The sequence below is a fragment of the Acinetobacter sp. 'aerobic (ED)' genome, from assembly GCF_904886855.1.
GTDB classification, from domain to species: Bacteria; Pseudomonadota; Gammaproteobacteria; order Pseudomonadales; family Moraxellaceae; genus Acinetobacter; species Acinetobacter courvalinii.
On the sequence record NZ_CAJHGI010000001.1, the window covers coordinates 461,374 to 519,044 of the forward strand.

Genomic DNA, 57,671 nt, shown 5'->3' on the forward strand with positions numbered 1-57,671 from the left:
GGTCACCAAAGAAATTCAATTTATCCGGAATGGCAAATTTCAATTTGCTGGAAAAACGTGCGGGTACATTTTTCGGGTGCTGACGTGAATAGCTATCGAAAGCATCATAGGCTTCGGCCTGATTGGCAACCAGTTCCGCATCAGAAACCGTCAATGCAAAAATAGAAATACAATCAATGCTCTTTACCGCAGGTAATAAACCGCGATTAGAAAATCGCCCTTTGGTTGGCTTTAAACCGACAATATTATTGAAGGCTGCTGGCACGCGTCCTGATCCTGCAGTGTCAGTTCCCAAAGAAAATGGCACCCAACCTCTGGCCACAACACTGGCAGACCCCGAGCTTGAACCACCACTGACATATTCAGGTTTAAAACTATTCGGTACTGCCCCAAATGGTGAACGTGTGCCAACCAGACCTGTGGCAAATTGATCAAGGTTGGTTTTGCCAACAACAATCGCACCGGCCTGTTTCAGTAAACGGACTGTCTCGGCATCTTGCATAGCCACCGTATTGAGAGCCTTACATGCCGCCGTAGTAACAAAGCCAGCTACATCAATATTGTCTTTGACGGCAAACGGTACACCGTATAACGGAAACTGTTTGTGCAGATGGTCAGCATCTTGAGTCAGTTGCGTTAATGACTGAATCTGTTGTTCCAATAGTTCTGGGCTGACAACAGAAATCCAGGCAACATCATGAGGATCAATTGCTGCAACCAGTTCTTTTAAAATATCCAGCTGAATTTCTTTGTTTAAATACGCGGCTTGCCATTCAGAAATTGTCCAGCCCAAAGTTTTTAGTTGATGCATTTTATGAATCCTATCTTGTATACAAGTTTGAATAGATAAATGCAGAAACTGTGCCAATTTTATTTTTATATATAAATTAATTACTTAATATCTTATATAAATATGAGTGAACATCTAGGGTCTCGTTGTGGTGCTAAAAAATATGTTGTGCGAATCAATGTGCGCTATAAACCAGCAGATGATTAGAGAGAAAGCAAAGATTAAGGAAATTGTGGAATAAGGCGTGTTAATTTTTTATGTTTATATAATTATTTATTTACTTTTAGATAGTGTGCGAAATCTTCAAACTCAGTTGCGACAGCCTGAATCGCTTGCTGCTCCATGGTTCTAAATTTTTTAAGTACCTCTTGCCCTAATTCAGTTACCACTGCACCACCACCATGCGTTCCGCCTGTTTGGGTATCGACTAGATGAGAATGAAAGCATTGATTCATGGTGTCCACCAATTGCCATGCACGGCGATAACTCATCTGCATGGATTTTGCCGCTTGGGAAATTGAGCCTGTACGCTGGATCGCTTCAAGTAGCTCCGCTTTACCGGGACCAAAAGCAATCTGCTCCTCTGAAAAAATCCGGACATGCAGTTTTAAACGTGGTTTTGACATCAAGATCCACCTGAGATTTGATGATGCATTTCACATCATCAAATCCTATCATTATAAAGTTAGAAATGAATCACGGTACGAATCGACTTGCCTTCATGCATTAAGCCAAAGGCTTCATTAATATCTTCTAACGGCATGGTGTGCGTTACGAATGGTGCCAGCTCAATCTCACCCTTCATTGCATCTTCCACCATTTTTGGTAATTGGCTACGGCCTTTTACACCACCAAAAGCAGTTCCCATCCATTTACGGCCTGTCACCAACTGGAATGGACGGGTTGAGATTTCCTGACCTGCACCTGCAACCCCGATAATCACCGATTGTCCCCAACCGCGATGCGCACATTCCAGTGCAGAACGCATGACATTGGTATTGCCGATACATTCAAAAGAATGGTCAACCCCCCAACCGGTCATTTCAACAATCACTTGCTGAATCGGCTGTTCATAATCTTTCGGATTAAGGAAATCGGTTGCACCAAACTGTTTTGCCAACTCAAATTTATCAGGATTGGTATCAATCACAATAATACGGCCAGCTTTGGCTTGACGTGCACCTTGTACCACAGCAAGGCCAATACCGCCTAAACCAAATACAGCAACACTGTCGCCCTCTTGGACTTTCGCCGTATTATGTACTGCGCCAATACCCGTAGTCACACCACAACCCAATAAGCAGACTTGTTCATGATTGGCTTCAGGATTGATTTTTGCCAGAGATACTTCTGCAACCACGGTATATTCACTAAATGTTGAACAACCCATATAGTGATAAATCGGTTGGCCCTGATAAGAGAAACGCGTGGTACCATCTGGCATCACACCCTTACCTTGGGTTGCACGTACCGCCACGCATAAATTGGTTTTACCCGATTTACAGAATAAGCATTCTTTACACTCGGCGGTATACAGCGGAATCACATGGTCACCCACTGCAACACTGGTCACACCCTCACCAACTTGCACCACAACCCCAGCCCCTTCATGCCCCAGCACTGCCGGAAAAACACCTTCTGGATCATCACCTGATAGAGTGAAAGCGTCAGTATGGCAGACCCCGGTATGGGAAATTTTAATCAGGACTTCCCCTTTCTTGGGTGGTTCAACATCCAGCTCTACGATTTGTAATGGTTCGCCTGCGGCAAAAGCAACGGCTGCACGAGATTTAATCACAATGACACTCCTTACTTTAAATAAGATTTAAAAATTTTACTGACTTGAATGAGCCCTTGACTGCGTTGTAACTCCGAAGATTCGCCAACGACCAAGGTATCTTTTAAATGAATTTCGAGAAGTTCGGTCATCAAACCATTTAATGCGCCACGAACTGCACAGATTTGCTGCAAAATATCAGCACATTCTGTGTCATTTTCCAAAGCACGCTCTACACTTTGAACTTGACCCTGGATTCGTCTTACACGTGTGAGAATCTTTTTTTTATCCTCTAATTGTTTAGGCATAATGTCGACCACATTAAATCTAAAAATATACTATACACCAGTATAGTAATATAACTCAATTTTTACTCATTGATAGACTTAAAGCGCTCGCTTTCAAGAAGAACTGAGATAGAAAAATTAAGTTTTTAAAATGCTAAAATATTGATTATATTTATTATTACATTTAAACCTTGGAACCCAAAAGCGTTTAGAGATATAACAAAATCAAACATCTATACATTATTGTTGGACTGGCACGCTTGATCAATAAAATCATAAACAATTCATATCATTTTAAAATCATGGCTCTTGTTATTATGTTTGGAATGGGCGGCTGTTCTTTGCCCCCTAATCAGAACCATGATCGGAGTAACTCCTTGAACACTAAAACAAAGTGGATGAATGATCCACAAGCCGATCTTAATATTGAAAACGGTTTAACGGCTTTTTTAGCTTTGGATGATGCCTTTTTAAGTATGGCCTCACGGATGCATTTGATTCGAAATGCCCAGCATCAACTGGATTTACAATACTATATCTGGAATGATGATGTCATCGGCAACATGATGTTGCATGAATTGCTCAAAGCAGCAGACCGCGGGGTAAAAGTCCGTTTACTGATTGATGATCAGAATGGCATAAAATTAGACAAAACCTTAAAAGCCCTCGCCCGACATCCAAATTTTGAAATCCGTATTTTCAATCCCTATAAGTTTAGACATTTACGTTTTATTGATTATGTATTCAGGCTGAAACAGATTAATCATCGTATGCATAATAAGCTTACCATTGCCGATCATTCGATTGCAGTAACAGGTGGCCGTAATATCAGTAGTGAATACTTTGATGCAGGTGAGCAATTCCAGTTTAGCGATATGGATATTTTATTCTACGGTAAAGCAGTCGATCGCGCAGAACAGGTTTTCGAAGAATTCTGGTCCGATCCACTCAGTTATTCAACAGAACAATTAATGGGTGCGGCTTCGCCGCAGCAACTTGAGGATTTAAGAAATAGCTATAAAGCCTTAGATCAGGTTGATACCTCCACCGAAGATAAACTCGAAGCCGCGCAAGATTATTTAAAACTTCGCCTACAAAACTATCCGGTGCAATGGGCAAAAGCGCATTTTGTCGCTGATCACCCGAGTAAGGCCTTAGGAAAGGCCAAAGATCAGCAGCTTTTATATGCTCAAGTTCTAGAAATTATGGGTAAACCTGAACAACATATGGAGCTGGTCTCTGCTTATTTTGTACCGACTCAACAAGGAACTGCCTATCTCAATCAACTCTCTAAAGACGGGATAAAAGTACGTGTCCTGACCAATAGTCTAGTAGCTAATGATGTCGCCGTAGTGCATTCTTTTTATAGCCAATACCGAAAACCACTACTACAAAGTGGTGTGCAACTGTATGAGTTTAAACCGAATATTGAACGTAAAAAACGAACCTGGTATGAAATTGCGACTGGGAGCGTAATCCCGGTGAAAGGCAAGAATCGCTCAAGTCTGCATGCAAAATTTTTTGATGTCGATGGCAAGGTGTTTATTGGTTCATTTAACTTTGATCCGCGCTCTGCGCATTTAAACACTGAAGTTGGTTTAGTGGTGGAATCTGATCATTTACAAGACCAGATTACGGCTATGCTGGATCAGCATTTGCTACAAGTGGCCTATCAGCTCAAACTAGATCAAAATGGCAATATTGTCTGGTATGAACATAAGCCAAATGGTGAAGTGGTTGAGCATCATCATGACCCTGAAAGCACCAGATTCCAGCGCTTTACCATGCATGTTGTGTCTTATTTTCCAGTTGAATGGATGATGTAACGAAGCTTGTTTAGTTAAACCCAATTGATCTCAAATAAACATAGCCCTTCTATCTCTAACGGCATCTTGATTTGTGTAAAAGATGCCTGTTCAAGTGCATTCATATGCTCTTGCCTGGTCATATAAAGCTGATCATTCTGCATAGCATGTGCTGCACACAAATGATCACATACTAAATAATGGCCTTGAGGTTTTAACAAGGTTTTTGCGATTTTATGAAAATTGGTTGCATAGCGTTTATGTCGCAACTCGTGTAATGCTTGATGGATAATGATCAGATCATATTGCTGAGTAAAAGTATTTTGCCAGCCAGTCTCTTTAAAATTTCCAACAATATAGGTTGCCCGAGCTCTCTCAGTATTATTAAGTTTTTCTTGTGCCAGCTGATGCATTGCTTCTGAAAAATCAAAAGCGGTATATCGAAGATCAGCAAGTTGTGAGAGCAAATGTTGAGCTAAAAATCCAGGTCCAGAACCAAGTTCCAATACATGACATTGTCCAGACACATGCTGTCTAATTAGATTGACATAATATTCAAAGAAATCCTTTCGCCACGGTCTTTTCACATTCGCCGTTTGTTGCCATTCCAAAGCATCAGCGAAAATTCTTAAATCAATTGGGCTTTCAACATCCTTCATTTATTTCCCTTTTATATAATTAAATTAAACCAATTTGCTTAAAAAATTGCTGATATACCTCTGCTTTCTTTTCCAGTGCTAAAGGATATGCGCGTGATGACGACGGTAAACGATATAAATTCAACTCCCGATCGAGATGTTGAACCTGTACAGATTGACCAATCAGCGGTTTGATCGGCTGATTGGGAAAATACTGCATCAATGTATCGGTGGCCTTATCTCCCGTGGTCATGATGGTATGACACATGGGAATCTGTTCAAGTAACTTTGATAAATCTGTCGGTGTGACAATTTCTAAAAATTTATCCGAAGCATTCCCTTGTAAGCGTCTAATCTGACATGCAGTATCAAATATTCCGACACCGATCTGAGTCAGAAAATCCCGGATCAGTTGCTGTTTAAAGTTTTTATTAGGTAAATCTAAAAAATGATTTTTATCTTGAAAGAAAATCAGACCATATATCCGCCACATATCGTTCTGATAGTTAGGATAGTAAAAATTCATCTTCCAGCGGCTTTGCGGCGGCGGAAAACTACCGAGCATCAATAGCTTGGCATTGGAAGGTAAAAACGGTTGTAATGGATGTGTTTCTATTTCTATATCATTCATTTATATCGAAAGCCAAATTTTAAATTGAGTAAATCATTTTGTTTATTTTATAGAATTTTCAAGTTTTTTACTTGGATCTTTTGTTGGTGAAAATTTCGCCTTAACAATATCTTTTATGAGGCAGCCCCTCTATAGAAGAAACATGGTCAGATTAGCTTCTTTGCAGCAAGATATAACAAATCTCTAGTTGTTAGATGTTCAGTTACATACTTATCTCTGTTTAAAAATCCTACGGACTCATCAATAGAAAAATATTTTTCCACACCCACTGTCCCCAATAACAATCGTTAAGTTAAAGACTAAATCAAAACCTTAAATATACCTCAACTTTTAGCTTAAAAATATAGCATCGCAAAGTCTCCCCCATAGAGGAGACTTTCTAAGTATTAAATGACTTAAGGAGTAATTTTCTCCCATCCATCTTTTACAGCAAATTTGGCTTCCTCCCACTGTAAACGTGAACTGCCTTTAACTTGCTCCCATTTAGTTTTCAATCTAGATTCAGCCTCGGAAAAATTAATTTCTGCATTATCATGCACGCGATTTTCATAACCTAAACGATAAGCCGCACGATAATCACGATCATATTCTAGATTCTTGCTTTCAGTATAATATGGCATTTTTTTATAGTTTTCTCGCCAATAATTATCATCTTGCCAGTAATCACTATCATCTTGTTTATTATCTGTTTGGGCTATGTCATTACCTGCTATTGCCCCTACCACACCACCAATAATCCCCCCAACAACAGCACCTGGAGGGCCACCAACAACACCAAATGCAGCACCTACCGCCGCTCCTCCCAAGGTTCCTGCACCTGTAGCAACCAAATTCTCTCCCCCTTCATTCATATCGGGTACATGATTGTTATTAGTCGGTGGAGAGTTTAAATCTGGACGAGCATTATCAATTGTGGATGAAGTGTCTTGTAACGGTTTGCTATTTGATATATTACCATTAGAAGATGGCTCTTGTTGAGTCGTATGATTACCTTCTAAATTTGATTGTTTTGTATTTACCATTTTCTTACTCCCTATATTTTAAAACCTAGTATCTTTCAAAAGAGCTATAATATTAAAAGAACTTTTGAAATATGCTTGATGATTATTAGTATAATTCACCTTTAGATTAGTTATGTTTTACAACTGTCCCTATTAAGTAAGGAGATGTTGTTAATTAATAAAATTATTTCTCATTAATAAAAATTCTTATTCAAATATTCTTTATAATCATATCATCCTCCACCCCACAATCATTATATTTTGCTAGGTTAAACATTACCCATAACGTTCAAGCTTTACACTGCCCTGCTGGAAATGATGATTTTATGTATACGCAATTTAAAAAAGTCTAGTTAATTGATACTAGACTTTTTAAAAATATTTTTAAAAGATATTGTGATTGTATATTACTTCATCTTTTTAAATGTATCTTCAGCCGCTTTTAGGTGTTTCGCAACGGCCTCACGTGTTTGTATCAGCATACTTTTTAATTCAGAACTTTTCGTGTTTGGTATCAAATGCTTATCAATGATCGTCAAAACCTTACGGTGACCTTCAACTTGACTCATGATATAATTTTTATCAGTATCTGATTTTGTTTGATTAAGCTTGCTAACAATTTTGTCACTATCATTTTGCAATGATTTACTAAGATTACTGGCTTGTGAACTCAACTTTAAACGACTTGCTAATGCTTGTGCATTTTTTTCATTGGCTGAATGTTCATTAATCATCATTTCAGCATATTTCTTAGCTTCATCCGTTTTTAGCTTTGGCAATGCAGTTTTCGCCTGCTTAATTTCACCATTATTAGCTGTACTTAATATCTTAAAAATTTGACTATCAGTCAGATTTTCATGGTTTTCATTTAATATTTTAGAGTGATTCTTTTCATCATTTATAGTTTGTTGATTCGCTGCCATACTCTCAAATGCACTAAAACTTAAAACACCACTAACTGCGATACAGCTAATAATTTTCTTCGTTAAAATAGCTTTCATCTCAATATCCTTTAACTTAATTCATGGGTATTTCCACTTATGGGAAGCTTTTTCATATTTCCATTCTATATCCCTACTTGTAAATTCAAGATTGGGGTCATTTGTTCATAATTTTAAACAGCCATATTTATACCACTCGTTGAATATTATTCGTAAAGGGTTAATAGCTCATTTAAAGTAGATGATATAAATTCAATAAAGAATCATACATCTGTATCCAATATTATTAATGTAAATCTAAAATAGATATAATTTTAAAAAACATAAACTTAAAAACATTTTTAATTTTTTATTTTTACGAAATTAACAATAAAGTTCGTTATATTTACTTATAGATACTAAAGCTTAAATTAAGCATATCTAAAGAAAACTTAAACCAATTCAAAATATTAGCATTTGTATAAAGAACATTCTCATAAAGACTTTAATTCACACACTGCACACAGACAGTGATATGCACTTTTGTAGATATCGAATGAGCTTTGCATCCTGAAAATAGAAGGCACAGCTATGTGAAGTTACAAATTAAATCATCTAGAAAATAGGAGAAATCAAATGCTCTACCCTTGTTTATGCTACGGCTACTTAACCAGAGACGAACCATCAAATCAATAAAAAAAGCCCTGAGTGATCACACTAGGGCTTACGCTATCAAACCAACCGAATTATGCCTGTTCTTATCAAGTATCAGTATTGGCAAAATCAAAATAATGTTTTTGTCATATAACTCTTGTTATACAAATGTTGATTTTTTATTACTAAGGTTTCTTTATTTGTCTTTTCTGTATCCAAAACAGAAAAATAGCGGCAAGCTTTATCAACTTGCCGCTATTTTTTTTACTCAAATAAATGTAAAGCAATAACGCTCAAGATCAAGCTTGGAGTTGATCTTTTGCAATTTATATGTAGAACAGCATTTTTATTTTCTACCATAAATTTATACTCCTACACTTATGTAGCCCTATAATTTTCTAATGATTCATGTGTAAGTAATGTATGGTTCACTGCACTATTTCGTTCCATATGATTTGAATGAGTTAACTCCCTGAAATAAGTATTTCTAAATAGCTTTAACACGTATCCCCACATGAATATTATTGTTGATATTTTGAGCTGCACATCCTAATAAAAGAACAACAATGCTGAGTATAGTATTTATAAAAATGGAGCTTGTTATGTGTTCTCACTAGGAACCAATAGCAAGAAACCGAGCATAACTCCTTAACCTGCTTGCGCCCACATTCGACTATAAAGCTGATCTATATCCCGATTACGGAGGCCCTATCCTCATCGCGACCGAGCACGGCATTGAATGGCGATTTGCCCGCTCTGGCCTGATACCAAAATGGGCGGATGATATGAAGAAAGTTAAAAACACATATATAGAAGACACTGAAAAATTAATTATTTATCTAACTTGTAGCAGATATTCATACTTCCTTTCTCTTGCTTGTAACAATTCCAATCACTGTGTTTATAACTTTTTGCAACCAATACATCTTCTGGGGTAGTGCCTAAGTAAGGTTTACATACTCCCCCACAAGAAGTTGATTGCTCAATCAAATATTCTTTCTGATCAAATTCGATATATACAAACTTCCCCCCGTAACTTTTACCTTTTTGAATTGAACAGGAAAACGTTTTTTTATCATTTTGCAAAAAACATTTGCCGCTATGCTCAGTAATTTCATAAGCAAAACTTGTGTTTGATATGAACAAAAAAGTGAATAAAGAAATCCATTTCATCAGTAGCATGTCCCAAAAAAATACCCACAAGAGATTTTTGTGGGTTCTGAAAGAAAACGAAACTTGCTTTTTAAGCTTAGTTTGACTGAGATCAATATTTCATATTTATCAATTATATGCAAACCTTTTCATTTTGATTGAACAACATCGCGTGCTTTTTAATTGCAATTTTTAGTTATGAGCTCACTGTATTAACAATAGAACACCCATAACATGTATATCAACAGGCCTTCTGGTAGCAAAATCTGCTTAGTTGGAACGTTTAATCTTCGAACTGACAAAAATAGGTTGAGTGAAAAGCTGCGTACAAGACCTTAAAAAACCGCTTCAATAAGCGGTCTTTTAGAAACGAGTTGAGTTTTGAATTTTTGAAATGGCTTAATACGTGACCGTAACCACCACACTATCTGAGTAATTCCCTGGAGTGCTTGCAATGCTGGTACCTTGCGGAATTTTTCCATAGACAGGAGTACTTTGCGCGCTACCTGTACCGGTTTTTGAGACGCCTCCTGCACCCCCAACATTGGTGACACCACCTGTAGCATCCCATACCGTACTATAACTAGAATCTTTATAGAGCTGATACGGAATAAATCCATTATTACCGTTGCTCATGCGCCTAAATCCACCACTTATACGGTTATTACCATCGCCTAAATAAATACTATAGGGTGTTCCATAATTACACGTCGTATTCACAGCCCCTTGAGTTATGTAGTCTCTTTTTGTCACCCCTATATCGTTAATATTGCCAAAATCAACATTTGAGGTTGAGTTTAATTGACACAGACTTGGAACCACGAAGTTAGCTGTGAGCAGTGTATCACCTGAATCCCAGCCACCAATTAAATCACCGCACACTAAGCCCAATGCATCCATATCCCAATAGAGCCGAACTGTAGCCGTATATGTTCCTTGAGGATAGGCGACAAGCGATCCTGTTCGGGCAGGCACTTTCACGTTCACTGAGTAATTAATGATATTGTTTGAAGCCACGGTTCTTACCGGCCCATACCAGACATTAGAAGTTTGGTTAGTGGTGGTGGACCCTGCTCCACCAACTGTAGCGGCTACCGTATAAGGGAGTGAAACATTATTATGGCTATTGGTTGTTCCGGTAAAAACGGTTTTCATGCACATATATGCAGAAGTCTGGGGAACTCCCAAAGTCGTACAAGTTATTGTTCCTGATAGGTTTACGGTGGCATCACTATTAATATTTGCTGCGGTATAGGTAAAAGTATTGTTGGTGGTTCCAGTTACCGTACAGGCAGCATGGGCTGGACTAAAAAATGCGTAAAACAGATAAAACAAGCAAATACCGAGGAGGTATTTCAAAAACCATGGAAATTTCTTGTCGCTTTCTATTTGAGTCTTATTAAAAATTCTTATCGACATATATAAGGTCCCAATTTCTGAGTTGAGTACTGATTGCTGTTATAGCTGAAGTCAACTTGGCACGAGCCATGATCCAGAAGATCAACTTCAAGTTTGTTTTGCTTTAATAGATTTTGAATAAACACTTCACCGTCATAACCCACTACACCCTGTTGTTCCCCATTAATCCGGACCGAATAGCCCGGCAATAACGGTTTATTGTTTTGATCCACAAGTCTGACTAATCCGGAAATAACCTGATGCGCACCAAAGTCAACCAAGGTTCCTTGGCGATAGCCGACCACAGTTTTTTGGTCCGTCGCTTTAACGCTCCAATTTAAAGGAAGATAGGACGGATCTAAATAAATGTGATTCTCTTGATATGGCATGAGGCTAGGAATGAGAAACCGACCGGACTTATCGGTAAAACCTAAATTAACCCCACCATTTAGAATCTGGCTTTGCGGTCCGGCATTGGTCACCACTGCATAACCTTCGCCAATTTCATTGGCTGCAAAGATGCGTCCCGCTGCTGCAACCAGTGAACCCGTTGCTGAAAGTGCCACTTGGTCGTTATCTCCAGAGCGGTTGTAACGTCCGGTCAGGTAGGCTGCGCGAGCGCGGTAAGAAGCATAGAGCGAAGCATTGTTTTCTTTGGCATCCTGATCTCGTTCCACATAACCGCCCCATCCAAATGAACCGATTTGCGGTTCTGACAAACCAAATATTTCCTGGCGATAATTCAAGCGGCCGCTGTCACTCGACACACTCGTGATTGCATTGAATTTGCTAGATGGTGTATAGCGCAGCGCAAAGTAAATGCCATAGTCTTTATTATTCTCATAGTCTTTATAGGCAGAGGTATAAAATCCCCAGTTCTTGTTAATACTTCCGCTTAAATTGGCAGACAGCAATTTGTAGGAATTATTGCTATATTTGATCTGGTTATACCCAAGATAAGCGCCATAGCCTGCATAAAAGTTATAGTTAATCCCTGCCCTGAAAATTTCATCTGCCAGTGCGCTATAGCTCAGATAGTTTTGTGATTCGGCATTGATCTGGTTATCTTTTAAATATCTGACTTGAGAGACACGGGCAAGGTCAAAATAGTTATAAAATACTTTGCGGTAACTGCTGTTAAATGAAATATTCTTGCTAATTCGCCCTTCCAGGCCAAGCAAGGCCGAATAGCCGTTTTCATCTTTATACTGGCTTGCTGCGATATCCGCATTAATCACTGCAATACCCAAAATATTCTTGGCAAATCCGGTGCCGAGATTGGAAAGACCATCTGTCGAAGCTTCCACACCACCGCTTAATGTCAGTGAATTGCTGTAACCGTATCGGATCGCTCCGGATGCAAAGGTAGCATCATCATATTGGTTTGATTTCAGCCCATAGTTATAACGTGGAACCCCGACATCTACTGAAAATTCATTAATATCTTTTGCCAGAATCTTGGAGGAAAAATAGTAAGGTTTTTTAGTAATACTTTGCTGTCCGGTTGCATCGGTAGTCACCAGCGTAACTTCATTCCCGGAAATAAACGGAAGCTGTTTAATGTCAAATGGCCCTGAAGGCACCTGTCCTGAATAAATCTTTTGCTGGTTGACGTATAAATCAAGTGTTGAAGGCAGTGCAGCCGAACCGGAGAATTGCGGCAATGCAGAGGTCACTATATCGCCGCGCTGGGTATAGGCACTGGACCACTGGAAACCGGCAAGACGTACACTACTGCCCCAGTCAGGACTATTGGAAATAAAGTCGCCTAGGGTATATAGCCGGATCTTTTCAGGATCGACATATTGCCACTTTGTTTCCAGACGTACCCATTTTTCATGGCGATCATTATTGTCATTGCTGCCATTATATAAAGCGCCTGAAGAAAAATTACCGATCGCACTGTTAAAAATGCCCTCAACGGACCCGGAAAAGGTATTTTCGTTATTGATGATGCTGTTATACAGGCTGTAGTTGAGAATAGCCGCGTTTAAGGGTCTCATCTTGAGCAAATCCGGACTGGTGATCTGTTGGCCATTAAGGTCCACTGCATAGCCTGTCAACATGCTCGAAGGAACCTTTAACTTTAGAGCCTGCTCATTCTCTTGGTATTGAAACTGGATGCCTTGTAGATCATTAATACATATCCATTGGTTTTCAGGCGTCTGTTCATCTATTTTCAGTCTTAATGCTTTTAAGTCTCGGGCACGGATATACAACTTGCCCTGCTTAGATTGTTTCACCGCAACCAAGTCTTCAGACGCATTGGTATTCATGGAAATATTTAAAAAAAGCTGAGTAAAGTGAAGATCTTGTTCCGGTCCGGCATCCTTTGCTTGCGCAAACTGATTATTGCGATTAATCACATCTGGCACATGAGGAGTTGCGGTATTGGTATGATCTTGAAGTTGCTCAGCAAAACAATATGCAGGAAGATATGCAACACATAAGACACCTATAATGTATTTCATACAAGCCTCTTAAAGTGTTGTTTTCTTACCATTTATTGTCAGAGATACACTGTATTTATGAGTTGGCTGATATGTAAAATTATCAATCGGGTAACTTCGGCTCTGCTGTCCAAGAATATAAGCATTCACGGTGTTTACTTTTATGGGATAACTTTTTCCTGCGGTCGTATCAACAAGCGTTAAATCATTTAAAAGCGCATGTCGATTTCCAATATTGCTCATCTTTAAAGACGGCGTCTTCTGATCAGGATCTATTTTCCAATTCAGTTGAGTAATCGCGTCTTTATCTACCACGAAAACGGGTAATGAAGAGCGAAGTAATACATTTAGGCCTTGCGCGGTTTTACGGCTATCCATTGGCTTGGGTAACTCATCAATAATAATACGATAGGTTTTTTCACCAGAAATCGCTGCCGGATTAATTCTGACTACACGCAAGTTATAAGAATCATTCGCTTTTAATTTTAAAAAAGGCGGGCTAATCGCAATCTCATCGGTCGGAATTAACTCATCTTGTCCATTGTTTTGTATCCATTTAAACACCCGAATCTGCAAATCGGTACTTTCATTCGACTGGTTAAACAGACTGATCGAAGAAGCATTCTGATTACTCAATAATTCTACATTCACAGGTGAAATTCGGATTGTAGCTGCATTCAAAGTGCTAGATAGAGATAAGAATAAACTTGTAATAATAATGATGTTTTTTTTCATGACTTACTCAAATAAATCTTTTAAAGCATTAGCCCTTTCAAAGGGCTAACAGTATTTCTTGTGTATAAACATTAATAAGTTACAGTCACTGTTACTGTATCTAAATAACTTCCAGCGCTTGGTAAAGTGGTGCCGGCTGGAATACGGCCATAGACGTTAACGGTTTGAACATTACCCGTCCCTGTACCACTGTAGGCAGTTGTGGCAATACCGATTGCTGTTGCACGACCCGTATCCGAGAAAAGGTTATAAGGAATATATTCGGTCGTGGTTGCTCCACCGATCATACGACGTTGGGTTGATAAAACATTCTGTCCACCATCAAATGACAAGGTCCAAGGTACGGTGTTATTGCAAAGGACTCTGATCGGGGTACCGCCTGTGGTTGTGGTGTCTGCGTCTACATTGCCCACGAGTGAACTTAATGTTCCAAAGTCTAAGACTGCATTTGAAGTGGTACCTGTGGCTGAGGTATTTAAAACACAGCTATTGGTTACTGTCGCTCTAACAGTCAATGTACCCGTTGCTGTAGCGGCATTTGCTGTATTGAGAGAAAATAACCCAACAGCAATTGCTGATAAATAATAAAAAGTCTTTTTCATGGTTTAAACCTTTTTACATTAAATTGTTGGAATGAATAGATGTGAAAAAACTAACCCTTAATATTACAATCGTTTTAATTTGACTGCTCTTTTAGAGCTTATTTTTTTACCCTACTTTTGGCATAATACATAAATAACTTTTATTAAAGCACCACTTTTCATTTAAAATTGCTATAACAATACTGTTTTCACCCAAATTAACCAATTACTTACATCAAAAAAACAATAAACTTAAATATTTGTTTTTAATAGATTTTAATTGAAATAAAACATAGTGTTTCTCAAATCATCATGCATAAATTTATTCTTGAATTTTCAATGAAATAAGATTGAATTATTTATTATTTAAAAAATATATTAAAAGTACAGTTTTATTATTTTTTAATGCAAACCTTTGATGGTTAAATAAATATTTTCTTGGAAAGTTTTAAAGTTTCTGTATACCTAAAGACTGATTGTTTAGTCATAATAAATTAATCCATCTACTGTTCTCACTTATTATTTAAATATTTATTTACATATTAATATACTCTACGACTAATCAAAAAAATGATCAAATGTATTCATTTTAATAAAAAACTGTGACCTGACTAATGATTTGATATATTTATTCGTCACTTAAATTATCTTTTTGAATAAATAGTTTAAGAAAAATACCTGTGTAGAGAGCAACTGAAAGGCACCACAAGATCAGGTAAATATTATGATCAAACTTGACCGTATTTATAATAAGTTGATTCAGAGGGTCGCTATCTGTCGTGAGTGCACATAGAAACAAGGATACATATGCAAAGAAACCCATTCTCAGAACATAGGCAGTATTCTTTAGAAGATACATTATGCTGCCAAGAAAAATGCTTATGATCCCGAAGAACCACAACAGTACGCTTTCGTCTTCATTTGAGCCTTGCATTTCTCTCAAGTAAACAAATTCACCACCGCCATATGGTACATAGGTGACAAAGCCTTTTGTAAAGGATTCAAAGCAGATCGCAAAAATGCCTGAAAGAGCGAGAGTAAGCGCTAAGTAATGTTTTAATTTTAAATTTTTCATGGTCTGGAGTAGCTCTTACAGGGTGTTTAATATTTATCTAATCTGCACGGAATAGCAGAACAAACCTTACAACTGGCTGATTTAGAATAAACGATTTCCCGTAAAGCTTATCTGTTTGATGCTTGCAACTGCTTAGATAAGTTTGATCGCTGGGCATGCTGCAAAGCAGTAAAAATCTCCAAAGAGTATAAAGTCCTGATCAGAAAGAAAAAACTGAGTCAATGCGACAAATTATTAATGACCAGCAATAAACCATTAAGAGAAAAAGCCCACATCTCGTGGGCTTCTCATTTCTTACTTGGCTGAATTCACACCAACTACAAACTGACTACAGTTTGAACCTTCTGATGCATTCGCTAAATTCTTTTCAGAGAATTTAAATTTCGATGCAACCGATGCATAATCTTTCTTTAAGCTCTGACCAGTCAATTCACCTAACTGTTTCACCTGTTCAGTAGTTAAAATTTGATGTTCAACTGCCTGATTAACCATTACACATGCAGTAGTCATTACATCATAACGCGCAGCAGTTTTAGAGTAGCCAATAGCGCCAAGAATACCACCAACAATTAAACCAATAATGACGGAAAAAGTGACATGCATTTTATTCATTTTAAGTTACCAACATTTAGCTAAGTTTTGATATTCAACACATAGGCTGAAGTCATCTCTACGTCGCATACAAAAATAAAAGACCAAAACACTAAGCACGTAAAAAACAAAAAAGGCACATTTCTGAAGTAATGTACCTTTCTTTTAATTCTGTAAAATTAATTGAGATCATCAATAATTTTATGCTTAGTTTTGATTAGGATAAGGTCATACGGATGAAAGAAAAAGTTAGGAACTATCAATTTTATTGATGGTTAAGTGATACATCACAAGAAAAATCGTATATTCATATTAGTTTTGATGTGTAGGGCTTTCTATAAATTCTTTAATGCTCAGCTCTTTTCTTTAGACAATAAAAAACCGCCTTGCAGCGGTCTAGGGTTGATTGTCTATCTTATAGATGAGATAGCGCTCATCTATCATCTGGTTAACTATGGGTTTTTTCAACTTGTCTTGCAGCTTATCTGGTAGTAGGTCCCCGTTTTCCAGATACAACCATTTATAGACTGGGATAATTTTAACTTGACAATTTATGTCCATCCCAACTTTAGGATCGACAACTTGCCTAATTTTGATCATCTCTCCTGAATCAATATCTTGTAGGGTGATGATGGGCATTTAAGGCTCCTTTGTGGAAAAATATTATACCACTTCAACCAACAAAATTTGAGATTAAACTATTGATATTTCATTTTTTATATGAGAAATCCTGATATAAAAACTGTACTTAACAATGACTACTTTTCTCCTGCTCAGAACGCACCAAATAGAAACTAGACGCTATTGTGAAAATTCTCGCGATAAAACCTGTTCCAGTCTTGATTGGTTTGCTCGTTTTCTCTCAATAGATTTTATTCAGGTATCGACTTGGAGTTGTGCCGGTATGCTGCCGAAAAAAAACGATAAATGCACTATCACTGACAAAATCCAAGTGCTGAGCAATCTGACTTATTGGTAGCCCTTCCGAGAGCATCTCCATGGCTTTCAATAATCGCCACTGCTGTCTCCAGCTTTGGTAATTCATTCCTGTATCCCGGATAAATATTCGACTAATTGTACGTTCACATGCACCGACCCTTTGCGCAACTTGGCTCAACCGTGGCGGTAACTCGCCCATACGAACGCTGTCCAGCCATAAGTCAAGTCGTCCATCTAAAGGATAACGTAATTGCCAGTTTTCAGTTTTTGCCGCCTGTATTTCTTCAGTAAAAACCGTCATTAGACTGGTTTGTTGTTCTGCCTTCATGCCCCAGGGCCAAAATGCCATCCTTTCGATAACTTCAAAAAATAAAGGATTGACCTCAACGATCTGCAATGGCAATTGAGCGAAGATCTCTGTCGGTGAAAAATACAATGAGCGATACGCCATCACCCTACGCATGATTGCGCGATGCGTTGTGCCGGCAGGAATCCAGGCTGCACGGCGTGGTGGAAGCAAACACAGCGTTTGATCTAATTCTATGGTGATACTGCCAGCCGCCGAAAAAAGTAACTGATGACGACGGTGACTATGCCGACCGGAATCATGTATCCCCATCTCAGAGGCAATCCCAATGACGGGATCAGAAAAAATATCCGGATCAAAAAGAGCATCCGCTGCAATTTTCACAACTTGTCCAATAATAAATATATCTAGTCCTTATTATTGTAATCAGACATCTCGGTTTCAACAATAATGCCCATTCAATACTTTTAGAGATAAGACATGGCATGAAAGTTTCAGCACGTCCCCCATTATGGTTATTAACCCTGCTGATTATGTTCCCGCAACTTGTTGAAACTATATACAGTCCTGCACTGCCGCACATTTCCAGTTCATTTGCTGTCAGTCATGAACAAGCGGCGCAGACCCTTTCTGTTTATTTCATCGCTTTTGCAATAGGTGTCGCAGTATGGGGCTGGGCCAGCGATAAAATTGGTAGACGCCCTGCCATGTTGTTAGGGCTGTTCTGCTATGCGGCCGGAACCCTGTTCGCAGTCATAACAACAGAATTCAGGATTTTATTAATTGTCCGTATGATTTCCGCCGTTGGCGCGGCAGCAGGATCTGTGGTCGTTCAAACCATGCTTCGGGATAGTTATGAATCGGTAAAATTAGCCCGTGTATTTTCACTGATGGGTGCAGCACTGGCCCTCAGTCCTGTGTTTGGTCTGGTTAGTGGAGGATGGCTGGTGAGTCATTGGGGGCATATGGGGGTATTTATCGCCTTATCCTTACTCGCCCTGCTTTTGCTGATTCTCAGCGCTACTTTGCTCCCTGAAACCCGTCCTGTTCATTCACCCCATATTCGGATAGGAACATTAGCGACAAGAATGTTTTATGATTCCTCACTATGGCGAAATGCCATGTTGGTTGCTCTACTTAATACAATGATTTTCAGCTACTACAGCCTGGCGCCATTCCTGTTTAACAATCTTGGCTGGAGTTCTGAGACATTTGGATGGACGGGATTATTACTGGCAATCTCTGCTCTGATGGGTAGTTTCATTAATGCAAAACTGCTCGCCTCCCAGATTAGACCAGAAAAACTGGTTGTTCAGGCCTGTAAGCTGGCGTTGATTGCTAGCCTTATTGCTTGGGCTTTACAGACAACAGCATGGATTTTAATCCCTGTTGCAGGCATTGTTGTTGCCTATGGCATTGCTATCCCCAATATTTTGAGTCAGGCACTACGACATTATCGAGAACATGCTGGTAAAGCAGGTGCCTTATTTGGACTGACTTATTATTTACTGTTGGGTTGTATGCTTGGCCTTGCAGGTCTGGTGCAACAATTAGGACTGGTACTTAGTGTCTGTGCATTAGCTGCTTTATTTTTTAAGCCGCAGTTAGATTCAAATTCATAAAAATAAGCCAACAAACAGCATTGTGACGTTTTTTTCAGCTAACCAGATTGATAAAAAGCACTTTGAATCTGATTAATCAGCTTAGTCAGATTCCTGCGTTCTGACCGTGACACTGGTAAAAACATATTTATCTGGACGGTCGATCTCAGACACATCGGTAAAATTCAGGTAAATATCTTGAATATTTACTCCGGTCTCAATTTCAAACTGATTGACCAATTCTGCAATCTGAACAGTGAGCGCCTTTTCCAACGCTTGCTTGCGTTTCTTACATTCCACGACTGATAATTTTGACATTTTAAACACCTTAATTTGCTTTAAATTCCCAACACTTTAAAGGTCTGTTCATCCAGAAGTCTTAATTGCTCCAAGCTATACAGCTCGCCTTCAGGATCAAAGAATTTATCAAAATCAAACTTTCCTTCTTTGTAGAGCTTATAACGTTTCGGGCCAAGCCATTCTTTTTGAAAGAAGTCATCTGTTTTGTTAAAAAACTCCTTGAACGTGATATTTGCATCTAACTGGCCAGTCAACTGCTCGCGTTCGTGTTTAGGAATATCCTTCAGTTTACGCTCATCCATCACATAAGGGCGTTGCCCTATAAGTTGCCCATCTTTATCAACTGGCACCAACGTACTCCGACAATTCGGATGTAATGGCGGGATACGTTTTGCTGGATCATTAATTTTCCAGACTGAACCATCCAGGGCAGCGCACAGTTTTGAAGTTCGTCCATCCAGTACACTGATGAAGCGGATATATTGAATATCCAGTTCTTTAAAACTGTTTAAATAAGCCTGATTGGAGACATGACTACGTATGGTTCTTACCGTACGTTCAATATCCGTTCTGCTACTATTTAAAAGCCCGTCCTCATATTTCAAGCGTTTGGTTCCACGAAGCCGTTTAATGATCTGATAATTGCTCATGCCCGTATTCATGCCATCACGAATTGCATATTCCACTCTCTGACGCGCAGTTTCAGCAATTTTAGATAAAAGTTCATCTACCAGCGCACCGCCTGCCAAAGGTATATGTTTTGCGTCTATATAAAGCTGTTCGCCTTTATCGGCCTTCTTGGCGTGAGCGAAAAGTTTGGCCATATAGTTGGCTTCATAGCCGGCAAATGAAATGGCTGATACTGTAAACCTTTCAGATATAGCAATATCAATTGAATTAAACCATTGCTGGATCAGTTTCTGGATCGCACGTAGATTTGCGGTGGTGTACTGACCACCCGCAACAGCAATCTTTTCAACAGCATTTAATTCATCGAGTAGACCATTTAATCTGCTCAGCATATCCATCGTTTCATCATTAAAGATGCCAAGCAGCTCATTCACAGAGCGTGAAGCGGCACGATATAAATAGGCCTGATGCTGGGTCAGAATATTAAACAGAATTTTTTTATCATGATTGGCCATAAACCGTTACCTCTATAGCGGTGAAGTCTCCTGTTCTACTGCTAGACGCTCTAATTCATCTTGATCTTCATATTGTGGTAATTTCCCGGTCACCAGATATTTTCTTTCAGTATGTCCAGAATGAATTCTTGCCCGCTAGTACAGCTTGGTAAAGTTATTTAGCAAGTTTGATAACTGAATACTCTCTATAGCGAACTCAAATTGCACTATAAAAATATAGTTTGGGCAGATCCAGCTTTAAATATCAGGCTGCCTATTTCGCTAAGATGATCAAGAGACGATGGAAACGGTCATGTCACGTTGACTCGCAACTGATGCGAGTCAATTTCAAAATGGCAATTTAAAAACGATATCCCACACCTAAAAATGTAATCAAGGGATCAATATCTACTTTGGTTGAGGCGTGAATCAATTTTTTCCCAGTATTTTTATCGATTACATCAATATTCGCCCTATTATTTAACTTGGCATAAGATACAGAACCGACTGCATACCAGTTTGAATTAAAATCATAGGTCGCTCCCAAGCTAACAATAGGTGCAATCGCATCGGTAGTTTTTACTTTGACATAAGGATTTGCACTAGAAATTTTTCCATCTAGAGCCGCACCGGCTTGACCATCCAGAACATTCTGGATCATATGTCCAGCAGCAATTAAATCGCCGTGAATTTGATGATTCAGCTTTATATCCGTGAAGCGTGAATACATGATTCCAGCACCAATATATGGCCGTAATTTATTTATACCTGATTTGCCGAATTGATACTGAGCTTCTAATGCAGGCGTCCAGGCACGTACTGAAGCAGCTTTAGATTTATTGCCAAGATTAGTGATTGGAATATCCTGTAATAAATCTAACTTATCTCCAATCACGCCAGCGGCCAATCCTTCAGGATTTGCAAAACCGGATAGCGGCGCATTAATTTCTCCTTTGCCCTTAATATCGACTTTGGGAGGTATGCCGCCAATTAACTGTAAGGACACATTGTCGTTAATATAGTAATTAAACATGAGTCCCAAAGTATCTACATCTTCAGCCTCAAGTCCGGTTCCTTGTGCTTCCCACCGTCCTAATCCGTTTATCGTGGCTGTACCGGTGATATCAGGTGAAACCATATCATTTTCATCCACCAGGCCTAATATCTGACCTATAGATGGTTGGGGATTCCCGTCCTGATCGACAGGATGGCTAAATACCATATCCAGAATTTCCTTGGCATTTTCCCCGGTTGTCAGTGTGGCATTTGGATCTATGGATTTCATAAAAGCCGTGGTAGAAATCGCGCCTACTTTAGCCCTCGTTCCATTCGCAACTGCAGTATTGATATTAAAAGGATTTGCCTTACCTTGAGGCATGACATGCAACCAACCCGCTGATACAGAAAACCGCTTAAATTCTGCATGTACTGTCTGTGTTCCCGCAATAACTGCGAAGGCGAGTAGATTCCCGCCGACTATTTTTAATATTTTCATTTCTTTTCCTTGAGTTATTTAAAAGGGTTCCCGTTAACCCTCCTTTACTATATTTAGATTTTTTAACAAATGGTAAAATTTCGGACAGATAGCATTTACACAAAATCAATGCAGGAAAGAGAAAAAGTCGAAGCAGAATGAGTCATTGGAAAGTTAAATTTAACTGAGTGACATGAAAAAGCCCTCTATTGAGGGCTTTAAAAGTGCAATGATTTGGAGAGTTAGAAGTTATAACGTACGCTGACGGTGGCACTGCGAGGTGCTGCCCAGTTCATGGTATTGGCACCAATACCATCATAGTACTTCTCATCAAATAGGTTATCGACATTCAATTGAAATTTAATATTTTTATCGACCTGATAGCCGAGCATGGCACTCGCAAGCACGTAGGCATCTTGCTCAATACGTGTGCTACCGGTTCCAGTATAATATTTACTCTTATAATTTAAGCCTAAGCCTGCACTCCATTGATCTAACTTATATTTTAAAAACAGGTTAGACGTAGTCCGAGAGTTGGTAGTATTGACCTTTACTCCTTTGGCATCTTTGGCTTCGAAGTTAGCAATGCCGAAGTTAACTCCCCAATTGTCATTGATTTCACCATCCGCTTCAAACTCAAAGCCTTTGCTTTCAACACCATCTACTCCACGATAAGCCTGCTCGTTTGTATGTACGCCATTACGAATCACAAATTCACCTGGTATTGCTTCTGCAAAGTTAGCTTGCTCAATCTGGAATATTGATAATGCCGTGTTTAAGCGTCCACTGAACCATTCACTTTTAATTCCCATTTCGTAATTCTTGCCATAACTTGGATCTAGATACTGATCATTGACGTCTTTACGGTTTTGAGGTTTAAAAATTTCGGTATAGCTCGCATAGACAGAGTGATCACGTGCGAAATCGTAGATTGCGCCAATATACGGCGTAAACTCGTTATTAAACTCGCGATTGCCCACACCATTTTCAGATTTATATTCCCAGTTCGATAAACGAGCCCCAGCAATAATTTTTAAGGCATCAAGGATTTGAAATTTACCTGCGACGTAAGCTGCTGTTTGCGTCGTTTCATTCAATGCATTTTTGCCATCCAGAATAACAGGCCGAAGTAGCGCTTGTGTCATATTGTTATAATCAAGCGGTCCACCTAAATATTTTTCAATTTCACTTTTTGCATTCGATCCGCCAAAAATGTCTTTGGTTTTTTCATTTTTATTCCAGGAACCTCCAATGATGATCTCTTGCGGGCGGTTAAATACCTCGAACGGCGCATTGATAAAAACATCGATATTGTTCTCTTCATTGGTCGCTTCTGCCCCGTACACTGAAACATTGTCGGTTTTACCATCTGCATTTTTTAATGGACTGGTTTTGGTGGCTTTATCAACTTTTCCACCGGTATATAACAATAAAGAATCGGTATCTTCTTTCCGGAAGGTATAGGCGATATTGAAATTAACATCATTGAACAAATTTTGTTTTAAATTAGCAAATACAGCGGTGGTATTCACATCCCAATGCGTCCAAGGCGCCGTGACGGTAAGGCTTCTTGAAAAATTGGTGCGTGTTCCATCGTTATAAAATGCAGGTGTGCCCCCCCAACGAATTCCATCACGATTTAATTCCTGATAGGTTGCTCCCAATGACATGCTGGTTTTATCACTGAAGTCATAATCAACAGCACCATAAAATACGTTCCGTTCTTTCTCATAAAAATCCATAAAAGATTTTTCATCAGAATGTTTGACAAACACACGGCCACGTAATGAACCGTCAGCATTAAGCGGTGCAGAAACATCGGCCGTGCTACTCCACTGATTCCACGAACCAAGTGAGGTACTGAAGTTACCTGTCAATTCTTTGGCATTGGCATGTTTGCGCACCATATTTAATGCCATTGCAGGATTACCTGCTCCTGTCATCAGTCCACTCGAGCCTTTGACCACTTCAATCCGGTCATAAATATCGAGATCGAGGTCGCCTGTGCCTAAATTGGTTGTACTCGGCATCCCATCAATTAGATAATAATCCACCTGAAAACCACGTGCGAATACAGACTGGCGTTCATCAGTACGGGAAGTTGAAACGCCAGTAATATTATTGGTTAATGCCTGAAAAGAATTGATATTACGATCATCCAGATACTCTCGGGTAAAGACCTTGACTGATTGTGGCGTATCACGCAGTGATAAATTTAGTTTTGTTGCCGTGCTGGTACTTTTCGCCGTATAGCTTTCAGATCCCTCTGTTATGGCAGGATTTTGTTGTTGTGCTTGTACTTTAATTGTCGCCAAGGTGGTTGTTTCATTGACGGGCTCTGCAAATACAATAGATGGGATGGCCAAGGCGATAGAAAATGTTAAAGGATGTAATTTGAAGGCTTTTCTAAAGGGAGAGTTGTACATAAGAAAATTCCATAATAACCAATGTGCTGTACGAGATCCTTGTTGCTGCTTTATTCCTTGTTACACAGCAGCAAAATTTCGGAACAAAAATTAACATGAATGATAATTGTTATCAATCAATAGTTAATAATGATTATTATTTATTTAGTTGAGGAGTAAAATACAATGGCTTAACCTAGGCTTTAGCAGCCATCGCATACTTATAAGACCTCATACGTATCCAATAGAGCCTAGTCAGCGATTAAGTAATATTTTTGAAGTCTTAGAGTCAGAAGGAAGAAGTTAATTTTAAAGTGTTGGTTTATCAATAAAATCATAACTTTAAATTATATGAATTACGAAAATGAACAATATCTACGATTGAACTCTATTTCTGATTACAAAAAATGAAAATATTTCTCATTTAGAGGGTAAAGAAGAATCCTATGATTTGCGCCTTTAAAATATTTGTATCACTTGATTCTAATGACCAAACTTTTCATTCCATTATTATGTTTTACCACCCTATTCGGCTGTTCAACAAAAGATACAGAACTATTGCAAGCCTATCAGCCTCTCACAGCAGCAGAACTGACAGAGGAGGAAAATTATGAACTATGTTCTGATTCAGCCTATTCATTATGTAATCATCAATTTCAATTAAAAAAATTAGGATCTTTAATGGTGGATACAAACCAGGCACCTGCGCCAACAATTGGCGTTGATATCGGATCGGAAAGTATTATGGGTTATGCCCACCCCTACCATTACACTGCTTCAATGATACGGGATGGCAGAAAAGTACATTTTAATTCTATTAACTTTCATAAAGTCAAAGCGATAGCAAGCTATAGCGTTGCTGAGGAATTTCAGAAAGTCATTGAACAAACACGAAGTTATAGCCTTGAAGGAGAGATACTGCGTTTTTATAATGCGCAAGGAAAAGAAATCGCTGAATTTATCAATAAAACGCCCACTTTACTTGAAGATGAATGGGCGGGATATTGTAGCGCTTTGGGCACTGAGGCCGAAAAAATTGTTGAAAGATTTCAGGATGGCTTAAGCATTGGAAAAGCCAAAAGTCTGGTCAACACAGAATATAAAATTAATCAGGAAGTTACAGCCAGCATTTTCGAAAAAATCTCTTCTAAGCCCTTTGCACAATGGGATGAAATCCCTGATGAATTGATGGAAGACTGCAAGATAAGTTATTTACCTCGAGATATCGCAGAAATACCCCGATTTGATAGCGAAAAGAATATCTTACTCAGCAAACTATTAAATTAAACTTTGATTCTTTTCATTTTTAATGATATTCGAAAATTTGAACTTGAGCGATTAAGTTCATTTTTTCGAAGTCCACTCTCTACCTAACGTTTTAAGGCGAAACCATGAGATTTTTATTTGCAATCTTAGGCATAGTTATCGCATTTATACTGTCAGCATGTGCTGAAATGACTTACTTTCAACTGACCAAGCGGTTTTACCCGCTTGATCATGGCGTGAGTGTCTTTCATTATGTATATTTTACCGTGCTGTTGCTTTCCCCGCTGTTGGGTGCGATATACGGCTATAAATACTGGACCAGTAAACGGAAAAAGTTGTTATGGTTTTTTCCTGTTTATTTTATCGTGATGTATCTGTTTCACTGGTACTCCGCTGTTTATGCTGGCTTCCCCTTCTCTGCATGATTCAGTCATTATTTAAAGTAATTACTCTACTATTCACATAAAAAATTAAAAATATTCAGCGATTAGATATAATAAAACACGATTAGCAAAAAAACATGTTTTATTATATTTTTCAATGTATTATAAAAATAATAGGTCTAATAAAATTTTCTAAAACTTTATTTATTTACATTTTATAAAAATATATAAGATGAATTGGAAAACAATATTCAGTATAAGCCTTCTATCACGTCATAAATTATAGGTAAAATAAATGGTTTTAAAAAACCTACTTCTTTTAACCTGCTTAATTGTAGCAACGCCCTGTGTATTTTCCGCTACCGTTCCTGCCGAAACATTTAGTCGAGGCAACTGTAAATTCTATGTTCCAAAAATTGGTTATAGCTGGTACAACGAATCCATTTCTTATGATGCCTTAACAGGTAAACATAAAAATATGTATGCCAAGACGGATCAAAAAGCAACTAACGGGAATATCCGTAACGATCACTCAAGCAATCCGGACGGCTATCGGGTAAGAGCGGGTTTTGTAGACCTAACAACAGATAACAGATTCTGGAATGTTTCGGGAACGCATTATGAAACTCTAGACAGTGGTCGCGCTGTTTCACAATATACATCAGCAAAAGACTGTAACGGCAAAATTGGTCAAATTTTATAAGATATTATGAATAAACAAAAAACTTTTCTGATCCTTGCATTCATCATTGTGGCTCTTGTAGCTATTGTGCTATTTATCCAGTCTCAAAGCGTTGTAGAAACCCAAAGATTAGGGAATGGTAAACAAGACGCCATATCTTCGGAAAATACTGCTTCGACAGAAATGAAAAGCTTAAATCATGATCGAGAGACTGTAGTTAACACTCAAGCACTTCCTTCGACACGTTCTTCAATTTTATCTTTTGAGCGGGATTTGAAATCTCTACGTCAGAGATACCCGGATGGTGTTTTGTATATCACCCTTGCTGAATCAAATTTACCGAAAAGTCAGAAAGAAGCCCTTGCTAAAGAATTTGATAACTTAAACCGTTATGGCAGTTTCAGCGGCGGTAAAATTACGCATGAATTTTCTCATCTCGATAAGAAAAGAGCAGCGTTAAAGCAAGAGAAAGCTTTAGACTTTGTACCAACCAATACAGATAATTTATTGCCCGGTATGGATCTGACTGGTAAATGGTATTCTGGGGCAATTAATGAAGGTAAATACAACTCTTTGTATCGCCTGTATGAGGGTCAAGGAGAACAGAAGTTGGAAATTACTGAAATGTACCTGAATCCTAATAATAGTTCGATTGTTGAGGTGTACAAAGAAAGTCTGAACTATAACATCAACAATGTTCCAATGACGATAGAAACACTAAAGACAGATAATAATGCCGATATCTACAACGTTCACTTCAATTATAAAGATAGATACTATTCGTTATCGACACTGAACCTCTCTCGCAATCAGGTCGAAACTATCCTGACGACTTTAACCCAACCTTGATCCGTCAAAAGTTAAATCCTATCAATGATGCCACTGGCTAAACCTTGGCATCATTCTAATTTATAGTAGTAGCCTCACCTTGGCATCATTCTAATTTATAGTAGTAGCCTCATCTCTCATTCATTCCTTAGAGTCAGGGCGAAACTACACTGATCAAAATAGTGCTATGACCGTTCATGCTAATTTCGGTTTTTAACAAAGACACAGCAATCCTCTTCCGAAGTGAGCCCCCGAAATTGATATACTTTTCCAGTTTTGTTTAGGTGAATTGTATGTCTTTAGAGCGTTTAAATTTAAGTTTATTTCATTCATTAAATGCCCCGGAAGTGGCTTCTGACTGGACGATTAAAACGGCTATATTCATAGCAAATGACTTGTTTTATATCGTGGTTCTCTTTTTTCTTATCTGCTGGTTTAAAGGCGGCCTCAATGTAAAAAAACAAATTATAAAAGCAACTTTTTTTACCCTATTGGCATTTGTTATTGGCAAAATAATTTCTGGCTATTTCTACTCTCCACGCCCTTTTGTCATGGAAGTGGGAAGAACACTGATTGACCATGCACCAAGTGGATCATTTCCGAGTAGTCATATGCTCTTTTTTAGTACGATTGCTTTTTCACTGTTATTTTCAAAAAGAGCTGTCGGTTTAATATTTTTAGGCCTGGCCTGGTTAGTTGCATGGTCTAGAATTTACTTAGGCGTACATTTTCCTCTGGATATGCTTGGCGCATTTACCATCGCATTTTTACTTAATCTCTTAGGCATGCCATTGTGGAAATCGTATGGACAATATATCGTTAATCCGCTCATACACCTATACAATTTAGCTTTCTCAAAATTATTAAAAAATGGATATATTCGTTAATAATATTAAAGCTAAAAAATCTATCGTTTTTTATGCCCTCAACCGATATTAAACAAAAAGCCCTCTGTCGAGGGCTTTCATGGCTTTTGACCTGATTTTTTTAATTTCTAGAATCGATAACCGACCCCAACATAAGTAATCAGCGGATCGATATCAATCTTGGTTGTGGCGTGTATTAATTTACTACCCGTATTTTTGTTGATGACATCAATCGTGGTTTTGTTATTCAATTTTGCATATGAAACTGAGCCTACGCCATACCAGGATTCATTAAAATCATAAGTAAAGCCAACGGAAACAATAGGTGCAATTGCATCATCCGCATCTACTTTAACTGCCATATCACCACTTGATACTTTTCGATCTAAAGCAGCGCCACCTTTCCCATCCAATACATTTTGGATCATATGACCAGCTGAGATCAAATCAGACCTAATTCCTTCATTTAGCTTAATCTGGTTAAAATGTGCATACATCAGACCAGCACCCACATAGGGTCTAAACTTATCTACTCCACTTGTACCAAATTGATATTGGGCTTCAATTGCAGGTGTCCATGCACGAACTGTCGCAGCTTTAGATTTATTTCCTAAATTTGTTATGGGAATAGATTGACCTAAGGTAATACCATCCGGGAATAATATCTTGACGATCTCATTGGGCGAAACAGCTAATCCGCTCAAAGGTGCAGAAATTTCACCCTTTCCTTTAATATCAACTTTTGGCGGAACACCACCAATGAGTTGTAGGGAAACTTTATCATTCAAGTAGTAATTAAACATCAGCCCTAAAGTATCGACATCATCAACCTCAAGACCTGCATCATTTTGTTGCCAGTTTTCTAATCCATAAATATTAGCAGTACCAGCAACTTCTGGCAGAATATTACCTTTCCCATCAGTCAATATCGCCACCAAGGCGGGTTCATTTAAAGCCATTTCTAGAAATTCTTTCTGATTAAACTTTTCACCTCCCAAGTCTGTTCCGATTGCATTAGGATCAACTGAATTTAAGAAGCTAGCTGTAGAAATACTGCCAACTTCAGACACAGTCCCATTTTTAACATTGATATGAATATTAAAAGGATTCGCCTTTCCTTGAGGCATAACATGTAACCAACCTGCAGACACGGAGAACCGTTTAAATTCCTGAGCGTAAGTTAAGTTGGTTAAGCTTATTAAAGTGGATGCGATTACAATTTTTGTTGCTGTTTTTTTCATTTTATTTCTTCCTGAAATTCCACATTACCTGATTTAGTAATATGTTTTTTGAATATAACCATAAATATTTTTTTATCAAACAATAAATTTTACTTGCTGACAAAAGGTGACTAATCATCTTTTTTCTGTGATGAAATATGCAAAATCAGGTGTCAGAGTTTTCAAATTTAAGACCAGTCTCAACTTTCTTAAAGCAATAAAAAAACCAGCCATAAGTGACTGGTCTCATTTAATCTAATAAAATAACTATCATGAAGTTATTCTATTTTTAACTGCAATGCTTTATTTATCTTTTATTAAGACGCACTACATTCTGATGAAAAACAAAACTAACTCAATTCTTTTTTATGTTAAGTCAAAAATATTTATTTTATTCATAAAGTTAACTTAGCAATAAAAATATTATCTACAAGTTTCATTATTCAAAGTAACGCTACCCAAGGTTTCTCCGATTTTATTTTTATAAGACACTTCAACTTTATGATCATTAACACCCATATACTTCGCATTGTATAGCTCTTTACACCAGACCTGATAACTATCCTTGGTACTTATAAAATCAGCCAAATCTTTTTCTTCAGTTTCCGAGATGTCGGCAGCTGGACTAAATGTGACTGAGGAATAGTATGGTGTAGTTGAAGATGAGGTTATTTTCACCAACTCGTTTGATTTATAACCTATTGAATTTGAATGGTTCTCAGTAGATTTTTTAAAATACTCTGTCGCTCGTTCAAGGTCTATAAACTTAAAATCTTGCCCGATAATCCCGAGTTCTTTTAACTCATCATCAGTATTCGCTGTTACATTAAAACTCAAAGCCAGTAGCATTGAAGTAATTAAAATTCTTGTCATAGAAACACCCCTTTATTATGCAGGTAATTTATCAAAAGGCTAAGATGAAGTCATTAAAAAAATATATAAAGTTGATTTATTTTTTTAAATAATAGAAAGTGGGATAACAGAGTGTATTTAACTTTGTCATTGCATTTTTCTTCCCATAGAAACTTCTTATCTAATCGTTAACTATTTGAATATATTACAAGATTATTATATTTTCAAAATACCCTCTATATTAAGAGGGTATTTAAAATGGATTTTAGAGGATTCAAGCATTAAACTGAGTTTGAGTCATCTCCCCCAGATAACAAATTGACATGGCAAACAAGTTCACAGGTTGGGTTGAAGGATCACTTTTTTTAATCCATTCGGCTCCAATCGCATTCAGTTCATTCAGCTTTGTTTTGGATACAGGCGGCAGAAATGACTCTAAGGGCAGCTGAATGTTGAAACTTCTGGTATTACCGTTATGGCTTGCATCATTAAAAGTATAACCAATCAAGTACCAATGATATTTTTGTTCAGACATTTTTTATTCTCAAGTTGAATAATTGAGATATTTTTATAACATAAAAAATCAAAAAACAAGCTTAGAAATCATTCAATTGCTTGTTTTTTGATATAGAAATAAATTAAACAAAGAGTAGTATTTAACGTTTGAATAGTCTTTACCTACAAAGACTATCCAGTCCCTCCAGAAATCAGCAAGCTGCTCGAAGCAGTCCTTTTTCTTTTAAAATTGGCATAACCTGATCCCTAAAATATGGAAATTCCTGCGTATAGTTTAAAAACGATAAGGTACTGCCTGAGAAACCCGTTTGTTGTAAAGAAATTAATCCGTTCGCAACCTGCTCTGGTGTCCCTACCAGCGGGTAACCGCCGTGGCCCACTACGATTCGTTGGCGCAGACCTTCAAATAAGTCAGGTGGAAACGATTTACAAAATGCGAATAAAGTATCAATTAAATGTTGTACCGCAGCTTCATCGGCATTATTCAATTGTCGATCCCATTCCGCTTGCGCTTCTTCTTTAGTAGGACGACAAATCACATGGGAAAAAGTTAATACTTTAATATTTCTATCAAGTGCTTCGGCTTCTTTCTGAAGCTGTTTAATTTCCATCACGGAACGTTCAAGATCGGATGCAGGAGTGAACAAAAAATCTGAATTTTTAACTGCAAACTCTCGGCCCTCTTTCGAACCTGCTGCATTAAATAACGGTGGGGCCGGTATCAGATTCGGCTTGCCATAGGTTCCTTTGGTTTGAAAGAATTTTCCATCCCAGTTAAATGGCTCAGAACTGTGCCAGATTTTTTTAACCAGTTCGCACCACTCATCGGCATACTCATATCGGGTCGCATGATCATCGGGTAATTGCAATCCCATTGCATCGTATTCTGGTTTATCCCAACCAGCCACGATATTCAATCCAACCCGATTTCCGCTGATTTGGGCCATGGTCGAAATTTGCTTAGCGACTACGACGGGATGATTTAGTACCGTATGTAATGTCGCAAATACATGAATATTATTGGTTTTGGCTAATAAAGCTGAAGTCCAGGTCACAGTTTCCAGCACGGTACCATGAAAGTCCTTTTTGCCGCCGTGTCCGATAAATCGCGCAGCGGATAAAAGAAAATCAATCCCGGCTTCATCCGCCATTTGTGCCAGTTCCAGATTTTTGGCCCAACTGGCATCCCAGCCATCTTCCAGCATAGAAGCAGTGAGACCACCTGAACAGTTAAAGGCAAAAATACCCAATTTAAAATGATTAGATAAATTAAAGTTATGTTGAGACATATTTTTTCCTTTTTTAATATAAATGAATAAATTAGATTCTTTGTTTATCAAGTAAAAATTATAGCTGAGCAAGTATTTAAAATTTTTAAATTATGTGAAATATATTTTTTCTCAGTGCCCTAGTCTTTCTATTGCTTCTGATGATGATTACCTTAAATACAGAATTAATATGATACCTAGCTCTTGTTTAGAGCCAGGTTAACAAGTCCGGATTTTTTGATTTAATAAATTGATGTTCATTCATGCTGATGAGTTGAAGTTGACCATTATTCAATTTTAATGTTGTCACACTCGTATTGGCAATCGACCAGCTGAGTGCAAAAGTACGCTGTACACTTAGCTCAAGTAATTTTCCGATAATCACAGAAATTACACCACCAGACGTATATACGATCGCTTCTTTAGGCTGCTGTTCTGCCAATTCTATACATAAATTCTGTAAGGCCTGATCTACTCTGGTTTTAAAAATAGGCCATGATTCATCGTATTCATGATGAAACGCTTCATCAGCCCAGCGCTCAATCGCCTTATCAAAGATTTGTGCCAGATAAGCTCTAGGGTCGACCTCTTTAAAGATATCCTGCTTTAATACTTCTGGCTGGGAAAATCTCGGTTCATACAATGAAAAGACCTGCTGATGATTAAACTCATTCCATAAACCATCTGTTTTATACAACGCTTCAGGAAAAAATTCGCGCAAAGAGATTTGTGTGGTTTGCTGGTGACGTTTCATACTGCCTGAGACGATAAAAGGCTGTTCAGTAAAAATATTCTTAAAATATTGACCCAAAAGTTTGGCTTGTGCTTCACCATTTTCTGACAGCTCATCATAATTAGTTTTGCCAAATGAAGCCTGGCCATGTCTGACTAAATAGATGGTGGTCATTTTTTATATCCTAACTGCTACGAGTTCCAAAATAAGAGCTAGTTTTAACATAGCCTTTTCATAAAGTACAAAATTTTTGTTTTGTTTTTCATTGACGATTGCTTGTGCTGCTTTTTAAATCTTTATACTTGCTTAGGCTATTTTGAGTCTAAATATCAAGATGGCAATACTTTGCCACAGTTTCAATGCATCAGGATTTGAAATAATTTAAAGGAAGTTTTAAATAACGAATTCCATTGGCTTCTGGTTCAGGAAAACGCCCTGCATCCATGTTGATCTGAATCGCAGGTAAAATTAGCTTGGGCATCGATAAAGTTGCATCACGCTCCTGCCGCTTACGCACAAACTCCTGTTTCCGGGTGTTGGCATTTAAATGAATATTGGACTGTTTTTGTGCTTGAATACTGGTTTCGCAAATATATTCTTCGCGCCCTTCTGGTTTATAGTCATGACAAAGAAAAACCCGGGTCTGTTCAGGTAATTGATAAAGTTTTTGTATCGAATCAAATAACTGGTCTGCACTGCCTTTAGGGAAATCACAACGTGCTGTACCATAATCAGGCATGAACAGGGTATCACCGATAAAAACGGCATCTCCTATCACATAGCTCAAGCATGCCGGTGTATGACCTGGCGTTGGAATATTGTATGCTTCTAACTGCCCGATCTTGAAAGATTCATTATCCTTAAATAGATGATCAAATATTTGTTTGGAATTAAAATACTTTATATCAAGATGATAGATCGCACTGAAAGTCTCCTGAACCACTGCAATTTTCTCACTCATGGCAATCTTTCCACCAAGTTGTGACTTTAAATATTGCGAAGCGGTTAAATGGTCCGCATGTACGTGCGTTTCCAGTATCCATTCTATTTTTAAGCTATTATTTTGAATATACCCAATGATTTCATCCGCATGTGTAGTAGAAGTTGTCGCAGAAGCTGCATCATAATCCAGTACACTATCGATAATTGCACAATGGAGAGTTTCTGGATCAGTCACAACATAGCTAAAGGTATGACTATCGTTATCAAAAAAAGCTTTTACTAATGGATTTGACATTGCTACTCTCCTCGCGATTTAGCCCAAAGCTGATGAATAGACATACCGATTAACATGGCAATAATGAAATACCAGATTTGGGTATAACCCAGCCCGATCAAGGTGATCGCGGGTGCCGGGCAGATCCCTGCAATTCCCCAGCCGATTCCAAATAGTACAGCGCCGACAATAAGCTTTTTATCAAGCTGGCGATTTTGAGGTAAGGCGATGGTTTCGCCCGAGATTGTTCTAGGATGACGGATTGCTTTTTGAAAGGGAATGAATGCCACAGCAATTGCACCAATCATTACAAACATTAAACTGATATCCCAATCACCAAAGATATCTAAAAAACTTAATACTTTTGCTGGATTAGACATGCCGGAAACAATCAAACCTAATGCAAATATACTGCCAAAGATAAAGGCAAATAAGTTTTTCATTATATTGCTCCGAATAGATGGCGTAAGACATAAACAGTTAACATTCCTGCCAACATAAAGGTCATAGTTGCAATCATTGAACGCAGAGATAAACGGCTAATTCCACAAATTCCATGACCGCTGGTACAACCGGAACCTAAACGTGTACCAAAGCCCACCAGTAAACCTGCTACCATCAACACAACAGGAGAAGAATTCAAATCAATCTCTGGTTTTAAAAATAGTTGATAAATGAAAGGTGTACTCATGAGTCCCAGTAAAAACCAGAAAGCAGAACTTCCGACAAAAGATTGAGGATGCAAAATTTGTGAAATTAAACCACTGATGCCAGCAATTCGGCCATTTACATACAAATAGCCAACAACAGCCAGACCAATAAGAGCCCCACCAAGGAGCGCCAAGACAATGCCAGACATGCGTCACCATAAAATCATTATATGTTTTTATAATATATTATTTATGAAATTAATTAAAGCAATTAATTTACTTTATAAAAAAAGGCTTAACTACTTTAAGTAATCAAGCCTTTTAATTAAGCCAAAAACCAGCTTAACGTACTAAGTCTTCAATACCGATTAATTTAGGTAATTTTTCAATTACTTTGTTCAACTCAGCATTTGCCGGTGAAATACAGCCGGTGTAATGGCTCAGCTTTGTTACCGTACCGTCCGCTTGTTTCCATGCAAAATATGCACTTTGCTGGTCAGTTGCAGTTTCTGCACAACCGGTGGTTTTAACACTTGCACCTGTGGCAGGACGATAAGTTTGAAGCTCTTGCTGAAGCTTTTTATAAACAGAAGGATCAACTTTTAAATCCTGAGTTCCAGTCACCTTGGTATACTGTTTACCATCAAAATGAACAGCGCCTTCAGGAGTAATCTCAACAGAATAGATTGGACATGCGCCAAAGCATGGACTGGTAGAATAACGAATCGTTTCTTGAGCAGTCTCTTGTGGTTGTTGAGGAGTCGTTGCACAGCCCACTAAAGAAAAAGTAAAAAGGCCCGCAAGTAATAATTTTTTCATTTATTGATCCATTGTTAAGTATGTTATTCAAATTTAACAAATCGTCAGTTTTTTGTCATTTAGGTTAATGTAAAAAAACAGTAAACTTCACTTAAGTTTACTTAGGCTATTTATAAAAAGAGCATCTTAACTCTGCCTTTTAGCTAAAAAAATTAAAATCTAAGATGGGTTTTGAGATTGTAGAATCAGTCGTGCTAGTTCCAGATCATCGGCATAGGTGATTTTAATATTATCCGATCTTCCCTGTACCACTTGCACAGGTTGCTGTGTATATTCCAAAGCACTGGCTTCATCTGTTATCACAATATGATCAGCCAAGGCCTGCTCAATAGCATTTTTTAGTGCCCCCAATCTCGCCATTTGCGGAGTTTGGGCTTGCCATAACAGTTCACGGCTTACCGTTTTATCAATCAGATTTTGCTGTGCAACCTGCTTTAAGGTATCACGAACAGGAATGGCCAGAATTGAACTTTGATTTGAATGCTGTGCAGATTCAACCAGACGGGTTAAACAATCTGTCGTTACACACGGACGTGCCGCATCATGAACCAGTACCCAGTCATTTTCATCTGCGATTTTAGATAAATACATCAAAGCATTTAAAACAGAATGCACACGCTCTGCACCACCTTCACAAAAATGCAGTTTATCTTTATGTAGAAATGCTAGTGTCGCGGCAAAATGATCTTGCTCACCAATGGCCAGTACACATCCGGCCAGATCAAGTGTATGAAGGCGATTAACGGTATGCTCAAGCACAGTATGATTTTGAATATACTGATATTGTTTTAATTCGGTTTTGGAAAAACGACTGCCCGATCCCGCTGCTGGTACAACCGCCCACAGCTTAGTCTGGGTTTTCATTGGTTGCCGTATCTTCTTTTGCGTTTGGATCAATATAAATCGGTTTGTAATGGGTACTAATTGTACTCATTTGTACAAAGGTTTCATTTGGCTTAATTAAACCTAAGTCTAGACGGGCATGCTCTTCAATCGCTTCGCTGCCATTTTTCAAATCAAATACTTCGGCTGCCAAAATACGGTTACGTTCTTTTAACTCAGTATTAATTTCAGCTTGCTGACTAATTTGCTGAGTTAAGGCTTGGTGAGGGAAATAACCACCCTCACCTAACCAGAATTGGTACTGTAAGCTTGCAACCAAAACGACTGCAAGCAACAGAATCAATTTACTCGAGGTCGATCGAAATATCTCTAACATGAAAAAGCCCCTACATCCTTCTGAAAGGAAGATCATCTGCGAATTCTATAGGATTATGAATTTGCAGAGTTTCTCTCTTTTGTAAAGAAAGATGATCAGAAGTTTTCAACATAGATTATTTGACCTTATTTTAGACCTTTGAATTCAGCTTTACCGCGGTAAGCTGCTTTCGTTAACTCTTCAATACGAAGCAATTGGTTATATTTCGCGACACGGTCAGAACGGCAGAGAGAACCAGTCTTGATTTGACCCGCTGCTGTACCAACTGCCAAGTCAGCAATTGTTGAATCTTCAGTTTCACCTGAACGGTGTGAAATTACAGTGCTATAGCCATTTGCTTTCGCAAGGTAGATTGCATCTAAAGTTTCAGTCAATGTACCAATCTGGTTGTATTTGATCAGAATCGAATTACCGACTTTCTCATTAATACCACGTTGTAAAATCTTAGGATTGGTTACGAATAAATCGTCACCAACCAACTGGATTTTGTCACCCAGGATTGATGTTAAGTAGCTCCAGCCTTCCCAGTCAGATTCATCCAGACCATCTTCAATCGAAATGATTGGGTACTGGTTTACAAGACCAGCTAAATAATCAGAGAACTGGTTGCTTGTGAATGCTTTATTGCCTTCCCCCGCAAGGACATATTGACCATTTTTGTAGAATTCTGAAGAAGCACAGTCAAGTGCCAGCATGATATCAGAACCAGCTTTGTAACCCGTTTGACCAATCGCTTCAAGAATAACAGTGATTGCTTCTTCGTTTGAACGCAAGTTTGGCGCAAAACCACCTTCATCACCTACAGCAGTGTTTAAACCTTTTTTGTTTAAAACTGATTTAAGCGAATGGAAGATTTCTGCACCTGCACGTAATGCTTCAGCAAATGATGTGAAACCCACAGGCTCAATCATGAACTCTTGAATATCAACATTGTTGTCTGCATGCGAACCACCATTGATGATATTCATCATTGGTACAGGCATCGTCAAAGTCGTTTGACCACGAAGATCTGCGATGTATTGGAAAAGAGGAATTTTCTTTTCTTCAGCAGCAGCGCGAGCAGCAGCCAATGACACAGCTAAAGTTGCGTTAGCACCTAATTTTTCTTTGTTTTCAGTACCATCAAGTTCGATCATCGTATTATCGATGTCTTTTTGTTCAAATACTGATTTGCCCACTAAAGCGTCACGGATAATCGTATTTACGTTATTAACCGCAGTTTTAACACCTTTACCCAAATAACGTGCTTTATCGCCATCACGAAGTTCTAAAGCTTCACGAGAACCAGTTGAAGCACCAGATGGTGCACATGCACGACCAACAACACCAGATTCTAAAATAACGTCTGCTTCGATGGTTGGGTTACCACGAGAGTCCAAAATTTCACGTGCACGGATGTCAACGATTTGGCTCATGAACAATTCCTCTGTTGAATGAAAAACAAGATGCAGATTATTGCATCAGTGGGTGTCTAACTTTTTGAATCCTTTAACTAAAGTATCCAATTCTTTTAATTGTGCCAAGAATGGCTCAAGCTGAGATAAACGCAATGCACATGGTCCATCACATTTTGCAATTTCCGGTTCCGGATGCGCTTCCAGGAATAAACCTGCTAAACCGGTTGCCATACCCGAACGTGCTAAGGTTGTGATTTGCGCACGACGGCCACCCGCAGAATCAGCACGTCCGCCTGGTGTTTGTAAAGCATGGGTTACATCAAAGAATACTGGCACATTCATTTCTTTCATGGTGTCAAAGCCAAGCATATCTACAATCAGGTTGTTGTAGCCAAATGCAGAGCCACGTTCACAAAGAATGAGTTTGTCATTCCCGGCTTCCAGACATTTATGCAAGATATGACGCATTTCATGTGGCGCTAAGAACTGTGCTTTTTTGATATTGATAATGGCTTGGGTTTTTGCCATTGCTTCAACAAGGTCAGTCTGACGACTAAGGAAGGCAGGAAGCTGGATAATGTCTGCAACTTCAGCAACAGGCGCTGCCTGGTAAGGTTCATGGACATCGGTAATGATTGGCACATTAAAATGCTTTTTAATATCTGCCAACCATTCGATGCCCTTTTCCAGACCGGGGCCACGGAATGAATTCAAGCTCGAACGATTTGCCTTGTCAAAGCTTGCCTTGAACACGTAAGGAATATCTAAGCGATTGCAAATATCAACATACGTTTCAGCAATTTCAAATGCTAAATCTTTCGATTCAAGTACGTTCATTCCGCCAAATAATACAAATGGCAAATGATTTGCCATTTGTATATCGCCTAAACGTACAACTTCTTGTGGTTTTAATTGTGACATTTAAACTATCCCAGTTTATTTAAAACTCAGTATTTACTTTTGGTGCTGATTTTTAGCAGCCCCGATAAAACTAGCAAATAATGGGTGTCCATCACGTGGTGAACTTGTAAATTCCGGGTGGAATTGTACAGCAATAAACCAAGGATGTTCAGGAATTTCTACAGTTTCAACTAAATGTTGTACTGATGAATAACCTGAAATTTTCATACCAGCTTGTTCAAGTGCCGGGATAAAACGATCGTTCATTTCATAACGATGGCGATGACGTTCAGTAATTTCAGCTTTGCCATAGACTTCACGTGTTTTAGTGCCTTCAACCAGTTCTGATTTTTGTGCACCTAAACGCATGGTACCGCCCAAGTCAGACTCAAGGCTACGTTGCTGTAATTCACCACGTTCATCTAACCATTCAGTGATTAAACCAATGAGTGGATATTTAGTTGAACGGTTAAATTCAGTTGAACTTGCTTCTGGCATCGCTGCAACGTTACGTGCATATTCAATCACGGCCAATTGCATACCTAAACAGATGCCAAGGAATGGAATCTTGTTTTCACGTGCATACTGAATGGCTTTCATTTTGCCTTCAGTACCGCGCTCACCAAAACCACCAGGGACCAAGATCGCATCAGCTGTACTTAAAACACTAATGTCTTGCTGTTCAAGCTCTTCAGCATTGACATAATCAATCTGAACTTTAACGCGGTTCTGGATACCTGCATGTAGAAGTGCTTCGTTTACAGATTTATAAGCATCTGGAAGTTCTACATATTTACCGACCATTGCAACACGTACGGTATATTCTGGGTTCAGTAATGCTTCAACCACATTATCCCAATCTTCAAGATTTGCTTCTGGAAGATCATTGAAACCAAAACGTTCGCAAATCAAGTCATCAACATTCTGTTCGTAGAATGTACGTGGAATTTGATAAATGGTTTTAGCATCTTTACATACCACAACGGCACGCGCTTCAACATTGGTGAACAATGCAATTTTACGTTTCGTATCAACATCGACGTCGTATTCAGTACGGCAGATCAGGATATCTGGCTGAATACCGATTGAAAGAAGTTCTTTCACAGAATGCTGGGTTGGCTTGGTTTTCAATTCCGCAGCAGATTTGATATATGGTAACAAGGTCAAATGCATCAGCATTGTGCGTTTATGACCCAACTCAACCATAAGCTGACGGACTGATTCCATAAATGGAAGTGATTCGATATCACCAACAGTCCCACCAATCTCAACGATTGCAACGTCGTACCCTTCACCTGCGCGAAGTACGCGTTCTTTAATGTTATCGGTAATATGTGGAATAACTTGAACCGTACCACCAAGGTAGTCACCACGACGTTCTTTGTTTAAAACGTCCTGATATACACGACCGCTGGTAAAGTTATTCAGTTTGGTCATTTTCGCACGACGTAAGAAACGTTCGTAATATCCCAAATCTAAGTCAGTTTCAGCACCATCCTCTGTGACGAAAACTTCACCATGCTGAAATGGACTCATGGTACCTGGATCGACATTAATGTATGGATCCATTTTTACCATAGTGACTTTTAAGCCACGAGCTTCCAAAAGTGCAGCAACAGAAGCAGCAGAAATACCTTTACCTAGTGATGAAACCACACCACCAGTGACAAAAATAAAATGGGTCATTGAGTTTCTCGTACAATCGAGCCGAAATCGGCCTACAATGTTGGGCAATTTTACTGTACTCTGCCCCTATAAAGCAAAGTCAAACCGCATCAATTCAAAGAACTATAAACAACTGGTTATTCTATCAGCATTTTCGATAAAAATTTACGGGATTTGTCGATTTTTCATCCTTAAATTACGTTTCATCGTGCAAATTTGTCCTCAACGCCGTTAAAAATCTGTTTTTCAATTCCTACAAATGAACCATTCGGCTGACGACAATTTGCAAGCAATTATAAAATATAAACAAACTCAACAAAGCATGGGGATTTCTTCACTTACTTTTACTGTTATAATTGCGGCTGTCCTTATTCAATATGTTGTTTTAGCAATGGCAAATAAAAAACTTTTAATTTGTGCAGCACTGGCGACTGGTCTTTTATTAACTGCGTGCGTGAAAAAAGAAGAACCTAAAAACGAAGAGCAGCAAGACCAGACCACGACTGAAACTCAAACTCAGCCACAACCTGAACCTGAAAAAATTCAGGAGTTTGAATCGCTAGAAAGTGTTGATAAGCAAGAAGCTCCTGCGGCTGCTGTTGAAACAACGCGTGAACAAACTGAAAATACCACCACTGAAATTCGTCGTGAAATCCGCCCTGCTCAGACTGAAACACCTGCTGCAACCGAGACGCCACGTACTGAACAACCAAAACCGGCTAAGACAGAACAGCCTAAAGCTGAGCAATCTGTAAAAGCTGAACCAAAACCAGCGAAAGTAGAGCAGCCTAAAGCTGAACCAACGGCAAAAGCTCCAAAATCATCTACACCAGCTCAAAGTGAAGATGATGCTGTTGCCGCCGCGATTGCTGCTGCTACGCCTGCATTAAACAACTAATGTTTTAATCGCTTGCTGTAAAAAGCCATGAGCTGACTCAATTGCAGCTCATGGCTTTTTTATCTCTATAACATTAATAGTTCTTAAAGAAGTCAGCCATCAAACGTGAAGCCCAGGATTTCACACTCAACGTTTCATAAAAACCGCAGTGGCTGCCCTTCTTGGTCGTGACTACTGCTATATTTTCCATCTGCTGAATGGCTTCTTTATACGGCTCCAGATTCTTGATTGAGCATACTGGATCATCTTCGGCATTCAAAATCATCAATGGAATTTTGACATTTTCAAATACATAGATCGGGTTGATGGCCTGACAATAACTTTGATAATCCTGAAATCCTGCCATTTCAAAATATTCTTTCTCAAACTCTTCCAGGCTGGTTGTGGCAAGCACTTTTTCTATAGATGCAAGCTGTGTCCATGTGTTCTGATAGGGATAAATGAAGTATTTAAACAGCTTCTTGGTCATCATCTTGCTATAAAACGGATGGACATTCTTAAAGCCAATTTCTGTGTTATAGCCTGGACACATTGCAAATGCAGCTTTGAACGGTGTATCTGCACCTTGTTCACCTAGATAGCGCACTAACAAACCGGTACCCGCAGAAGAACCAACGGCATATAAGTCTGAGTCCGGAAACAAGCTTTGAATATGCGCCAGTTGCTCTTTTAAATCACTGGTCGAACCAAATAGTGAAATGCGTGGCACAGGCATCGGTAACCCCGCATGACCACGGCGCAAACACAGCGCAATTCTCCATCCGGTATATTCATGCAAGTCTTTGACCAGTTCGCGCATACTCTCAGGTGTCCCAGTAATGGTATGCATGATCACAACCGTCGGCGTATCTGCCGGTAAATCATAGCCATACCATGCAATTGCCGTTACCCCACCATCCTGCATGTGCAATTGCTCGATTCGATCATATTCAAGTTTGACCATCTTTTTACGAATCACATCAAAATACAGAAGATGGAGATGGGTATTGCTCAGCCACGGTGTTGGACGATATTTTTGCTTTAATTGCGGTAATTTTTCCAGAACATCTTTAATTTTCCCTTTAGGGTCATAATACATTTTCGGTTGTTCGGCACCGAGCACTGTATCAAAAAGTTCTGAACCTAAAACTTTGATTTTATCTAAAGCTGATATACCCATATCTAGTACCGCCTCTAATGATGAGTAAATGTTTGTCGCACTAAAGTAGCAACCTGTTGTCCCCAGATGGCATAAATTTCTTTGCCAGGATGAAAACCATCGCTGGCCATTGGCAGATTCATCGCCTGAAAAGTTTCTACATCATATTGAATGAAATGAAATTGTGGCTGCGGCGCCAGCCATTGTTGTAATACTTGATTCATCTGTTCTGCATATTGTCCAAATAACCAGGCCAAAGGATTCGGCAAGGCTGGAAAATGCTGCATCGGTGGTACACCAGACACAATAATAAGCTTGGGCTGAAACTGTTGTTGGATATAACTAAAAAGTTGTTTTTGCTGTTTCAACCAAGACTTTGCCGAAGTCAGTTTGGTGACGTCATTGACACCCATTGAGGTGACGATTACATCATAACATTGCTGATCTAACTGTTGTACTGTTTGGTAAACTTGTGCAGTGGTATCGCCTGTTTTTGCTTGCAGTTTCCATTGTAAGCGATATTCATTTTGCAACTCGGAAATGATGGCGCCCGATAAAGCCTGCTGTTGGGTTTCCACTCCCACGCCAGCAGCGGCTGAATCTCCGAGAATCAGCAGAGACAATGGCTTGCCTTGGCCAATAATACCTTCGCGCGCGCCATCGGCCTCTAAAAGTCGTGGTGTATTTTTACGAACTTTCGTACCCTGAATGAGTAATACAGGCAATAAAGCCAAAGTTGAAAGTTTTAACCACATTTTAAATCTCTTTATGTTACTTAGGCTATTTTTAGCGCTTTAGTTGGGTTGATACTTGGCAAATCTTGCGCCCATCTTTTCTGCCAATGCTGCCAAACCACTCATCGGACGGATCATGACTTCAAAATCAATGATTTTTCCTTGCGCATTAAAACGAATCATATCAATGCCCTTGAGCGATTTCCCGCTGACATTGGCACTAAATTCCAGCACTACATTCTCACCATCTTCAGTATAAAATTCACGGTGATAAGTGAAGTTCTCAAATACCTGAATCACATTGGTCAAAATAAAAAAGACCACATGTTTGCCTTCATAAGGTTTATAAGCAACCGGTGAGCGAAATACCACATCTTCTGCGAGCAAGTCATTCAACGCAGACAAATCGCCAGCTTTGATCATGTCATGCCAGATTGCTAAGGCTTGTTTTGTTGTTTCAAGTGTCATTGTTATTTTTCCTTCATATCTAAAAGTTAATGAGCACTTCCTCTCAGGAGAAAATGCTCATTTCCACCTTATAAAACGGCTGCTAATTCAGCACCTTGACGAATTGCACGTTTGGCATCCAGCTCACCTGCTTCTTTCGCGCCCCCAATCAGATGAACATTTTTACCATCGGCTTTAAGTTGATCGAACATTGCAGTATAAGATTCCTGACCCGCACAAATCACCACATTATCCACTTCAAGTACCCTGCTCTGACCATCGACGGTAATATGTAGACCTTGTTCGTCAACCTTGTCGTAGCTTGCTCCTGCAATCATTTTCACATCACGATGTTTTAAGCCCGTACGGTGAATCCAGCCCGTAGTTTTACCTAAACCAGCGCCAACAGATGCTGTCTTACGTTGTAATAAGTAAATTTCACGTTCTGACTTTTCCAACTCAGCTGCTTTTAATCCGCCGACATGCTGGTAAGTTGTGTCAATTCCCCACTCTGCATAGAACTTTTCAGGGTTTAAGCTGCCACTATCCCCTTCGTGGGTTAAGTATTCTGCAGTATCAAAACCAATACCCCCCGCACCAATAATGGCAACACGCTTACCAACAGGTACGCGCTCTTTTAAGACCTGGATATAGCTCAACACTTTAGGATGATCAATACCTTCGAATTGTAATTGACGTGGAGTCACACCTGTTGCAACCACGATATCATCATAGTTGGCCTGGCTTAGCTCTTCATAAGTGGCCGTATGATTCAGTACCAACTCAATATTCGGCTGTAATTCAATCTGGCGTTTGAAATAGCGTAATGTCTCGTAGAATTCTTCTTTACCCGGAATAGTTTTGGCGATATTGAATTGACCACCAATCTGGTTGCTGGCATCAAAGACTTTCACTTTATGACCACGACTAGCCGCATACACCGCAAAGCTCAAACCTGCTGGACCAGCACCAATCACGGCAATATTTTTGACTGCATGGGTTTCTTTAAAAATTAGTTCTGTTTCATAACACGCACGCGGGTTGACTAAACATGTCGCAATCTTCATAGAGAAGATATGATCTAAACAGGCTTGGTTACAACCGATACAGGTATTGATCTCATCGCTACGACCTTCACTGGCCTTCAATACAAACTCAGGATCGGCCAGCATTGGACGTGCCATAGACACCATATCGGCATGACCAGAGGCCAATACATGTTCCGCCATTTCAGGCGTATTGATACGGTTTGAAGTAATCAAAGGAACTGAAACTTCACCTTTGAGCTTTTCAGTCACCCATGTAAATGCTGCACGCGGTACTTTGGTTGCAATGGTGGGAATACGCGCTTCGTGCCAGCCAATCCCTGTATTGATAATGGTTGCACCGGCTTTTTCAATTTCTTTTGCCAGTTGAATCACTTCTTCCAGCGTTGAACCACCTTCAACCAGATCCAGCATCGACAAGCGATAAATAATGATGAAGTTCTCACCAACCAACGCACGGGTCCGCTTTACGATTTCAATCGGGAAACGAATACGGTTTTCATAGCTACCGCCCCATTCGTCATCACGATGGTTGGTACGGGCCGCAATAAATTCATTGATCAGATAACCTTCCGAGCCCATGATTTCAACCCCATCATAGCCTGCATATTGTGCAAGCTTGGCGCAGTTGGCAAAGTCATCAATCGTTTGCTGCACTTCGGCTGAAGTGAGGGCTTTGGGTTTAATCGGGTTAATTGGCGCCTGAATCGCAGATGGTGCCACAATCTCAGGCTGATAAGAATAACGGCCAGTATGCAAAATCTGCATGGCAATCTTACCGCCCGCTTCATGCACAGCCTGGGTAATCACTTTATGTTTGTCTGCTTCGGCAATACTATCGAGCTTAGACGCATGCGCGAAAGTCAGGCCAGCATCGTTTGGCGAGATTCCACCAGTGACAATTAATCCAACATCCCCTTTGGCACGTTCCGCATAGAATGCAGCCATACGCTCATAACCTTGAGGTGCTTCTTCCAGGCCAACATGCATAGACCCCATAAGCACACGGTTTTTTAAAGTGGTAAAGCCTAAATCAAGTGGCTTTAATAAATGTGGATAAGCTGACATGTTTTCTCCTTTGGCTCGCATTCTGCTTGCTAATGCAACTTGTTGCATAAAGTTATAAACAAGATTTGATTTTTATGCAACATATTGCATAATTCTGATGAGTCATTTTTTTATTATGGAACATCATGTCACTCGCCCATGTTTTATTGACCAGCCTATTAGAGAAGCCAAGCACAGGTTTTGAATTGGCTCGTCGCTTTGACCGTTCAATGGGCTTCTTTTGGAATGCGACTCATCAGCAAATCTATCGTGAACTCAATGGTATGCTGAAAAAAGGATGGATTTCGACATTAGAAGAACAAGCTGCAAATAGCCGAAAAAAGACCTATCAAGTGGAACAACTGGGTAGAATACAACTGGCTGCATGGATTGAACAGCAAAGCGAACCTGCACAATTACGCGATGATCTTATGGTCAGGTTAAGGGCTGAAGCTCAACTGGGCGGCAATAGCATTTTGCCGGAGCTGGAACGCCATCTATCGCTTCATAAGGAAAAATTAAGCCTTTATCAAGCCATTCATGCTAAAGATTTTGACAATAGCGAACCCACCAACCGTGTACTGTTCATCCATAAAATGATTCTTGAACTTGGTATCATTACAGAAAGTGAATGGATAAAATGGTTGGAACAGATGATCCCTCAATTGAGAAAGTTTGAGGAAGCAAACGAGACTGGAGAACAATAATGCCATTTTATAGCATGCCGGATCAGGAAAAATTATTTGTACGACGTGTCGGTGAAGGTGAACCTGTGCTGGTGTTGTCAGGTCTGGGCATGCAAAGCTGGCAATGGCTGCCTTTCTTATTTGCCAATCGCAAACAATATGAATTTATCATTCCAGACTGGCGCGGTTTTGGCGGTTCAAAACATTGTGCGATTCCGGATCTGGATGCAATTTCGAGCCACTGGAATGATGTAAATAGTCTCATTGAGCAATTAAAACTGGATCAGTTCATCCTGATGGGCTATTCCATGGGGGCGACCACAGCCATGCATGGCATGAAGCATAGTAATTTGGCCAAGAAACTCAAAGCATATTTACATATTGACCAAACGCCAAAGATCTCTGTCGATGACTCTTGGCAATATGGCTTATTTGGTGAAAAGCATCCGCAATTTAAAAGCCTCCTGCTCGATATTCAAACCTTGTTGCTGGAGTATAAATACGCACAGAAGCTTGAAGATTTACCGAATGATATTCGCTATAAGCTAGTGAGCTTATGGGGCGCCTTTATTGAGCTACAAGGCAGTAATAACTATAGTCCGAAAATTTTCAAACTGGCGCTCAATCGTCCTTTCCTACAAAAGTATTTACTCCCGATTCAACGTCTGGATTACTTGCTTTGGTATGTAGAAAACTATCTTAACCATGATGAAGATTATCGCGATGCAATTCGCCAGTTAAATTGCCCGACCACCTTCTTTATTGGTCGTGAATCTACCCTGTACCCTGAAGTGGGACAAACCCTGATCGCAGAGAGCTTGTCAAATGCGACAGCAGTTTATTTCGAACGCTCTGGGCATACACCTCTGATTACTGAACCAAGAAAGTTTAGTCAGGAAATTGGTCATTTTCTTGCGGCTCATTCCATTCAGGCCGCTTAAATTAAGCTGAATAAAAAAAACCAGTCTGATGACTGGCTTTTTTAGCTTTAGTTTTTATGTCGCATTTGTTCAGCCACATCCAGCAAAGCCTGTGCTGTTTTATCCCAACCCAGACAACCATCAGTAACTGACTGACCATACGTCATATCACAGGAAATTTTTTGATTACCATCCACCAGATGACTCTCAATCATCACACCACGTACTTTCGATTCAGCACGCTCTGCAATGATTTGCTGCAAGACTTGGGGTTGTTTTAGCGGATCTTTAGCACTATTACCATGACTACAATCAATCACCAATGCTGGCAAATGCTTATGTTTGAAATGCATTGCATGAATTGATGCCAGATCATAATTGGTACCATGATTTGAACCACGTAAAATCAGATGTGGCAATGGATTACCTGCACTATGCAGAATCGCAGGCAGACCTTGTTGGGTCATACCGAGGAATTGATGCCCATTCATGGCAGACTGAATCGCATCTAAGGCGATCTGGATCGAGCCATCGGTGCCATTTTTAAAACCAATGCTGTATGGCATGTGGCTAGCAATTTCACGGTGAATTTGTGATTCGCTGGTACGCGCACCAATTGCACCCCAAGCCAGCAAGTCATCAAAATAACCTGTAGCCATTGGACTTAAGATTTCACTGGCAATCGGCAAGCCTTTTTCCACCAGTTGCAAATAAAGCGCACGCGACCTTTCTAGGCCCAGTTGTAAATCTGATGATCCATCTAAATTGGGATCGTATAAAAAACCCTTCCAGCCCACTGTAGTACGTGGTTTTTCAATATAGGCACGCATCACCAGGAAAATCTGATCTTTGACTTGTTCTTGGAGTTGTTGCAGTCGATCAGCATATTCGAGTACTGCGACAGGATCATGAATCGAGCAAGGCCCGGTAATCACCATTAGGCGATGATCTTGTCCTGATAAAATATTTTGAATCGTTTGACGATGTTTTGAAATTTGCTGCGCTAAAGTTGCAGACAAGGGATACTGCGCTTTGAGTTGTGATGGCAAGCTAAGCATTGATTCTTTTGTGTGTGTTTGTGGTTGTGTCAAAGCAGTATTTAAAGCATTCATTTTTCAATTCCTTTGGACTGGCCTTCTTCGCAGTCCTTTTCATTTATTTGAGCAAGAGTGATCTAAGCGATGTTGATTTTTTTGCAAAGTAAAACCAGGTGATCTTGCTAAAATATGAATAATTAAATGTGTACATGCTATTTCTCCTAAAATGATGATTGTTAAAGCATAAAAAAACCTGATCGGTGTTGCCGATCAGGTATTAACTGGTTGGGCAACCCTTTTGCTGCCCGAAACGCATCAGGCAACGATTAATATTGCCAAAAATAAAAGTATGCGTTTGTGTTTACAGTATGCTTTAACATGTTTATTTCAAATATCTAAAAAACGGTGTCTAAGTATTAAATTACGCACTATTTCAGCATTTGACAAGCATTTTTTATGTTTTTTTAATCAGCACTTCAAAATCCTGAAATTTGACCTTTGCCCGCTTAACTCATAGAATAGATGAAAAATACAGCAACACGAGATCACGCCAATGAAGTAAGTCCTATTTTTATCATCAAAATCCATTTTTATTTTTGATGTGCAAAATAGACTTATCTATCATTTAGCAACATTCCTAAAATTATCTATATTTCTCTATTTTGCATATCCTGTTTATGAGGTTTCTTATGACTCAGCAGGCATGTATCGTTTCAAATCTATCGCTTGAATTCGCACAGCACAAAATTTTTGATCAGCTCTCATTCCAGCTCCCCTTAAATCATTTTTGCGGGTTGATTGGACGTAATGGTCAAGGTAAATCACTATTGATGTCTCTGCTTCAGGGGCAATCGCCTGAATTCGCTTATTCAGGCCAAATTAACTGGCAATGCCCACATCAGCATCTTGCTCAGCTTCAGCGTGTACAAGCCCATACCATTGCTCAAGCATTGGATATTGAAGATTTATATCAGTGCTTTGAACGGATTCAGCAAGGTACGGCTTCATTTTCTGATTATGATCAAGTTGAACAGCTCTGGCATTTACCCACCGAATGGCAACACCTGCTAGAAAGTGCAGGATTACCTACTGCACTGGATACATCGACTCAACATTTGAGTGAAGGCCAAAAAACCAAGCTTGCGCTTTGTCGGTTATTTCTTCTTAAAGATCATTATCTTCTTCTAGATGAACCGAGTAATCATTTAGATACTCAGGGACGACAATGGTTGATTGAGCAAATGGCACAACACCCTACCGGCGGTTTAATGATCAGTCATGATCGACAGTTGCTGTCTCATGTGCAGGGTATTTTTGCCTTGAATCAACTGGGGCTACATTACTACGGTGGCAATTATGCACTCTATCAGCAGCAGCATCAGCGACAAGTCGAAGCATTGTCAAATGCAGTGCAGCAAGAAAAACGCGAGTTAAAACAGCTGAAAGAACAACAGCATCAGAGTCAGATGAAAGCACAAAAGCGTAAAAAAACAGGTGAAAAATTAAGAGCCTCTGGTTCTCAGGCTCCTATTTTATTGGATGCCAAGAAAGAACAGTCTGAGCAATCGCTTTCACACCTGCGCAAACAGCAGAGCAAACAGCTTGCAGATGCAAAAGATGAGCTGCAGCAAAAACAAACGCAACTGGAACACTTTAAATCCCAGTCTTTTGAGTTTACTCAAACGACGGGTAAATTAGGTGAAATCTTACGTTGCCAGCAATTGCAACTAGTTTACACAAAGACCAAGCCGATTGATCTGGCTCTATCAGCGAGTGAAAAATTGCATTTACGTGGTGCAAACGGTACGGGCAAATCCACTTTACTCAAAACCCTTCAAGGCTTAATCCCGCCACTTGCAGGAGAAATTTATTGCAAAGCCAGTGTTGTCTATCTGGATCAGAATCTTTCTTTACTCAATGAAAATCTATCTGCCGTTGAATATCTATATGGTTTAGATTCAAATCTGACCGAACAACAGGCCCGTACCCTATTAGGTAACCTACAAATCCGTAGAGAGAAAGCCCTGAGCCCTTTAACAACATTGAGCGGTGGAGAACGTTTGAAAGTGGCATTATTGGGTTTAAAACAACAAGCAGTTGAGCTGTTACTTCTCGATGAACCAGAGAACCATCTCGATATTGAATCTCGTGAGTTACTCGCCCAAGCGATCCGCTCTTTTAATGGCGCTGTGATACTGGTGTCGCACGATGAAAGCTTTGTTGCAGAATGTGGAATCCATGCAAGCTATCTACTAAGTTAATACTTATAGGACTAAATATCAGCATGTTGATCATTTGCACCATGCTGATGTTTATTTAACGCACCAAACCTTGCGGTTGTAAAATAATCAGGCAGGCGCCACAAACAACAACGATCCCACCCAAAATATCCCAACGTGTCAGCATGACCTGGTCAACATAGCGTAACCACATCAAAGCCGTAAAAATGTAGATCCCACCATAAGCCGCATAGATACGACCCGATGCAGCCGGATGTAAGGTTAACAGCCAAACAAATACAGCCAGACTTAAGGCCGTAGGAATCCATAACCAATGTGACTTTCCTTGATTTAAAATCAAATAAGGAAAATAACACCCTAAGATTTCAGCAATTGCTGTGACGAAAAATAACCCAAATACTTTAAGTACTTGGGTTATTGAGAAAGAAAGTTCAAACATTAAGCAGGTTCAGCACTCGGGTTAATATGATCTTCAAATACTTCCAGTTTTAAACCGACATCTTTGCCATTTTCTGTTTTCACAGAAACCGCAACGTTACCGCCATGCTCAGCAAGCTCACCGAATAGAATCATCTCGGCAAGTGGCTTTTTCAGATGTTCCTGAATCAGACGCTGCATCGGACGAGCACCCATCAGACGGTCATAACCATTAGTCGATAACCAGTCACGTGCACTTTGATCGACATCCAGCACCACCTGTTTCTCATCCAGTTGCGCTTGCAGCTCGGTCAAGAACTTATCGACCACTGAATCAATAATCGTGGTTGGAAGTGCTTTAAATTGTATCACGCCATCTAAACGGTTACGGAATTCAGGTGAGAATGCACGTTTCATTGCATCCTGATTGTCTGAACTATGATCTTGTTCAGTAAAGCCAATGCTGGCACGGACTATACTTTCAGCACCGATATTGGTGGTTAAAACAATAATCACATTTCTGAAATCAGACTTTCGACCATTGTTATCGGTCAAAGCACCATGGTCCATGATTTGCAACAACAAGTTGAATACATCTGGATGCGCTTTTTCAATCTCATCAAGCAAGAGTACACAATGCGGATTTTTATGAATCGCATCAGTCAGCAAACCACCTTGATCATAGCCCACATAGCCCGGAGGTGCACCGATCAAACGGGAAACCGCATGACGTTCCATATATTCCGACATATCGAAACGAACCAGTTCGACACCTAACAGCTTGGCAAGCTGTTTGGTAACCTCGGTTTTACCTACCCCTGTTGGGCCAGCAAAAACAAAACTACCGACTGGTTTATCTGGTGCTTTCAAGCCTGCACGAGACAATTTGATCGCTGATGAAAGTGCCGTAATGGCCTCATCCTGCCCAAATACCACACGTTTCAGATCACGTTCCAGATTCTCAAGTACGGACTTATCATCTTTAGAAACCGTTTTCGGTGGAATACGGGCAATCTTGGAGACGATGTCCTCAATATTTTCAACAGAGATGGTGGTACCATCTACTTCCGCTTTTAAACGACGCTGCGCACCTGCTTCATCAATCACGTCAATTGCCTTGTCTGGCAAGAAACGATCATTGATAAATTTCGCAGACAACTCAACAGCCGCAACTAACGCTTTATCATCGTATTCAACATGATGGAAATCTTCGAACTTGTTTTTCAAGCCACGTAAAATTTCAATCGTTTCATTAATACTCGGTTCATTCACGTCAATTTTCTGGAAACGACGAGACAATGCATGATCTTTTTCAAATACCTGACGATATTCCTGGAAAGTGGTTGAACCAATGCAACGCAAGCTACCATTTGCTAATGCAGGCTTGATCAGATTCGATGCATCCATGGTGCTGCCCATGCTGGAACCAGCACCAATAATCATATGAATTTCATCAATGAATAGAATCGCATTTGGATTCTTTTTCAAAGCATTCAATAACTGTTTCAAACGCTTTTCAAAGTCACCGCGATATTTGGTACCTGCGACCAGTGCACCGATATCCAGACTATACACTTCGGCATTTGCCAATGGTTTTGGCGCTTTACCATTCACGATTAACCAAGCCAGACCTTCAGCAATTGAGGTTTTACCCACGCCTGGATCACCCACTAAAAGCGGGTTATTTTTACGACGACGACATAAAATTTGTGCCGCACGCTCAATCTCTTTTTCACGTCCAATTAAAGGATCTGTTTTACCTTTTTGAGCTTCAACATTTAAGTTAAGCGTATATTGCTCCAATGGGCCTGCATTGGCAGATGCTGCATTTTCACCTTCAATATCTTCAACTTCTTCCTCAACCTGAATCTCATCTTTACGTGTGCCATGAGATAAGTATTGAGTCAGTGTCAGACGGTTAATTTGATGACGTTTAAGCAAATAAACGGCAAAAGAATCACGTTCCGAATACATTGCAACCAGTACATCCGCACCTTCAACAGTACGATCGCCGCCGCTTGACTGAACATGGAAAATGGCACGTTGCAGAATTCGATCAAAACTCTCTGTCGGATGAGGCGCCTGTTCACTATTATCACCAAGTTTCGGGGTATGTTGCTCTACATATTCCTCTAGTTCTTTACGCAAAGTAACGATATCAGCTCCACAGGCTTTTAACGCATTCACGGCTGAATCATTATCCAGCAAGGCAAGCAACAAATGTTCAACTGTCAGAAACTCATGTCTCTTTTGACGAGCCATGCTAACAGCCAAACGTAACGATACTTCTAATTGACGACTGAGCATGTAACCCCCTTATATCTTGGGCTCTATCAAAAAAAGAGAATCTTTTAATGAAAAAGCGAATTATTAACTTGATCCGCTGAGCTTCTGTAAACGTGGTTGAATCTACATCTACAAGTCTCTTTGCTTCATATTCTACTGTTAGCATTAGTTGACTATCTTGGTCAAGTTTCAAAACAAAGTATTGTTGTAAAAATTCAATTACAAAGTGGATAAAATCCAGCCATTTGATTAAATATTCAACAAATTTGATGATTTACTTAATAAATATCAGAATAATGTAGTTAAAGTGAATTTTTCGAATATTCATTGTGTCTCTGAAGAATTAAGCCAATATGAATTAACATTTTAAGGATGAATACTAAATCTCAATTTCATCATCAGGCGCTAAACTCCCGAGAAGTGTAGAAACTTCTCAAGTGTTTTGCTATGCGTTTATAGAGCAGGAATAAGTTTTAATGCCTTCACTCTCAGCATAGGAGCCATAACATGGCGCAAGGTCTTGCGCATGAGGAATGGAATTCCGCAAGTGTTTCGCTTTTCTTAAGGCCTTCACTCACAACATATGAGCCATAACATGGCGCAAGGTCTTGCGCAGCTAAAAAGCGTTGCTTTTCTTAACGCTGCTCAGGTTCGATCTGGCATAACAATGGATGGCCTTGCGCGCGGGCATAGTTATTCACCTGATTGGCTTTGGTTTCAGCGATATCACGTGGGTAAATGCCTGCTGTTCCCTTACCTTCATAATGAACGGTCAGCATCACCTGACTGGCCTGATCAAAGTCCATACCAAAATAACTTTGTAGAACTTCAATGACAAAATCCATTGGGGTGTAATCATCATTCATTAAAACCACCGCATATAATGGCGGACGCTTTAATTCAGGTGGGGCTGTCTGTACAACCACTTCACCTTCATGATCTTCCTGCGAATCACTTAAACGTGGATTTAAGTGCCAATCGACATAACCTGATTGATGAAAAGAGTTTTTCACTTCACTTAAATTCATTTGACGCTTGTATCTTCGCATATCCAGTTCTTAATCTAAAAAATTATTGAGCATTCGCTTCGGCTTGAGGAATTTCTGACACAAAGGCAGAACTTACATCCACAGGCTTACCACGTTGCCAGCTAAAACGTTTAATGATTGGTGTACCTGATCCAGTTAAGCGCACTTCAATAAATTGCGGCGTAAAGCCTTTTGGCATGGTCCAGCGGCCAGTTAAACGCTCAAAATCTTCAAAGTTGAAGTTTTTATCTTCTAAAGGTACCACTAAAACTTCAGTATCCTTAATCAGACGTAATTCGACTGAACCTGAAGCACGGCGTTTGTTCGGGCTGACCTGAACAAGATCAATCTGATACTCATACGCATTTTCAGGTAATGACTTAATTGCCATATTTTGAATCGTTAAACTTACACCACCACGTTGTCTGAGGATTTCACGATAAATCGCATTCATTCCCTCAAACTGGGCTTTATCGGCATTGGCCTGATTCACAGATTTGAATAGGTCATCTGCGTTACCTACCGCCATATCACGCTCTTGTACAGCCGCATTTAAGCTCTTACTCACAGCATCCAAAGCGGTCTTCTGTTTCTGGACAACATCTACCAATTGTTCCGCATCAGCATCGTAACCAACAACGGTTAAACCCTGACGGTGTCCGACAGTATAACCCAGCATAAAACTGCTACCGATCAGAACGGTAGCACCAATAATCAAAGGTAAATTCGTTTTTAAAAACTTATTTTTTTCAACGGAACTGTCTGGTGAAGTAGTCGGTTCAACGTTTTCCATCATCATCTCTATCGTTATGATTTGCATCAAAGCACACATTAAAATCGAAATTTAAATGTGTGTGAAGTAAAAAAGCGTTTTTTATGGTAATAAACCAATACCTTCTAAGCCAGCAGCCTCATCAAAACCGAACATGAGGTTCATATTTTGAATCGCCTGACCCGCTGCACCCTTCACTAAATTATCTTGCGCTACCAACACAATCAGCTTATTCGGTTGCGGGCGATAAAGCGCAATTCTGAGCTCATTCGCACCACGAACGCTACGAGTTTCCGGTGAGCTATTCGCAGGCATCATATCGACAAAGCGTTCATCTTTATAGAAATCTTCATAAAGCTTCTGCAAGTCTGTTTGCTGACCCTGTTCATTTAAATCCACATAAATCGTGCTCAACATGCCACGAATCATCGGAACCAGATGAGGCACAAATATTAACTGATCAAACTGACCTTTTTGTCCTGAAATATTTTCCAGTGCTTCAACTATTTCTGGATGATGACGATGTCCAGCAACACCATAAGCCTTGAAATTATCTGCATTTTCACTGTAGATCATACCTAGACTGGCTTTACGACCAGCACCGGATACACCCGATTTTGCATCTACAATGATACTTTGCGTATTGATTAGTTGCGTTGCCGATTTTAACAATGGCGCCAAACCTAATTGTACTGTAGTTGGATAACAACCAGGATTACCAATCACTTGCGCCTGTTTGATCTTTTCGCGGTTTAATTCAGTCAAACCATAGACAGAGTCTTTTAAAATCGCTGGACAGCTATGTTGCATGCCATACCATTTCTCAAATTGCTCAAGATTTTGCAAACGGAAATCTGCCGCAAGATCAATTACTTTAGTATCCGCAGCGGTTAAAACTTCTGCATGCTGCATGGCAACACCATGTGGCGTCGCGAAAAACACCACATCACATTGTTTTAACTGTTCTAAATCCATATCTGAAAACTCAAGTGTCGTATGACCACGTAAACTTGGGAACATATCAGCAACGCGTTTTCCTGCTTCTGTACGAGAAGTGAGAATACGAACTTGAACCTGTGAATGTCTAAGTAATAGACGTAATAGTTCAACCCCTGTGTATCCAGTTCCACCAACAATACCAACAGAAATCACGTGTGACACCTCTAGCTTTCATTTAGGCCAGTAGTATGGCAGTTTGCCCTGTTTTACACAATCTTCAAGTCTCTAACTTTTAAGAAAATAAACACCTGCTATCTGGGAAATTTATGCAGTTATCTTCTGTCTATATTTTTATGAACCCATAATTAAAGACAAATCAATTTTGTTTTATTAAAAATGATTTCACCATTGGTCAAGAAATACTATTGTTTCCGTGAGGGATTCGAATAGAATAAAAAAACATTGCGGTAATAATAAATTTCATGGATGCAAAATTTTGGAGAGCTGGAATGCCTTCTTTGAAACAAAAACAAAGATTAAATCACTATATTTGCTTGGGACTCAGTACCCTGCTATTAAGTTCAACATTGGTTGGATGTGGAAGTGGTGAAAGTGAAGCACCGCTTCCGACTGAAACTCCAACGACACCAACACCCAGCCCAAGAACCTTAAATGTTAAAGTACCGGTGGAGATGCGTAATATAACGATTAAGGTTTATGACAATACAGAAAATACTTTAATTTTAGAACAAAAAGCCAATACCACTACCAACCTTGTGCTTACCTTACCTCAAAACATCCAGAACCGGATTTATAGAGTTGAATTAACAACCCAGCCAACTGCACTTATTTATAATCCATTATCAGGTCAATACGATAACGTATCTACTACTTTAAACGCACTCATTGAATTTAATCTCA

At 39.3% G+C, this 57,671-nt stretch carries 57 protein-coding genes and 1 pseudogene (2 of these 58 only partly in view); 13 read left to right on the plus strand and 45 right to left on the minus strand.

Going from position 1 to position 57,671, the window contains the following annotated elements:
- From atzF to JO943_RS02195, 4 genes are all read right to left on the minus strand, one after another.
- Positions 1–811, minus strand: partial view of an allophanate hydrolase gene (gene atzF / locus JO943_RS02180; protein ID WP_202739862.1) — the start only. 1,028 nt of this gene lie to the left of the window's left edge; only the first 811 of its 1,839 coding nucleotides appear in the window; its start codon is at positions 809–811; its stop codon lies off the left edge, out of view.
- 248 nt (positions 812–1,059) lie between these two features.
- A complete protein-coding gene (locus tag JO943_RS02185) occupies positions 1,060–1,416 on the minus strand; it encodes a winged helix-turn-helix domain-containing protein (protein ID WP_202739863.1) in 357 nt (118 codons plus the stop codon).
- Positions 1,417–1,475: 59 nt separating this feature from the next.
- A complete protein-coding gene (locus JO943_RS02190; RefSeq protein ID WP_202739992.1) occupies positions 1,476–2,585 on the minus strand; it encodes an S-(hydroxymethyl)glutathione dehydrogenase/class III alcohol dehydrogenase in 1,110 nt (369 codons plus the stop codon).
- A gap of 14 nt (positions 2,586–2,599) precedes the next feature.
- Positions 2,600–2,875 carry a metal/formaldehyde-sensitive transcriptional repressor gene (locus JO943_RS02195; protein WP_202739864.1) on the minus strand — a complete coding sequence of 92 codons (276 nt, stop codon included), beginning with the start codon at positions 2,873–2,875 and terminating at the stop codon, positions 2,600–2,602.
- Between the two features lie 296 nt (positions 2,876–3,171).
- On the opposite strand from JO943_RS02195, the gene JO943_RS02200 reads away from it, so the two are divergent.
- Positions 3,172–4,680, plus strand: coding sequence for a phospholipase D family protein (locus JO943_RS02200; protein ID WP_202739993.1), 1,509 nt, complete (start codon positions 3,172–3,174; stop codon positions 4,678–4,680).
- Between the two features lie 14 nt (positions 4,681–4,694).
- Here the strand turns inward: JO943_RS02200 and JO943_RS02205 are convergent, their stop codons facing one another.
- The 4 genes from JO943_RS02205 to JO943_RS02220 all read right to left on the minus strand — a co-directional run bounded on the left by JO943_RS02205 (position 4,695) and on the right by JO943_RS02220 (position 7,930).
- A complete protein-coding gene (locus tag JO943_RS02205) occupies positions 4,695–5,318 on the minus strand; it encodes a class I SAM-dependent methyltransferase (RefSeq protein ID WP_032869567.1) in 624 nt (207 codons plus the stop codon).
- Between the two features lie 19 nt (positions 5,319–5,337).
- A complete protein-coding gene (locus JO943_RS02210; protein WP_202739865.1) occupies positions 5,338–5,928 on the minus strand; it encodes a uracil-DNA glycosylase family protein in 591 nt (196 codons plus the stop codon).
- A 395-nt stretch (positions 5,929–6,323) separates the two neighbouring features.
- Positions 6,324–6,950, minus strand: a complete 627-nt coding sequence (locus JO943_RS02215) for a glycine zipper domain-containing protein (protein WP_202739866.1) — start codon at positions 6,948–6,950, stop codon at positions 6,324–6,326.
- A 386-nt stretch (positions 6,951–7,336) separates the two neighbouring features.
- Positions 7,337–7,930, minus strand: coding sequence for a DUF4142 domain-containing protein (locus JO943_RS02220; protein WP_202739867.1), 594 nt, complete (start codon positions 7,928–7,930; stop codon positions 7,337–7,339).
- Positions 7,931–9,156: 1,226 nt separating this feature from the next.
- Here JO943_RS02220 and JO943_RS18475 point away from each other — a divergent pair.
- A pseudogene (locus JO943_RS18475) lies at positions 9,157–9,312 on the plus strand (SOS response-associated peptidase); the annotation flags it as partial.
- A 22-nt stretch (positions 9,313–9,334) separates the two neighbouring features.
- On the opposite strand, the gene JO943_RS02225 reads toward JO943_RS18475, so the two are convergent.
- The 9 genes from JO943_RS02225 to JO943_RS02265 form a co-directional block, all read right to left on the minus strand.
- On the minus strand, positions 9,335–9,676 hold the full coding sequence (locus JO943_RS02225; RefSeq protein ID WP_202739868.1) for a hypothetical protein: 342 nt from the start codon (positions 9,674–9,676) through the stop codon (positions 9,335–9,337).
- A gap of 378 nt (positions 9,677–10,054) precedes the next feature.
- Complete coding sequence (locus JO943_RS02230) at positions 10,055–11,074, minus strand: spore coat U domain-containing protein (RefSeq protein ID WP_202739869.1); 1,020 nt, start codon at positions 11,072–11,074, stop codon at positions 10,055–10,057.
- Positions 11,065–13,524, minus strand: a complete 2,460-nt coding sequence (locus tag JO943_RS02235; protein ID WP_202739870.1) for a fimbria/pilus outer membrane usher protein — start codon at positions 13,522–13,524, stop codon at positions 11,065–11,067. The genes JO943_RS02230 and JO943_RS02235 overlap by 10 nt, the downstream gene beginning before the upstream one ends.
- A 9-nt stretch (positions 13,525–13,533) precedes the next feature.
- Positions 13,534–14,238 carry a molecular chaperone gene (locus JO943_RS02240; protein ID WP_202739871.1) on the minus strand — a complete coding sequence of 235 codons (705 nt, stop codon included), beginning with the start codon at positions 14,236–14,238 and terminating at the stop codon, positions 13,534–13,536.
- Positions 14,239–14,309: 71 nt separating this feature from the next.
- A complete protein-coding gene (locus tag JO943_RS02245) occupies positions 14,310–14,840 on the minus strand; it encodes a spore coat U domain-containing protein (RefSeq protein ID WP_032872833.1) in 531 nt (176 codons plus the stop codon).
- Positions 14,841–15,447: 607 nt separating this feature from the next.
- Entirely contained in the window at positions 15,448–15,894 is a 447-nt protein-coding gene (locus JO943_RS02250; RefSeq protein WP_202739872.1) for a hypothetical protein, read from the minus strand.
- Positions 15,895–16,188: 294 nt separating this feature from the next.
- On the minus strand, positions 16,189–16,506 hold the full coding sequence (locus tag JO943_RS02255; protein WP_005230641.1) for a hypothetical protein: 318 nt from the start codon (positions 16,504–16,506) through the stop codon (positions 16,189–16,191).
- Between the two features lie 375 nt (positions 16,507–16,881).
- A complete protein-coding gene (locus tag JO943_RS02260; protein WP_005230642.1) occupies positions 16,882–17,124 on the minus strand; it encodes a hypothetical protein in 243 nt (80 codons plus the stop codon).
- A gap of 223 nt (positions 17,125–17,347) precedes the next feature.
- Positions 17,348–18,115, minus strand: a complete 768-nt coding sequence (locus tag JO943_RS02265; protein WP_202739873.1) for an AraC family transcriptional regulator — start codon at positions 18,113–18,115, stop codon at positions 17,348–17,350.
- A 101-nt stretch (positions 18,116–18,216) separates the two neighbouring features.
- Here JO943_RS02265 and JO943_RS02270 point away from each other — a divergent pair, with 101 nt between their 5' ends.
- On the plus strand, positions 18,217–19,353 hold the full coding sequence (locus tag JO943_RS02270) for a multidrug effflux MFS transporter (RefSeq protein ID WP_202739874.1): 1,137 nt from the start codon (positions 18,217–18,219) through the stop codon (positions 19,351–19,353).
- Between the two features lie 81 nt (positions 19,354–19,434).
- On the opposite strand, the gene JO943_RS02275 is transcribed toward JO943_RS02270, so the two are convergent.
- The 4 genes from JO943_RS02275 to JO943_RS02290 all read right to left on the minus strand — a co-directional run bounded on the left by JO943_RS02275 (position 19,435) and on the right by JO943_RS02290 (position 24,656).
- Positions 19,435–19,650, minus strand: a complete 216-nt coding sequence (locus JO943_RS02275) for a hypothetical protein (RefSeq protein WP_202739875.1) — start codon at positions 19,648–19,650, stop codon at positions 19,435–19,437.
- 20 nt (positions 19,651–19,670) lie between these two features.
- Positions 19,671–20,777, minus strand: coding sequence for a minor capsid protein (locus JO943_RS02280; RefSeq protein WP_202739876.1), 1,107 nt, complete (start codon positions 20,775–20,777; stop codon positions 19,671–19,673).
- Positions 20,778–21,117: 340 nt separating this feature from the next.
- Positions 21,118–22,251 (minus strand): OmpW/AlkL family protein, encoded by a 1,134-nt coding sequence (locus JO943_RS02285; RefSeq protein WP_032872839.1) that lies wholly within the window; start codon positions 22,249–22,251, stop codon positions 21,118–21,120.
- Positions 22,252–22,472: 221 nt separating this feature from the next.
- Positions 22,473–24,656, minus strand: a complete 2,184-nt coding sequence (locus JO943_RS02290) for a TonB-dependent siderophore receptor (RefSeq protein WP_376746135.1) — start codon at positions 24,654–24,656, stop codon at positions 22,473–22,475.
- 465 nt (positions 24,657–25,121) lie between these two features.
- Here JO943_RS02290 and JO943_RS02295 point away from each other — a divergent pair, with 465 nt between their 5' ends.
- From JO943_RS02295 to JO943_RS02315, 5 genes are all read left to right on the plus strand, one after another.
- Entirely contained in the window at positions 25,122–25,922 is an 801-nt protein-coding gene (locus tag JO943_RS02295; protein WP_202739877.1) for a hypothetical protein, read from the plus strand.
- Between the two features lie 167 nt (positions 25,923–26,089).
- The gene (locus JO943_RS02300; RefSeq protein WP_227554500.1) at positions 26,090–26,326 is read left to right on the plus strand and encodes a hypothetical protein; all 237 of its coding nucleotides are present in this window, start codon (positions 26,090–26,092) and stop codon (positions 26,324–26,326) included.
- A gap of 253 nt (positions 26,327–26,579) precedes the next feature.
- Positions 26,580–26,987, plus strand: coding sequence for a hypothetical protein (locus tag JO943_RS02305; RefSeq protein WP_202739878.1), 408 nt, complete (start codon positions 26,580–26,582; stop codon positions 26,985–26,987).
- A 6-nt stretch (positions 26,988–26,993) separates the two neighbouring features.
- On the plus strand, positions 26,994–27,815 hold the full coding sequence (locus JO943_RS02310) for a hypothetical protein (RefSeq protein ID WP_202739879.1): 822 nt from the start codon (positions 26,994–26,996) through the stop codon (positions 27,813–27,815).
- 272 nt (positions 27,816–28,087) lie between these two features.
- Positions 28,088–28,681, plus strand: coding sequence for an undecaprenyl-diphosphatase (locus JO943_RS02315; RefSeq protein ID WP_032869521.1), 594 nt, complete (start codon positions 28,088–28,090; stop codon positions 28,679–28,681).
- A gap of 107 nt (positions 28,682–28,788) precedes the next feature.
- Here the strand turns inward: JO943_RS02315 and JO943_RS02320 are convergent, their stop codons facing one another.
- From JO943_RS02320 to JO943_RS02385, 14 genes are all read right to left on the minus strand, one after another.
- The gene (locus JO943_RS02320; protein WP_202739880.1) at positions 28,789–29,901 is read right to left on the minus strand and encodes an OmpW/AlkL family protein; all 1,113 of its coding nucleotides are present in this window, start codon (positions 29,899–29,901) and stop codon (positions 28,789–28,791) included.
- A gap of 402 nt (positions 29,902–30,303) precedes the next feature.
- On the minus strand, positions 30,304–30,753 hold the full coding sequence (locus JO943_RS02325; RefSeq protein ID WP_202739881.1) for a hypothetical protein: 450 nt from the start codon (positions 30,751–30,753) through the stop codon (positions 30,304–30,306).
- A 253-nt stretch (positions 30,754–31,006) separates the two neighbouring features.
- Entirely contained in the window at positions 31,007–31,267 is a 261-nt protein-coding gene (locus JO943_RS02330) for a hypothetical protein (RefSeq protein ID WP_005230671.1), read from the minus strand.
- A 172-nt stretch (positions 31,268–31,439) separates the two neighbouring features.
- Entirely contained in the window at positions 31,440–32,537 is a 1,098-nt protein-coding gene (locus tag JO943_RS02335; RefSeq protein ID WP_202739882.1) for an LLM class flavin-dependent oxidoreductase, read from the minus strand.
- Positions 32,538–32,724: 187 nt separating this feature from the next.
- The gene (locus tag JO943_RS02340; RefSeq protein WP_202739883.1) at positions 32,725–33,423 is read right to left on the minus strand and encodes a histidine phosphatase family protein; all 699 of its coding nucleotides are present in this window, start codon (positions 33,421–33,423) and stop codon (positions 32,725–32,727) included.
- Between the two features lie 190 nt (positions 33,424–33,613).
- A complete protein-coding gene (locus JO943_RS02345) occupies positions 33,614–34,486 on the minus strand; it encodes an MBL fold metallo-hydrolase (RefSeq protein ID WP_202739884.1) in 873 nt (290 codons plus the stop codon).
- A gap of 2 nt (positions 34,487–34,488) precedes the next feature.
- The gene (locus JO943_RS02350) at positions 34,489–34,908 is read right to left on the minus strand and encodes a DUF6691 family protein (RefSeq protein WP_202739885.1); all 420 of its coding nucleotides are present in this window, start codon (positions 34,906–34,908) and stop codon (positions 34,489–34,491) included.
- Positions 34,908–35,324 carry a YeeE/YedE family protein gene (locus JO943_RS02355; protein WP_199948304.1) on the minus strand — a complete coding sequence of 139 codons (417 nt, stop codon included), beginning with the start codon at positions 35,322–35,324 and terminating at the stop codon, positions 34,908–34,910. Before JO943_RS02355 ends, JO943_RS02350 begins: the two co-directional genes overlap by 1 nt.
- A gap of 133 nt (positions 35,325–35,457) precedes the next feature.
- Positions 35,458–35,934 (minus strand): DUF6438 domain-containing protein, encoded by a 477-nt coding sequence (locus JO943_RS02360; protein ID WP_005230682.1) that lies wholly within the window; start codon positions 35,932–35,934, stop codon positions 35,458–35,460.
- A 159-nt stretch (positions 35,935–36,093) separates the two neighbouring features.
- On the minus strand, positions 36,094–36,798 hold the full coding sequence (gene ispD / locus JO943_RS02365; RefSeq protein ID WP_202739886.1) for a 2-C-methyl-D-erythritol 4-phosphate cytidylyltransferase: 705 nt from the start codon (positions 36,796–36,798) through the stop codon (positions 36,094–36,096).
- Entirely contained in the window at positions 36,782–37,153 is a 372-nt protein-coding gene (ftsB, locus tag JO943_RS02370; RefSeq protein WP_005230686.1) for a cell division protein FtsB, read from the minus strand. The genes ispD and ftsB overlap by 17 nt, the downstream gene beginning before the upstream one ends.
- A 125-nt stretch (positions 37,154–37,278) precedes the next feature.
- Complete coding sequence (eno, locus tag JO943_RS02375; RefSeq protein WP_005230688.1) at positions 37,279–38,568, minus strand: phosphopyruvate hydratase; 1,290 nt, start codon at positions 38,566–38,568, stop codon at positions 37,279–37,281.
- A gap of 45 nt (positions 38,569–38,613) precedes the next feature.
- Entirely contained in the window at positions 38,614–39,471 is an 858-nt protein-coding gene (kdsA, locus tag JO943_RS02380; protein WP_202739887.1) for a 3-deoxy-8-phosphooctulonate synthase, read from the minus strand.
- A 33-nt stretch (positions 39,472–39,504) separates the two neighbouring features.
- The gene (locus tag JO943_RS02385; protein ID WP_005230692.1) at positions 39,505–41,136 is read right to left on the minus strand and encodes a CTP synthase; all 1,632 of its coding nucleotides are present in this window, start codon (positions 41,134–41,136) and stop codon (positions 39,505–39,507) included.
- 370 nt (positions 41,137–41,506) lie between these two features.
- Between JO943_RS02385 and JO943_RS02390 the strand changes: the two genes are divergently transcribed.
- A complete protein-coding gene (locus JO943_RS02390; RefSeq protein ID WP_032880460.1) occupies positions 41,507–42,013 on the plus strand; it encodes a hypothetical protein in 507 nt (168 codons plus the stop codon).
- Positions 42,014–42,086: 73 nt separating this feature from the next.
- Here the strand turns inward: JO943_RS02390 and JO943_RS02395 are convergent, their stop codons facing one another.
- The 4 genes from JO943_RS02395 to JO943_RS02410 all read right to left on the minus strand — a co-directional run bounded on the left by JO943_RS02395 (position 42,087) and on the right by JO943_RS02410 (position 46,446).
- Complete coding sequence (locus JO943_RS02395) at positions 42,087–43,172, minus strand: YheT family hydrolase (protein ID WP_202739888.1); 1,086 nt, start codon at positions 43,170–43,172, stop codon at positions 42,087–42,089.
- Positions 43,173–43,186: 14 nt separating this feature from the next.
- Complete coding sequence (locus JO943_RS02400) at positions 43,187–43,906, minus strand: SGNH/GDSL hydrolase family protein (protein ID WP_202739889.1); 720 nt, start codon at positions 43,904–43,906, stop codon at positions 43,187–43,189.
- Between the two features lie 39 nt (positions 43,907–43,945).
- Positions 43,946–44,353, minus strand: coding sequence for a nuclear transport factor 2 family protein (locus tag JO943_RS02405; RefSeq protein WP_005286072.1), 408 nt, complete (start codon positions 44,351–44,353; stop codon positions 43,946–43,948).
- A gap of 68 nt (positions 44,354–44,421) precedes the next feature.
- The gene (locus tag JO943_RS02410; protein WP_202739890.1) at positions 44,422–46,446 is read right to left on the minus strand and encodes an NADPH-dependent 2,4-dienoyl-CoA reductase; all 2,025 of its coding nucleotides are present in this window, start codon (positions 46,444–46,446) and stop codon (positions 44,422–44,424) included.
- A 125-nt stretch (positions 46,447–46,571) separates the two neighbouring features.
- Between JO943_RS02410 and JO943_RS02415 the strand changes: the two genes are divergently transcribed.
- The gene (locus JO943_RS02415; RefSeq protein WP_005230699.1) at positions 46,572–47,132 is read left to right on the plus strand and encodes a PadR family transcriptional regulator; all 561 of its coding nucleotides are present in this window, start codon (positions 46,572–46,574) and stop codon (positions 47,130–47,132) included.
- The gene (locus JO943_RS02420; RefSeq protein WP_202739891.1) at positions 47,132–48,052 is read left to right on the plus strand and encodes an alpha/beta fold hydrolase; all 921 of its coding nucleotides are present in this window, start codon (positions 47,132–47,134) and stop codon (positions 48,050–48,052) included. The genes JO943_RS02415 and JO943_RS02420 overlap by 1 nt, the downstream gene beginning before the upstream one ends.
- Before the next feature lie 47 nt (positions 48,053–48,099).
- Here the strand turns inward: JO943_RS02420 and JO943_RS02425 are convergent, their stop codons facing one another.
- The gene (locus JO943_RS02425; RefSeq protein WP_202739892.1) at positions 48,100–49,143 is read right to left on the minus strand and encodes a 3-deoxy-7-phosphoheptulonate synthase; all 1,044 of its coding nucleotides are present in this window, start codon (positions 49,141–49,143) and stop codon (positions 48,100–48,102) included.
- A gap of 614 nt (positions 49,144–49,757) precedes the next feature.
- Here JO943_RS02425 and JO943_RS02430 point away from each other — a divergent pair.
- Positions 49,758–51,329, plus strand: coding sequence for an ATP-binding cassette domain-containing protein (locus JO943_RS02430; protein WP_202739893.1), 1,572 nt, complete (start codon positions 49,758–49,760; stop codon positions 51,327–51,329).
- 55 nt (positions 51,330–51,384) lie between these two features.
- Here the strand turns inward: JO943_RS02430 and JO943_RS02435 are convergent, their stop codons facing one another.
- The 5 genes from JO943_RS02435 to argC form a co-directional block, all read right to left on the minus strand.
- Positions 51,385–51,747, minus strand: a complete 363-nt coding sequence (locus tag JO943_RS02435; RefSeq protein WP_005257818.1) for a YnfA family protein — start codon at positions 51,745–51,747, stop codon at positions 51,385–51,387.
- On the minus strand, positions 51,747–54,032 hold the full coding sequence (clpA, locus tag JO943_RS02440; protein WP_202739894.1) for an ATP-dependent Clp protease ATP-binding subunit ClpA: 2,286 nt from the start codon (positions 54,030–54,032) through the stop codon (positions 51,747–51,749). The genes JO943_RS02435 and clpA overlap by 1 nt, the downstream gene beginning before the upstream one ends.
- 614 nt (positions 54,033–54,646) lie before the next feature.
- Positions 54,647–55,060 (minus strand): ATP-dependent Clp protease adapter ClpS, encoded by a 414-nt coding sequence (gene clpS / locus JO943_RS02445; RefSeq protein WP_165569270.1) that lies wholly within the window; start codon positions 55,058–55,060, stop codon positions 54,647–54,649.
- Between the two features lie 22 nt (positions 55,061–55,082).
- Positions 55,083–55,832: a DUF6776 family protein gene (locus JO943_RS02450; protein ID WP_005230716.1), complete on the minus strand. Its 750-nt coding sequence runs from the start codon at positions 55,830–55,832 to the stop codon at positions 55,083–55,085.
- Positions 55,833–55,913: 81 nt separating this feature from the next.
- Complete coding sequence (argC, locus tag JO943_RS02455) at positions 55,914–56,963, minus strand: N-acetyl-gamma-glutamyl-phosphate reductase (RefSeq protein ID WP_202739995.1); 1,050 nt, start codon at positions 56,961–56,963, stop codon at positions 55,914–55,916.
- Positions 56,964–57,259: 296 nt separating this feature from the next.
- Between argC and JO943_RS02460 the strand changes: the two genes are divergently transcribed.
- On the plus strand, positions 57,260–57,671 hold the beginning of the coding sequence (locus JO943_RS02460; RefSeq protein ID WP_005286100.1) for a hypothetical protein. 1,100 nt of this gene lie beyond the right edge of the window; 412 of the gene's 1,512 nt are visible here — the first part of the coding sequence; it begins with the start codon at positions 57,260–57,262; its stop codon lies beyond the right edge, outside the window.

Coding starts and splice junctions, on each gene's coding strand:
- JO943_RS02240 (WP_202739871.1), bottom strand. CDS start 14,238: ATGAAAAAAAACATCATTATTATTACAAGTTTATTCTTATCTCTATCT.
- JO943_RS02290 (WP_376746135.1), bottom strand. CDS start 24,656: ATGTACAACTCTCCCTTTAGAAAAGCCTTCAAATTACATCCTTTAACA.
- JO943_RS02430 (WP_202739893.1), top strand. CDS start 49,758: ATGACTCAGCAGGCATGTATCGTTTCAAATCTATCGCTTGAATTCGCA.
- JO943_RS02340 (WP_202739883.1), bottom strand. CDS start 33,423: ATGACCACCATCTATTTAGTCAGACATGGCCAGGCTTCATTTGGCAAA.
- JO943_RS02360 (WP_005230682.1), bottom strand. CDS start 35,934: ATGAAAAAATTATTACTTGCGGGCCTTTTTACTTTTTCTTTAGTGGGC.
- JO943_RS02200 (WP_202739993.1), top strand. CDS start 3,172: ATGTTTGGAATGGGCGGCTGTTCTTTGCCCCCTAATCAGAACCATGAT.
- JO943_RS02235 (WP_202739870.1), bottom strand. CDS start 13,524: ATGAAATACATTATAGGTGTCTTATGTGTTGCATATCTTCCTGCATAT.
- JO943_RS02385 (WP_005230692.1), bottom strand. CDS start 41,136: ATGACCCATTTTATTTTTGTCACTGGTGGTGTGGTTTCATCACTAGGT.
- JO943_RS02255 (WP_005230641.1), bottom strand. CDS start 16,506: ATGAATAAAATGCATGTCACTTTTTCCGTCATTATTGGTTTAATTGTT.
- JO943_RS02260 (WP_005230642.1), bottom strand. CDS start 17,124: ATGCCCATCATCACCCTACAAGATATTGATTCAGGAGAGATGATCAAA.
- JO943_RS02345 (WP_202739884.1), bottom strand. CDS start 34,486: ATGTCAAATCCATTAGTAAAAGCTTTTTTTGATAACGATAGTCATACC.
- JO943_RS02450 (WP_005230716.1), bottom strand. CDS start 55,832: ATGGAAAACGTTGAACCGACTACTTCACCAGACAGTTCCGTTGAAAAA.
- JO943_RS02330 (WP_005230671.1), bottom strand. CDS start 31,267: ATGTCTGAACAAAAATATCATTGGTACTTGATTGGTTATACTTTTAAT.
- JO943_RS02320 (WP_202739880.1), bottom strand. CDS start 29,901: ATGAAAAAAACAGCAACAAAAATTGTAATCGCATCCACTTTAATAAGC.
- JO943_RS02195 (WP_202739864.1), bottom strand. CDS start 2,875: ATGCCTAAACAATTAGAGGATAAAAAAAAGATTCTCACACGTGTAAGA.
- JO943_RS02305 (WP_202739878.1), top strand. CDS start 26,580: ATGGTTTTAAAAAACCTACTTCTTTTAACCTGCTTAATTGTAGCAACG.
- ftsB (WP_005230686.1), bottom strand. CDS start 37,153: ATGTTAGAGATATTTCGATCGACCTCGAGTAAATTGATTCTGTTGCTT.
- JO943_RS02335 (WP_202739882.1), bottom strand. CDS start 32,537: ATGTCTCAACATAACTTTAATTTATCTAATCATTTTAAATTGGGTATT.
- JO943_RS02270 (WP_202739874.1), top strand. CDS start 18,217: ATGAAAGTTTCAGCACGTCCCCCATTATGGTTATTAACCCTGCTGATT.
- kdsA (WP_202739887.1), bottom strand. CDS start 39,471: ATGTCACAATTAAAACCACAAGAAGTTGTACGTTTAGGCGATATACAA.
- JO943_RS02315 (WP_032869521.1), top strand. CDS start 28,088: ATGTCTTTAGAGCGTTTAAATTTAAGTTTATTTCATTCATTAAATGCC.
- JO943_RS02295 (WP_202739877.1), top strand. CDS start 25,122: ATGACCAAACTTTTCATTCCATTATTATGTTTTACCACCCTATTCGGC.
- JO943_RS02410 (WP_202739890.1), bottom strand. CDS start 46,446: ATGTCAGCTTATCCACATTTATTAAAGCCACTTGATTTAGGCTTTACC.
- JO943_RS02415 (WP_005230699.1), top strand. CDS start 46,572: ATGTCACTCGCCCATGTTTTATTGACCAGCCTATTAGAGAAGCCAAGC.
- JO943_RS02280 (WP_202739876.1), bottom strand. CDS start 20,777: ATGGCCAATCATGATAAAAAAATTCTGTTTAATATTCTGACCCAGCAT.
- JO943_RS02225 (WP_202739868.1), bottom strand. CDS start 9,676: ATGAAATGGATTTCTTTATTCACTTTTTTGTTCATATCAAACACAAGT.
- JO943_RS02215 (WP_202739866.1), bottom strand. CDS start 6,950: ATGGTAAATACAAAACAATCAAATTTAGAAGGTAATCATACGACTCAA.
- JO943_RS02355 (WP_199948304.1), bottom strand. CDS start 35,324: ATGTCTGGCATTGTCTTGGCGCTCCTTGGTGGGGCTCTTATTGGTCTG.
- JO943_RS02310 (WP_202739879.1), top strand. CDS start 26,994: ATGAATAAACAAAAAACTTTTCTGATCCTTGCATTCATCATTGTGGCT.
- JO943_RS02230 (WP_202739869.1), bottom strand. CDS start 11,074: ATGTCGATAAGAATTTTTAATAAGACTCAAATAGAAAGCGACAAGAAA.
- JO943_RS02425 (WP_202739892.1), bottom strand. CDS start 49,143: ATGAATGCTTTAAATACTGCTTTGACACAACCACAAACACACACAAAA.
- JO943_RS02300 (WP_227554500.1), top strand. CDS start 26,090: ATGACTTACTTTCAACTGACCAAGCGGTTTTACCCGCTTGATCATGGC.
- JO943_RS02325 (WP_202739881.1), bottom strand. CDS start 30,753: ATGACAAGAATTTTAATTACTTCAATGCTACTGGCTTTGAGTTTTAAT.
- clpS (WP_165569270.1), bottom strand. CDS start 55,060: ATGCGAAGATACAAGCGTCAAATGAATTTAAGTGAAGTGAAAAACTCT.
- JO943_RS02435 (WP_005257818.1), bottom strand. CDS start 51,747: ATGTTTGAACTTTCTTTCTCAATAACCCAAGTACTTAAAGTATTTGGG.
- JO943_RS02350 (WP_202739885.1), bottom strand. CDS start 34,908: ATGAAAAACTTATTTGCCTTTATCTTTGGCAGTATATTTGCATTAGGT.
- JO943_RS02245 (WP_032872833.1), bottom strand. CDS start 14,840: ATGAAAAAGACTTTTTATTATTTATCAGCAATTGCTGTTGGGTTATTT.
- JO943_RS02250 (WP_202739872.1), bottom strand. CDS start 15,894: ATGAAAAATTTAAAATTAAAACATTACTTAGCGCTTACTCTCGCTCTT.
- JO943_RS02400 (WP_202739889.1), bottom strand. CDS start 43,906: ATGTGGTTAAAACTTTCAACTTTGGCTTTATTGCCTGTATTACTCATT.
- JO943_RS02185 (WP_202739863.1), bottom strand. CDS start 1,416: ATGTCAAAACCACGTTTAAAACTGCATGTCCGGATTTTTTCAGAGGAG.
- JO943_RS02390 (WP_032880460.1), top strand. CDS start 41,507: ATGGCAAATAAAAAACTTTTAATTTGTGCAGCACTGGCGACTGGTCTT.
- ispD (WP_202739886.1), bottom strand. CDS start 36,798: ATGAAAACCCAGACTAAGCTGTGGGCGGTTGTACCAGCAGCGGGATCG.
- JO943_RS02405 (WP_005286072.1), bottom strand. CDS start 44,353: ATGACACTTGAAACAACAAAACAAGCCTTAGCAATCTGGCATGACATG.
- clpA (WP_202739894.1), bottom strand. CDS start 54,032: ATGCTCAGTCGTCAATTAGAAGTATCGTTACGTTTGGCTGTTAGCATG.
- JO943_RS02205 (WP_032869567.1), bottom strand. CDS start 5,318: ATGAAGGATGTTGAAAGCCCAATTGATTTAAGAATTTTCGCTGATGCT.
- JO943_RS02210 (WP_202739865.1), bottom strand. CDS start 5,928: ATGAATGATATAGAAATAGAAACACATCCATTACAACCGTTTTTACCT.
- JO943_RS02220 (WP_202739867.1), bottom strand. CDS start 7,930: ATGAAAGCTATTTTAACGAAGAAAATTATTAGCTGTATCGCAGTTAGT.
- eno (WP_005230688.1), bottom strand. CDS start 38,568: ATGAGCCAAATCGTTGACATCCGTGCACGTGAAATTTTGGACTCTCGT.
- JO943_RS02275 (WP_202739875.1), bottom strand. CDS start 19,650: ATGTCAAAATTATCAGTCGTGGAATGTAAGAAACGCAAGCAAGCGTTG.
- JO943_RS02420 (WP_202739891.1), top strand. CDS start 47,132: ATGCCATTTTATAGCATGCCGGATCAGGAAAAATTATTTGTACGACGT.
- JO943_RS02285 (WP_032872839.1), bottom strand. CDS start 22,251: ATGAAAATATTAAAAATAGTCGGCGGGAATCTACTCGCCTTCGCAGTT.
- JO943_RS02395 (WP_202739888.1), bottom strand. CDS start 43,172: ATGGGTATATCAGCTTTAGATAAAATCAAAGTTTTAGGTTCAGAACTT.